The organism is Pseudomonas sp. GW458-11-26-14-LB4, from assembly GCF_059423925.1.
In genome coordinates this window covers 1-57,671 of record NZ_JBWKYU010000003.1, presented here as the reverse complement: position 1 = coordinate 57,671, position 57,671 = coordinate 1, and the positions used below count along the sequence as shown (strand labels likewise).

42 protein-coding genes (1 of these 42 running past the window's edge) are annotated in these 57,671 nt (G+C 61.8%); 26 read left to right on the top strand and 16 right to left on the bottom strand.

Going from position 1 to position 57,671, the window contains the following annotated elements; translation table 11 throughout:
• Nucleotides 1-740: the 3' portion of a GNAT family N-acetyltransferase gene (locus tag AC07XZ_RS05345; RefSeq protein ID WP_102686259.1), read on the top strand. 205 nt of this gene lie to the left of the window's left edge; the window shows 740 of its 945 coding nt (coding positions 206-945); its start codon lies off the left edge, out of view; it ends in the stop codon at nt 738-740.
• Nucleotides 741-780: 40 nt separating this feature from the next.
• Here the strand turns inward: AC07XZ_RS05345 and AC07XZ_RS05340 are convergent, their stop codons facing one another.
• Nucleotides 781-1,314: a hypothetical protein gene (locus AC07XZ_RS05340; protein WP_085745811.1), complete on the bottom strand. Its 534-nt coding sequence runs from the start codon at nt 1,312-1,314 to the stop codon at nt 781-783.
• A 383-nt stretch (nt 1,315-1,697) separates the two neighbouring features.
• On the opposite strand from AC07XZ_RS05340, the gene AC07XZ_RS05335 reads away from it, so the two are divergent.
• The 18 genes from AC07XZ_RS05335 (at nt 1,698) to AC07XZ_RS05250 (ending at nt 24,638) form a co-directional block, all read left to right on the top strand.
• Nucleotides 1,698-3,689, top strand: coding sequence for a methyl-accepting chemotaxis protein (locus tag AC07XZ_RS05335; RefSeq protein WP_102686260.1), 1,992 nt, complete (start codon nt 1,698-1,700; stop codon nt 3,687-3,689).
• A gap of 164 nt (nt 3,690-3,853) precedes the next feature.
• Nucleotides 3,854-4,300 carry a DUF411 domain-containing protein gene (locus AC07XZ_RS05330; protein ID WP_007957572.1) on the top strand — a complete coding sequence of 149 codons (447 nt, stop codon included), beginning with the start codon at nt 3,854-3,856 and terminating at the stop codon, nt 4,298-4,300.
• Nucleotides 4,300-4,734 carry a YqaA family protein gene (locus AC07XZ_RS05325; RefSeq protein ID WP_011333971.1) on the top strand — a complete coding sequence of 145 codons (435 nt, stop codon included), beginning with the start codon at nt 4,300-4,302 and terminating at the stop codon, nt 4,732-4,734. The genes AC07XZ_RS05330 and AC07XZ_RS05325 overlap by 1 nt, the downstream gene beginning before the upstream one ends.
• An 85-nt stretch (nt 4,735-4,819) precedes the next feature.
• Complete coding sequence (locus AC07XZ_RS05320; RefSeq protein WP_102686261.1) at nt 4,820-5,845, top strand: alpha/beta fold hydrolase; 1,026 nt, start codon at nt 4,820-4,822, stop codon at nt 5,843-5,845.
• A gap of 13 nt (nt 5,846-5,858) precedes the next feature.
• Nucleotides 5,859-6,812 (top strand): D-2-hydroxyacid dehydrogenase family protein, encoded by a 954-nt coding sequence (locus tag AC07XZ_RS05315; RefSeq protein WP_085745815.1) that lies wholly within the window; start codon nt 5,859-5,861, stop codon nt 6,810-6,812.
• A 529-nt stretch (nt 6,813-7,341) separates the two neighbouring features.
• Nucleotides 7,342-8,928, top strand: a complete 1,587-nt coding sequence (gene glgA / locus AC07XZ_RS05310; protein WP_102686262.1) for a glycogen synthase GlgA — start codon at nt 7,342-7,344, stop codon at nt 8,926-8,928.
• Between the two features lie 18 nt (nt 8,929-8,946).
• Nucleotides 8,947-10,749 carry a malto-oligosyltrehalose trehalohydrolase gene (gene treZ, locus AC07XZ_RS05305; protein WP_102686263.1) on the top strand — a complete coding sequence of 601 codons (1,803 nt, stop codon included), beginning with the start codon at nt 8,947-8,949 and terminating at the stop codon, nt 10,747-10,749.
• The gene (malQ, locus tag AC07XZ_RS05300) at nt 10,746-12,824 is read left to right on the top strand and encodes a 4-alpha-glucanotransferase (RefSeq protein WP_102686264.1); all 2,079 of its coding nucleotides are present in this window, start codon (nt 10,746-10,748) and stop codon (nt 12,822-12,824) included. The genes treZ and malQ overlap by 4 nt, the downstream gene beginning before the upstream one ends.
• Complete coding sequence (locus AC07XZ_RS05295; RefSeq protein ID WP_102686265.1) at nt 12,821-15,598, top strand: malto-oligosyltrehalose synthase; 2,778 nt, start codon at nt 12,821-12,823, stop codon at nt 15,596-15,598. Before malQ ends, AC07XZ_RS05295 begins: the two co-directional genes overlap by 4 nt.
• Before the next feature lie 29 nt (nt 15,599-15,627).
• A complete protein-coding gene (locus AC07XZ_RS05290) occupies nt 15,628-15,960 on the top strand; it encodes a DUF2934 domain-containing protein (RefSeq protein WP_102686266.1) in 333 nt (110 codons plus the stop codon).
• 222 nt (nt 15,961-16,182) lie between these two features.
• A complete protein-coding gene (glgX, locus tag AC07XZ_RS05285; RefSeq protein ID WP_085745821.1) occupies nt 16,183-18,342 on the top strand; it encodes a glycogen debranching protein GlgX in 2,160 nt (719 codons plus the stop codon).
• A gap of 1 nt (nt 18,343) precedes the next feature.
• Nucleotides 18,344-19,342, top strand: coding sequence for an acyl-CoA dehydrogenase family protein (locus AC07XZ_RS05280; RefSeq protein WP_085745822.1), 999 nt, complete (start codon nt 18,344-18,346; stop codon nt 19,340-19,342).
• On the top strand, nt 19,339-20,097 hold the full coding sequence (locus tag AC07XZ_RS05275) for a PIG-L deacetylase family protein (RefSeq protein ID WP_102686267.1): 759 nt from the start codon (nt 19,339-19,341) through the stop codon (nt 20,095-20,097). The genes AC07XZ_RS05280 and AC07XZ_RS05275 overlap by 4 nt, the downstream gene beginning before the upstream one ends.
• Nucleotides 20,094-20,693 carry an SAM-dependent methyltransferase gene (locus AC07XZ_RS05270; RefSeq protein WP_085745824.1) on the top strand — a complete coding sequence of 200 codons (600 nt, stop codon included), beginning with the start codon at nt 20,094-20,096 and terminating at the stop codon, nt 20,691-20,693. The genes AC07XZ_RS05275 and AC07XZ_RS05270 overlap by 4 nt, the downstream gene beginning before the upstream one ends.
• Nucleotides 20,690-21,349, top strand: a complete 660-nt coding sequence (locus AC07XZ_RS05265; protein ID WP_085745825.1) for a glycosyltransferase family 2 protein — start codon at nt 20,690-20,692, stop codon at nt 21,347-21,349. The genes AC07XZ_RS05270 and AC07XZ_RS05265 overlap by 4 nt, the downstream gene beginning before the upstream one ends.
• A gap of 177 nt (nt 21,350-21,526) precedes the next feature.
• Entirely contained in the window at nt 21,527-22,288 is a 762-nt protein-coding gene (locus AC07XZ_RS05260; RefSeq protein WP_085745826.1) for a PIG-L deacetylase family protein, read from the top strand.
• Between the two features lie 91 nt (nt 22,289-22,379).
• Nucleotides 22,380-23,177 carry an endonuclease/exonuclease/phosphatase family protein gene (locus AC07XZ_RS05255; protein ID WP_085605158.1) on the top strand — a complete coding sequence of 266 codons (798 nt, stop codon included), beginning with the start codon at nt 22,380-22,382 and terminating at the stop codon, nt 23,175-23,177.
• Between the two features lie 390 nt (nt 23,178-23,567).
• Nucleotides 23,568-24,638, top strand: a complete 1,071-nt coding sequence (locus AC07XZ_RS05250; RefSeq protein ID WP_102686268.1) for an autotransporter domain-containing protein — start codon at nt 23,568-23,570, stop codon at nt 24,636-24,638.
• Between the two features lie 54 nt (nt 24,639-24,692).
• Here the strand turns inward: AC07XZ_RS05250 and glgB are convergent, their stop codons facing one another.
• The 3 genes from glgB to AC07XZ_RS05235 form a co-directional block, all read right to left on the bottom strand.
• Nucleotides 24,693-26,924, bottom strand: a complete 2,232-nt coding sequence (gene glgB / locus AC07XZ_RS05245; RefSeq protein WP_102686269.1) for a 1,4-alpha-glucan branching protein GlgB — start codon at nt 26,922-26,924, stop codon at nt 24,693-24,695.
• A 2-nt stretch (nt 26,925-26,926) separates the two neighbouring features.
• Nucleotides 26,927-30,265 carry a maltose alpha-D-glucosyltransferase gene (gene treS / locus AC07XZ_RS05240; RefSeq protein ID WP_102686270.1) on the bottom strand — a complete coding sequence of 1,113 codons (3,339 nt, stop codon included), beginning with the start codon at nt 30,263-30,265 and terminating at the stop codon, nt 26,927-26,929.
• A 178-nt stretch (nt 30,266-30,443) separates the two neighbouring features.
• Entirely contained in the window at nt 30,444-32,441 is a 1,998-nt protein-coding gene (locus AC07XZ_RS05235) for an alpha-1,4-glucan--maltose-1-phosphate maltosyltransferase (RefSeq protein ID WP_102686271.1), read from the bottom strand.
• Nucleotides 32,442-32,659: 218 nt separating this feature from the next.
• Between AC07XZ_RS05235 and AC07XZ_RS05230 the strand changes: the two genes are divergently transcribed.
• A complete protein-coding gene (locus AC07XZ_RS05230; protein WP_165369575.1) occupies nt 32,660-32,818 on the top strand; it encodes a hypothetical protein in 159 nt (52 codons plus the stop codon).
• Here the strand turns inward: AC07XZ_RS05230 and AC07XZ_RS05225 are convergent, their stop codons facing one another.
• Nucleotides 32,819-33,355, bottom strand: a complete 537-nt coding sequence (locus AC07XZ_RS05225) for an MgtC/SapB family protein (RefSeq protein WP_085745831.1) — start codon at nt 33,353-33,355, stop codon at nt 32,819-32,821.
• Between the two features lie 123 nt (nt 33,356-33,478).
• Between AC07XZ_RS05225 and AC07XZ_RS05220 the strand changes: the two genes are divergently transcribed.
• The 3 genes from AC07XZ_RS05220 to mapR all read left to right on the top strand — a co-directional run bounded on the left by AC07XZ_RS05220 (nt 33,479) and on the right by mapR (nt 37,044).
• The gene (locus AC07XZ_RS05220; protein WP_007952135.1) at nt 33,479-33,727 is read left to right on the top strand and encodes a DUF3203 family protein; all 249 of its coding nucleotides are present in this window, start codon (nt 33,479-33,481) and stop codon (nt 33,725-33,727) included.
• 195 nt (nt 33,728-33,922) lie between these two features.
• Nucleotides 33,923-35,353, top strand: coding sequence for a cytochrome c oxidase accessory protein CcoG (gene ccoG / locus AC07XZ_RS05215; RefSeq protein WP_102686272.1), 1,431 nt, complete (start codon nt 33,923-33,925; stop codon nt 35,351-35,353).
• Between the two features lie 281 nt (nt 35,354-35,634).
• Entirely contained in the window at nt 35,635-37,044 is a 1,410-nt protein-coding gene (gene mapR / locus AC07XZ_RS05210; RefSeq protein WP_039772397.1) for a GntR family transcriptional regulator MpaR, read from the top strand.
• Between the two features lie 174 nt (nt 37,045-37,218).
• On the opposite strand, the gene AC07XZ_RS05205 is transcribed toward mapR, so the two are convergent.
• The 7 genes from AC07XZ_RS05205 to tpx form a co-directional block, all read right to left on the bottom strand.
• Nucleotides 37,219-37,965: an SDR family oxidoreductase gene (locus tag AC07XZ_RS05205; RefSeq protein WP_007955033.1), complete on the bottom strand. Its 747-nt coding sequence runs from the start codon at nt 37,963-37,965 to the stop codon at nt 37,219-37,221.
• An 85-nt stretch (nt 37,966-38,050) separates the two neighbouring features.
• Entirely contained in the window at nt 38,051-40,132 is a 2,082-nt protein-coding gene (locus tag AC07XZ_RS05200; RefSeq protein WP_085745833.1) for a putative bifunctional diguanylate cyclase/phosphodiesterase, read from the bottom strand.
• A 189-nt stretch (nt 40,133-40,321) separates the two neighbouring features.
• Nucleotides 40,322-41,791, bottom strand: coding sequence for an efflux transporter outer membrane subunit (locus AC07XZ_RS05195; RefSeq protein ID WP_102686273.1), 1,470 nt, complete (start codon nt 41,789-41,791; stop codon nt 40,322-40,324).
• Nucleotides 41,788-44,895, bottom strand: a complete 3,108-nt coding sequence (locus tag AC07XZ_RS05190) for an efflux RND transporter permease subunit (RefSeq protein WP_102686274.1) — start codon at nt 44,893-44,895, stop codon at nt 41,788-41,790. Before AC07XZ_RS05190 ends, AC07XZ_RS05195 begins: the two co-directional genes overlap by 4 nt.
• A complete protein-coding gene (locus AC07XZ_RS05185; protein ID WP_007955054.1) occupies nt 44,892-47,996 on the bottom strand; it encodes an MdtB/MuxB family multidrug efflux RND transporter permease subunit in 3,105 nt (1,034 codons plus the stop codon). Before AC07XZ_RS05185 ends, AC07XZ_RS05190 begins: the two co-directional genes overlap by 4 nt.
• A complete protein-coding gene (locus tag AC07XZ_RS05180) occupies nt 47,993-49,300 on the bottom strand; it encodes an MdtA/MuxA family multidrug efflux RND transporter periplasmic adaptor subunit (RefSeq protein ID WP_102686275.1) in 1,308 nt (435 codons plus the stop codon). The genes AC07XZ_RS05185 and AC07XZ_RS05180 overlap by 4 nt, the downstream gene beginning before the upstream one ends.
• Before the next feature lie 175 nt (nt 49,301-49,475).
• A complete protein-coding gene (gene tpx / locus AC07XZ_RS05175; RefSeq protein WP_102686276.1) occupies nt 49,476-49,976 on the bottom strand; it encodes a thiol peroxidase in 501 nt (166 codons plus the stop codon).
• 270 nt (nt 49,977-50,246) lie between these two features.
• Here tpx and AC07XZ_RS05170 point away from each other — a divergent pair, with 270 nt between their 5' ends.
• The 3 genes from AC07XZ_RS05170 to AC07XZ_RS05160 all read left to right on the top strand — a co-directional run bounded on the left by AC07XZ_RS05170 (nt 50,247) and on the right by AC07XZ_RS05160 (nt 53,448).
• Nucleotides 50,247-50,672, top strand: coding sequence for a YciI family protein (locus AC07XZ_RS05170; protein WP_085745837.1), 426 nt, complete (start codon nt 50,247-50,249; stop codon nt 50,670-50,672).
• 149 nt (nt 50,673-50,821) lie between these two features.
• Nucleotides 50,822-52,456: a J domain-containing protein gene (locus tag AC07XZ_RS05165; RefSeq protein WP_102686277.1), complete on the top strand. Its 1,635-nt coding sequence runs from the start codon at nt 50,822-50,824 to the stop codon at nt 52,454-52,456.
• A complete protein-coding gene (locus tag AC07XZ_RS05160) occupies nt 52,453-53,448 on the top strand; it encodes a DUF3829 domain-containing protein (protein ID WP_102686278.1) in 996 nt (331 codons plus the stop codon). Before AC07XZ_RS05165 ends, AC07XZ_RS05160 begins: the two co-directional genes overlap by 4 nt.
• 49 nt (nt 53,449-53,497) lie before the next feature.
• Here the strand turns inward: AC07XZ_RS05160 and AC07XZ_RS05155 are convergent, their stop codons facing one another.
• The 4 genes from AC07XZ_RS05155 to AC07XZ_RS05140 form a co-directional block, all read right to left on the bottom strand.
• Complete coding sequence (locus AC07XZ_RS05155) at nt 53,498-54,169, bottom strand: DUF3313 domain-containing protein (RefSeq protein ID WP_102686279.1); 672 nt, start codon at nt 54,167-54,169, stop codon at nt 53,498-53,500.
• A gap of 156 nt (nt 54,170-54,325) precedes the next feature.
• Nucleotides 54,326-55,300, bottom strand: a complete 975-nt coding sequence (locus AC07XZ_RS05150) for a hypothetical protein (protein WP_064381826.1) — start codon at nt 55,298-55,300, stop codon at nt 54,326-54,328.
• A 129-nt stretch (nt 55,301-55,429) separates the two neighbouring features.
• Nucleotides 55,430-55,909: a DUF934 domain-containing protein gene (locus tag AC07XZ_RS05145; protein ID WP_085745841.1), complete on the bottom strand. Its 480-nt coding sequence runs from the start codon at nt 55,907-55,909 to the stop codon at nt 55,430-55,432.
• A complete protein-coding gene (locus AC07XZ_RS05140; RefSeq protein WP_102686280.1) occupies nt 55,906-57,579 on the bottom strand; it encodes a nitrite/sulfite reductase in 1,674 nt (557 codons plus the stop codon). Before AC07XZ_RS05140 ends, AC07XZ_RS05145 begins: the two co-directional genes overlap by 4 nt.
• Nucleotides 57,580-57,671: the final 92 nt, after the last annotated feature.

Below are 57,671 nucleotides of genomic sequence, written 5' to 3'. Positions count from 1 at the left end.
ACAAAGAATCGTCCCTCGCCGAACTGGCACTGAGCGTGGTGGATCCGCAGATCCGTGGGCAAAACGTCGCCACGCAACTGAGTCGACAGTTGCTGATCCATGCGCAGGCGCTGGGATATCAGGGGGTCACGATCAAGCAAATGACCCATCATCCCTACACCCAGAAAATGGCTGCCGGCCTTGGTTTTCACAACACCGGCTTGTTGCCCGACCATGCACCGTCGCCCTTTGGCGGCGCGGTGACGGAATCGCTGGTAATGGGTTACGCCCCGGTCGATGGTTATCAGCGCCCGCTGCCGGCCTTGACCTGGCCGGACGAATGCCGTGAGTTCATGCAGCAGATGTGCGACGTGTTCGGAACGCGGTCGAACGTGTCGCCCTGGGTCGGCGCACCGGCGCAGCTGGAACAGCGATGGGGGCGATATGACGGGATTTTCAGTGAAGTGGACGACAGTTTGATCAAGCAGCTGCAACAACTGCCCGGACATTGGCTGATTTCGATCAGGCTCAGGCTGGCACAAGGGTTTGACAATGCCTGGCGCCGGTTATCGACGATGGGGTTCGTGTTCAGCGGGCTGGCGCCCGATGACAGAAGTGCAGGATGGCTGGCGCTTTTTCATCGCGGTTTCCAGCCAAAATCCTTGACGCTGCATTGCCCGCAGATGCAGCGGTTGCATGACGGGATGCAGCGGCAGGTCGCCTTGCTCCCAAAACTCCACGCTTGCGGCAATCGCCCATAAACGAAAGGGCCCACCCCGTTACCGGGGCGGGCCCTGTCTATCATGCCTTGGCTTTGACACCTTGATCGGTAGGAGGCTTGCGCTCCCCGCCCTGACCGTAAGTCTGCAGGTTCTGCAGTACGTAAATGGCTTTCTTGTACTCGGGGATCAACGTATTCGCGTACTTGTTGCCCTTGAGATTGTTGTTCTGGATGGTATCCAGTTGTGTCGCGAAATATTCCAGCGCATTGAACTTGGCATCCGGATCCTTCTGGATGCCGAAGCGATCGAACTTGTCGCCGGCATTGAGCAAGGTCATGGACGTGATCTCGGAAATCAGGCCCCGGCTACGCAACATTGCACTGAGGCTGCCCAATTGCTTGGCTGAAACATTGGTGGGATCGAAACCCTTGATGTTCTTGTGCAGACCCTGCTTGTCCATCTCTGCGGTACTGATCGCGGTGGGGTCGTTGCCGACCAGGGCCAGCATCTGCTTGACCTTCACACTTTGAGAAACCGGTTTGCTCGAGCTTCCTGTATCTCGAACCAGCAAACCCGCCTTGGGTTGCCAGGCACCGGTATATCCGATAGTCATGAGCAAGCTCCTTGCGAGGAAAACATGAAAAATTCCTTGTTGAACGACTTTTGAGTTGCCCGGAGTATCGGCCGGCAAACTAATGGCACCAACTCCTTTCTGCACTTTTTTACAATTTTTGTACATTCACGATACAAACCGTCAACAGCCCATAAACATGGGACTAGAGCGTTCATGACAATGTGATGAAAGTGGGTTTATTGCTCTAATGTTCGGGACGGTTAGTTATCGTGTATCAGACCCGATACGTTCCTTTGGTCGGGATCGCCTCTTTTAGGACGAAAGTACCTAAAGCTTCCCGAAGACCCGACGATACGTTAGGAAACCCGCGCTGTTTGTTTCCCCTGCCCACAATAAGAATCCCTGCTCAAGGACCGGTTTCCATGCCCGCATTCCGCACCATTCAGGCTCGTTACACGCTGTTTCTGGTTCTGTTCATTCTGTTGTTGTCGGTGCTCACCGTGGTTGGCATCAGCCAATTGGTCGCGCCCAAGTTGCGCCACACCGAAGAGCAAGTGGTGCTCAACCGCATTGCTGAAGTGGCCGAGCAAATCCAGGGCGAACTGAACAAGGTCCAGGCGCAACAGCGCAGCATCACCCAGACCATCCCGCTGCTCGACAGCGCGGCCATCGACACCGTGTTGCCGGGGCTGGTGGATCAATACGGCGAACTGAAAGTCTTCGGCGGCGGCATCTGGCCGCTGCCCGGTCAGCGTGAGGCCGGACGCAACAAGTTCAGTACGTTCTGGCACCGCGATGCCTCCGGCAAACTGGCGGTGAACACCTTCTGGAACAGCGACGCGGCCCCCAACTATTACGACCAGAGCTGGTACAAGGGCGGCATGCAGACCCCGCGCGGCCAATGCGCCTGGGCCGCTGCCTATAAAGATGACGCCAGCGCCGAACCGCGCACCAACTGCGCCATGGCCATCCAGAAAAACGGCAGCGCCTGGGGCGTCTCGACCATCGACGTGACATTGGGCTTCTTCAACGATCTGGTGGCGCGCAAGGAAAAAGACCTCAACGCCGAAATGCTGATCGTCGAAGCCGACGGCAAGATCATCAGCAACAGCTCGCGCATCAGCGGGCCGATCGTGCTGAAGAACATCAGCGAACTGGCCGGCGGCTCGACCTTCGCCAGCCAGGTCAAGGCCGGGCTGCAAAACCGCGAGCAGGCGCAGCGCGTCGAATTCGACAACAACGGTGAAGCCAGCACGTTCTTCATGCGTCCGATCGAAGGCACCCCGTGGTTCCTCGCCACCGCACTGCCGACCAAAATGCTCACCGCCCAGCGTGACGACGTGCTCAGCAGCCTGAGCCTGCTGCAGATTCCGCTGGTGATCCTGCTGGTGCTGTTGCAGGTCTACGCGATTCGCCAACTGGTTTCGCGCATGAAAGCGCTGAAAGCCAACATCGATTCGCTGTCCAGCGGTGATGCCGACCTGACCCGGCGCATCACCATCCGCGCTGAAGATGAGCTCGGCGCCATCGGGCATTCGGTCAACACCTTTATCGCCTATCTGCAGAACATGATCGGCGAAGTCACCCAGGCCACTGGTGCAATGGCTTCGAGCCTCGACAACCTGCAGCGTACCTCGGCGCACACCAGTCAGATTCTGCTGCGCCACGCTTCGGAAACCGACCAGACCGTCACCGCCATCAACGAGATGAGTTCGACCGCTGAAAGCGTCGCCCAGAATGCCGCTGAAACCGCAGCCTTCACCCAGCGCGCCAACGAAAACGCCGACCGCTCGCGCGTGGTGGTTGGCGAAGCGTCAAGCAGCGTGGTGGCGTTGATCGACGAAGTGGCCAGCGCCACCCACAAGGTAGAAAGCATGCAGCAGGACGCCCAGCGCATCACCGAAATCCTCGGCGTGATCGGCGCCATCGCCGGCCAGACCAACCTGCTGGCGCTCAACGCGGCAATTGAAGCAGCGCGTGCCGGAGAACAGGGCCGTGGTTTTGCGGTGGTGGCAGACGAAGTGCGTGCCCTCGCCGCCCGTACCCAGGCCAGCACCTCGGAAATCAACGAAATGTTGAGCCGCCTGACCCAGGGCGTCAGCTCGTCGGTCAGCGCCATGGAAAACACCCAGGCCAGTTGTCAGTCAGCCGCGGACGCCACTGCGCGAGTCAACAGTGGCCTCGACGAGATGGCCGGTTCGGTCAGCCACATCAACAGCCTCAGCACCCAGATCGCCACCGCCGCCGAGCAGCAAAGCGCGGTCACCGAAGAGATCAACCGCAGCATGGTGCAGATCCGCCACATGGTTGACGAGCTGGTGGAAAGCGGCCAGGCCAGCGAACTCAACACCCGTCAGCTGCTGGAAGCCAACAGCCGGGTGAGCGCGATCATGGGGCGCTTCAAGGTTCGCTGACGGTTTTGTCATCTTGCGCTCAGTGGCCTGTCAGCTTTGATCTACGATCATGTTGGCAGGCCTGCCCCGTATCACTTGGAAACACTCCGTTGATGCCCGGCAGGAAAAACAGGTCAAAATGCCTTCCTTTTTTGACCGTTCCTCCTTTGATCCGAGAGCCCTCCATGCGAAACCACCTGCGTCTGGCCGCCCTGAGCGCCCTGTTCATCTCCTCCCTGGCGCAAGCCGCCGACCTTATCCCGATCGAAGTCCACCGCGACGCCAACTGCGGCTGCTGCAAAAAATGGATCAGCCATCTGGAAGCCAATGGCTTCAAGGTCGAAGACCACGTCGAATCCGACATGAGCAGCTTCAAGCAGCAACACGGCGTTCCGCCACGTCTGGCGTCCTGCCACACCGCAATCATCAACGGCAAATTCGTCGAAGGCCATGTTCCGGCGGAACAGGTGCTGGCCCTGAGCAAACGTGACGACCTGCTGGGCGTTGCCGCACCGGGCATGCCGATGGGCTCGCCGGGCATGGAAATGGACGGCATGAGCGATGCGTATCAGGTGATCGGCCTGAAGAAAGACGGTGCCGATGTGGTGGTGGCGGATTACCCGGCCCATTGATGACGGCGGGTTATCTCGGGCTGTTCCTGGCCGCATTCGGTGCGGCGACGTTATTGCCACTGCAATCGGAGGCCGTGCTGGTCGGGCTGCTGGTCAGCGACCGTTATTGGTTGTGGGGGCTGCTGGCCGTAGCCACGCTGGGCAACGTCCTGGGTTCGCTGGTGAACTGGTGGCTGGGGCGCGGGCTGGAACGGTTTCAGGACCGGCGCTGGTTTCCGGTCAGCCCGAAGCATATGGCGCGCGCCCGCGTTCACTATCAGCGCTATGGTCACTGGTCCCTGCTGCTCAGTTGGCTGCCGGTGATCGGCGATCCGCTGACGTTGATCGCCGGGGTCATGCGCGAACCTCTTGGGCGATTCCTGCTGATCGTCACTCTCGCCAAAGGCGCCCGCTACGGGGTGCTGGCGATGCTCACCCTTGGCTGGCTCGGTTGAACGATCCGGCCCGGGGATTGCCTCTGTTTAACGTCGCCCTAATCCGGCCGTTCCAGCATCGGCCGATTTCTTGTGGAGTTGTCCTATGTCTGTGTCGCTGACCCGCTGGCTGCCCGGCCTGGTGTTGACCGCCGCCCTGCCCCTGCTTGCTCACGCCGAAGGCCCGCAATACGGGCCGGAGCTGCAAGGTTTCGATTATCCCTACACCCTCAAGCACTTTGCCTTTCAGTCCCAGGGCAAGTCGCTGCAGATGGGTTACATGGACGTCGCCGCTGATGGCAAGGCCAACGGACGCACCGTGGTGCTGATGCACGGCAAGAATTTTTGCGGCGCGACCTGGGACAGTTCGATCAAGGCCCTGAGCGAGGCCGGCTACCGGGTGGTCGCCCCGGACCAGATCGGCTTCTGCACCTCCAGCAAACCCGATCACTACCAGTACACCTTCCAGCAACTGGCGGCCAACACCCAGAAACTGCTCAAGGCGCTGGGCATCCAGAAAGCCACCCTGCTCGGCCACTCCACCGGCGGCATGCTCGCCACCCGTTACGCGCTGCAATACCCGGATCAGGTCGAGCAACTGGCGCTGGTCAATCCGATCGGCCTGGAAGACTGGAAAGCCCTCGGCGTGCCGTATCGCAGCGTCGATCAGTGGTATCAGCGCGAATTGAAAGTCACCGCCCAGGGCATTCGCGACTATGAACGCACGACCTATTACGACGGCCGCTGGAAACCCGAATTCGACCGTTGGGTCGACATGCTCGCGGGCCTGAGCAACGGCCCGGGCAAGACTCAGGTCGCATGGAACTCGGCGCTGATCTACGACATGATCTTCACCCAGCCGGTGTACTACGAGTTCAAGGACCTGAAGATGCCGACCCTGCTGCTGATCGGCACTTCCGACACCACCGCCATCGGCAAGGACATTGCGCCGCCCGAAGTGAAAGCCAAAATCGGCCACTACGAGGTGCTGGGCAAGCAGGTGGCAAAACTGATTCCTCAGTCCACGCTGGTGGAGTTCCCCGGCATGGGCCACGCGCCGCAGATGGAAGAGCCGGCGAAATTCCACGAGGCACTGCTCGGCTGGCTGGACAAAACCAATCCCGTTCGTTGAAGAGGTAACGCTGATGGCGGTGCAGATTGCGGTGATCGATGACTGGCAGGACGTCGCGCGGGGCGTAGTTGACTGGTCGGTGCTCGACAGTCTCGGCGAAGTCACCTTCGTCCATGAGTACCCGGCGGACAACGCCACGCTGGCCGAACGTCTGGGCCAGTTCGAAGTGATCTGCGTGATGCGCGAACGCACACGCTTCGATGAAGACCTGCTCAAACGCCTGCCGAACCTGAAGCTGCTGGTCACCGGTGGCATGCGCAACGCGGCGCTGGACATGCCGGCCGCTGCTCGCCTCGGGATCAAGGTCTGCGGCACCGACAGCTATAAACACGCGGCGCCGGAACTGACCTGGGCGCTGATCATGGCCGCCACCCGCAATCTGCTGAACGAAGCCAATGCCTTGCGCGCCGGCCAGTGGCAGCAAGGCCTCGGTGGCGACCTGCACGGCAAGACCCTCGGCATTCTCGGGCTCGGCAGCATCGGTCAACGGGTGGCGCAGTTCGGTCAGGTGTTCGGCATGCGCGTGATCGCCTGGAGCGAAAACCTCACCGCCGAGCGCGCCGAGCAGGCCGGCGTCACTTATGTCAGCAAGCAGCAATTGTTCGAACAGTCTGACGTGCTGTCGGTGCACCTGGTGCTCAGTGATCGCAGCCGGGGGCTGGTCGATGCCCAGGCGCTGGACTGGATGAAGCCGACCGCGCTGCTGGTCAACACCGCGCGCGGACCGATTGTCGACGAGGCGGCGCTGATCAAGGCCTTGCAGAAACAGCGCCTCGGCGGTGCGGCCCTCGACGTGTTCGATCAGGAGCCGTTGCCGACCCTGCACCCGTTTCGCACCCTCGATAACGTGCTGGCCACGCCCCATGTCGGCTACGTCAGCCGCCAGAACTATGAGCTGTTCTTTTCGCAGATGATCGACAACATTCAAGCCTGGTCAGCTGGAGAACCGATCCGCCTGCTCAACTGAGCCTCCTCGCCTTCGCGGGCAATTCCTGCCCGTGAAGCAGCATCCGCTGTCCGCCCGCCAACACAATTGTGCGCACCGCAACAGTGCGCTCGCACGTTACCCGCGCCCAAAATCGTGACCGGCCGGTCACCATTTTGCATCATCAACCCTGCCAAACATGCACTTCGTCGGGGCGCCCGCCTTCCCAAAGCCACGGATTTCGTGAGCCCGCAACAGATTGTCGAACAATTCATCCGATTGCCCTGGCCCGCTCTAGGATCTGGCCTAGACTGGTTTTCGCGGGGTAAAACCGGCCGGTCATAAAGTCAAAAATTCGTCGAAACTTTTGCAGATCGCAGCGGGTCATCTGATAGGCAGGGCCAAAGCGACTGGTTCAAGTCTTGCAATGGCCCCCTCACCCATTCTGCTTGCACGTGTTGGGTAGCGTTTGCTCACCGATGCGTGGCGCGTTTGCGCCCGGCCACAGGACCTGGCCATGGACATCGCTTGTTCAAGACAAGAATCAGATCAAAAAAGACGGGAGATTCATATGATCAGTGCGGCATTGGATATTCAGGGAGAACGGGCTCATCAGCCGATGGGTGACTCGAGCACCGTAAGCGTTCCCGGCAGCCGATCGATCAGCGTCCCGGGCACCAAGACGCTGACGCCAGTGGCCAGTCAGAACCCGAACAAGAAGAAAGTGTTGTTCGTGACCTCGGAAATCGCCGATCTGGTGAAGACCGGCGGTCTGGGAGACGTCTCTGCCGCCCTGCCCCGCGCCTTGGCGCACCTGCATGACGTCCGGGTGTTGATCCCCGGTTACCCGCAAGTGATGAACAGCGAGAATCCGATCCACATCATCGGCGAACTGGGTGGGCACGCCGCGCTGCCGCCCTGCAAGATCGGGCGCATGGACATGCCCGACGGTCTGGTGATTTATGTGTTGATCTGCCCTGAACTCTACGCCCGTGACGGCGGCCCGTATGGCGCCAACAACGGTCGCGACTGGCCGGACAACCACATCCGCTTCGCCCGTCTGGGTCTGGCCGCTGCCGATATCGCCGCCAACCTCGCACAAATCCACTGGTGCCCGGATCTGGTGCACGCCCACGACTGGCCGGCCGGGCTGGCACCTGCGTACATGCACTGGCGCGGGCAGCGCACGCCGACCCTGTTCACCATTCACAACCTCGCGTATCAAGGCGTGACCAGCCTCGGCTCTTGCCCGGAACTCGGGATTCCCGCCCATGCCCTGCAACAGGAAGGCATGGAGTTCTACGGCAAGATGTCGTTCCTCAAGGCCGGCATGGCTTATTCGAGCCACATCACCACGGTCAGCGCCACTTACGCGCAGGAAATCACTACCCCGGATTTCGGCTGCGGTCTGGACGGTTTTCTCGCCGCCAAGACCCAGCAAGGTTTGCTCAGCGGCATTCCCAACGGCATCGATGAAAGCTGGGATGCCGCCACCGATCCACATCTGTTTGCACCGTTTGCAATCGGCGACTGGGAAGGCAAAGCGGTGAACGCCGCCCATGTGCGCGAACTGTTCGGTCTGCAAGATTCCGAAGGCCCGCTATTTGCCGTGGTCTCGCGTCTGGTCTATCAAAAAGGCCTGGACCTGACCGAAGCGGTATCGGAATACATCGTCCAGAACGGTGGCCAGATCGCGATCATCGGCCGTGGCGAACCGGAAGAAGAACAGGCCATGCGTGAACTGGCGCTGCGCTTCCCCGGCCAGATCGGCGTGCGCATCGGCTTCAATGAAACCGACGCCCGCCGCATGTTCGCCGGCAGCGATTTCCTGCTGATGCCATCGCGCTATGAACCGTGCGGCCTGAGCCAGATGTACGCCCAGCGCTTCGGCTCGCTGCCGGTAGCACGCAACACCGGCGGGCTGGCCGACACCATTGAAAACGGTGTTACCGGTTTCCTGTTCAACGAATCGACCGCGGACAGCTACCGCGAAGCCCTGAGCCGCGCGTTCAAGGTGTTTGCTTTCCCCGACCTGCTGCACGCCATGCGTTGCCGGGCGATGGCTGCGCCGTTCAACTGGTGCAAGGCTGTCGAACCCTACGCCGAACTCTACGAACAACTGGTGGCCAAGGCGCTGGGTAAAACGCACCACAAATAACCAGGGAGGTTTTCAACGATGCCGTCACGGACACCTGAAAGCTGGCCCCACGGCGCGATCATGCTGGATGCCGAGCACACCCAATTCGCGCTGTGGGCGCCGGATGCATTTTACGTCAGCGTCGAGCTGGACAACGGCCAGTCCCTGCCAATGCTGCCCCAGGGCGAGGGCTGGTTTGTCATCAAGACCCGCTGCCCTGCCGGCAGCCGCTATCGTTTCAATATCGATGGCGAACTGGAGGTGCCCGACCCGGCCTCCAGGGCGCAGGACGGTGATCTCGACCGCCACAGCGTGGTGGTCGATCCGCACCGTTATTCCTGGCGCAACACCACGTGGCAAGGGCGCCCCTGGAATGAAGCGGTCATTTATGAACTGCATGTCGGCGCGCTCGGCGGATTTGCCGAAGTCGAGCAGCATCTCTCACGCCTCGCGGAGCTCGGCATCACCGCCATCGAGTTGATGCCGATCGCGCAGTTTCCCGGCGATCGCAACTGGGGCTACGACGGCGTGCTGCACTACGCGCCGCAGGCCAGTTACGGCACGCCGGAACAACTCAAACATTTGATCGACAGTGCCCACGGTTATGGCCTGGCAGTGATTCTGGACGTGGTCTACAACCACTTCGGCCCCGATGGCAATTACCTGCATCGTTACGCCAAGGGCTTTTTCCGCGAAGACAAACACACACCGTGGGGCGCGGCCATCGACTTTCGTCGTCGCGAAGTGCGGGACTTCTTCGTCGAAAACGCCTTGATGTGGCTGCTGGAATACCGCTTCGACGGCCTGCGACTGGACGCGGTGCACGCCATACAAAGCCCCGATTTTCTGCCTGAACTGGCACATCGTATCCGTCAGCAGATCGACCCTGCCCGCTACGTTTGGCTGACCATCGAGAACGAACTCAACCAGTCGAGCCTGTTGGAGGAGAACTACGACGCGCAGTGGAACGACGACGGCCATAACGCCCTGCACGTGTTGCTGACCGGTGAAACCGACGCCTATTACGCGGACTATGCACTGCAACCCACCGAACAATTGGCCCGCTGCCTGAGCCAGGGTTTCGTGTTTCAGGGTCACATCACCCGCCACGGTGAACCGCGCGGCGAGCCAAGCGAGCATCTGCCCTCCACCGCATTCGTGCTGTTCCTGCAGAATCACGACCAGATCGGCAACCGTGCCTTCGGCGAGCGCCTGCATCAATTGGCCGACCCGCGCGCGGTGGAGGCTGCGACAGCGCTGCTGTTGTTGTCACCGATGATTCCGCTGATGTTCATGGGCGACGAATACGCCGCCGAACAGCCGTTCCTGTTTTTCACCAGCCACCATGGCGAACTGGCGAAACTGGTACGTGAAGGTCGGCGTAACGAGTTTGCGGCGTTCAGTGCTTTCTCCGATCCGCACAAGCGCGAGCAGATTCCCGATCCGAACGCCGAGCAAACCTTTCACGCCTCACAACCGCGGCTGGTCGGCAGCGGCACAGCTCGGCAACGGGAGACGTTGGCGCTGTACCGCCAACTGCTGCAATTGCGCCATCAATACATCATTCCCAACCTGTCCGGAACGCAGGCACTCGGCGCCCAGGTGCTGGGGCCCGGGGCGGTCAGCGCGCGCTGGCGGCTGGGCGATGGCAGCGAGCTGCGAATCGACCTGAACCTCAGCGATACGCCAGTGGTCAACCTTCCACAGACTGATTCGGTGTGGCTGTTTCGCCAGCCACCTGACACAGGCCTGTCGGATGAGGGGCAACTGCCCCCGTATTGCGCGCTCGTCAGCCTCACGGCCGCAACCCCTTTGCCACCCTTGGATGGAGAGCGCCTATGAGCGATGCGCAACTGGAAATTCTCGCCAGCCGAGCCGGCCTTGCCGTCGACTGGATCGACGCCAACGGGCGAGCGCAAAAAGTCGCCCCGGCGGTGCTGCGCAATGTGCTGACCGGCCTCGGCCACCCGGCCGGAACGGCCCAGGAAATCGACGCCAGCCTGCTTGAACTGCAACAGGTACAGGAAAATCGCCATCTGCCGCCACTGCTCACTGCCGATGTTGGCGTGGGCGTGGACCTGGCCCGTTATTTCGAACCCGAAACCCCTTGCGAGATTCACCTTGAAGACGGCTCGCGCCTGAGCCTCAAACTGGATGCCGAGGCCGTGCTGCCCGGCGAAATTCCGGTCGGCTACCAGCAAGTGCATATCGCCGATCAACAATTCACCCTGGCCGTGGCACCGGAACGCTGCTTCAGCGTGGGTGACGCGGTGGACAGCCCGATCCCGCGCGCGTGGGGCCTGAGCGTGCAGCTTTATGGCTTGCGCCGTCCCGGCGATGGCGGTTTCGGCGACACTCAGGCCCTGGAAGAACTGGCCCGGGTGGCCGGCGAGCGCGGCGCCGATGCTTTGGCGATCAGCCCGCTGCACGCGATGTTCAGCGCCGATACCGGGCGCTACAGCCCTTACTCGCCGTCCAGTCGGCTGTTTCTCAATCCGCTGTACGCCGCACCGGGCGCGATCCTCGGCGAGCGCGCGCTGCGCGATGCGATTGACGCAACTGGCCTGAACGATCAGTTCGAACAACTGGAAAACCTGAAACTGATCGACTGGCCGAAAGCCGCCGAGGCCAAACTGAAACTGCTACAAGCCTTGTACGACGGCTTCATCAGCGGCGAACACCCGTTGCACGCCGACTTCTCCAGCTTTCGTGATGCCGGCGGCGAAGCGCTGGAGAACCACTGCCGCTTCGAAGCCATTCAGGAGATGCGCGCCGCCCGTGGCGAAAGCCTCGACTGGCGCCAATGGCCGGAGCACTGGCACGACCCGCGCGGCGCCGCCCTCGGCGCGTTTGCCGAGGAGTACGCCGAGCGCATCAGTTACTTCGCGTTCTGCCAATGGTTGATTCACCGCTGCCTGGAACGCGCCCAGACCGCCGCTCGCAGCGCCGGCATGGGCATCGGCCTGATCGCTGACCTGGCGGTGGGTGCCGACGGCGCCGGCAGTCAGGCCTGGAGCTTTCAGGACGAACTGCTGGCCTCGCTGACCGTCGGCGCGCCGCCAGACATCCTCAATCGCTCGGGCCAGGGCTGGGGCATTTCCGCGTTTTCCCCGGAAGGTCTGGTGCGTAACGGTTTTCGCGCGTTCATCGACATGCTGCGCGCCAACTTCGCCCACGCCGGCGGGCTGCGCATCGACCATGTCATGGGTCTGCAACGGTTGTGGGTGATCCCCAACGGCGCGCTCCCGGCAGACGGCGCCTACCTGTATTACCCGGTGGACGACCTCCTGCGTCTGCTGACGCTGGAATCCCATCGCCATCAAGCGATCGTGCTCGGCGAAGACCTCGGCACCGTACCCGATGGCCTGCGGGAAAAACTCATCGCCCGGGCCATGCTCGGCATGCGCGTGCTGCTGTTCGAACAGGACAACACCCATTTCAAACCGATCCTCGACTGGCCGGACAACGCACTGGCCACTACCAGCACCCACGATCTGCCGACGCTCAACGGCTGGTGGCATGGCCGCGACATCGACTGGAACGCGCGGCTCGGGCTGGTCGATGCCAACGGCGAAATCGATTGGCGCCGTTATCGCGAACGCGAGCGTGAAGGCCTGCGCAGTGCCTTGAGCCAGGACCCGCAGAACTTTCGCGAGGAATCCCACGAGGCCGATCAGGTGGTCGACGCCGCTGTCCGCTTCCTCGGCCACACCCGCGCGCCGCTGGTGCTGTTGCCACTGGAAGATGCGCTGGGGCTCGACGAACAGGCCAACCTGCCCGGCACCATCGACACCCACCCGAACTGGTCGCGCCGCTTGCCGGCCACCAGCGAAGCGCTGCTCGACGGTGCCGACGCCGCAAGACGCCTGGAACTATTGGCGTGTGCCCGCCTTCAGGCAGCCGAGCGTGACCAATGAGTGCATTGCCTGTCCCGACACTGCGCGCCACGGTCCGCCTGCAATTTCATCGCGGTTTCACCCTCGATCAGGCGGTGCCGCTGGTGCCGTACTTCGCCCGACTCGGCATCAGCCACATTTATGCCTCACCGCTGCTGGCCGCGCGCGCCGGCTCCATGCATGGCTACGACGTGGTCGACCCGACCCGGGTGAATCCGGAACTTGGCGGCGAGCCGGCCCTGCGCCGTCTGGTCGCCAGCCTGCGCGAACACGGCATGGGGCTGATCCTCGACATCGTCTCCAATCACATGGCGGTCGGTGGCGGCGACAACCCGTGGTGGCTTGACCTGCTGGAATGGGGCCGACTGAGCCCCTACGGTGAGTTCTTCGACATTCAGTGGCACTCCCCTGACCCGTTGATGGAAGGCCAGTTGCTGCTGCCGTTTCTCGGCAGCGATTACGGCGTCGCGCTCCAGGACGCGACCCTGCCGCTGGTTTTCAACGCCGAGAGCGGCACGTTCCACGTCGAGCATTACGAGCATCACTTCCCGATCTGCCCCGGCGATTACGGCGAACTGCTCATATCCGATGACGCCCCGAACAAAGCGCTCAAGGCCCTCGCCGACCGCTTCAGCGCGCTCAGTTATCAGACCGATGCCCGTTCGCTGGCCATCCCGCTCAAGGAAGAACTTCAGCAACTGGCCAGGGACCCGCAGATCCTCCAGGCCATTCAGCGCAACCTGACGCATTACGACTCGAAGACCGAAGAAGGTTTTCAGCAACTGCACCAATTGCTGGAGCGGCAAAGCTATCGCCTCGCGAGTTGGCGCACGGCGGCGGATGACATCAACTGGCGGCGCTTCTTCGACATCAACGAACTCGGCGGTTTGCGCGTCGAGCGTCCGGCAGTGTTCGAAGCGACCCACCAAAAGATTTTCCAGTTGATCGGCGAGGGATTGATCGACGGGCTGCGCATCGACCACATCGACGGTCTAGCCGACCCGCGCGGCTACTGCCGCAAACTGCGCCGTCGGCTCGACCATCTGGCGCCGGGCCGGCACTTGCCGATCTATGTCGAGAAGATCCTCGGCGACGGCGAAACCCTGCCCACCGACTGGGCCGTGGACGGCAGCACCGGCTACGAATTCATGAATCAGCTGTCGCTGCTGCAACACGATCCGGACGGCGAACATGTGCTGGGCGATTTGTGGAAGCGCCGCACCGAGCGTCCCGCCGCGTTTATCGAAGAAGCGCAACTGGCGCGCCAGCAGATCCTCAACGGCTCGCTGGCCAGCGATTGCGAAAGCGTCGCCCAGGCCCTGCTGCAAGTGGCGCGCGATGACCTGATGACCCGCGACCTCACGCTCGGCTCGATTCGTCGGGTGTTGCAGGCGTTGATCGTGCACTTCCCGGTCTATCGCACCTACATCACCCCGATGGGCCGCTCGGCGCGGGACGAGGTGTTTTTCCAGCAGGCCATGGACGGTGCGCGGCAGACATTGAGCGAAGCCGATTGGCCGGTGCTGGACTCTGTAGCCGGTTGGCTTGGCGGCCAGCCGTGGCGACGCAAACCCCGTGGCCGTTCGCGCAAGATTCTGAAGCATGCCTGCGTGCGTTTTCAGCAGCTCACTTCGCCGGCCGCGGCCAAAGCCGTGGAAGACACCGCGCTGTATCGCTCGGCAGTGCTGCTGTCGCGCAATGACGTCGGTTACAACACCGAGCAGTTCAGCGCGCCGGTCAGCGACTTTCACGCGGTGAACCAGCAACGTCTGGCGAGCTTCCCCGATAACCTGCTGGCCACCGCCACCCACGACCACAAACGCGGCGAAGACACTCGCGCGCGGCTGGCCGTGCTCAGCGAACGCAGCCATTGGTATGCCGAGCAGATAGAGCTGTGGCGCGCGCTCGCTCGGCCGCTGCGCGATGACGATGAACTGCCGTCGTCGGCGGACGAGTTGATCCTCTATCAGGCGCTGCTCGGCAGCTGGCCGCTGGACCTGCGCGACGACGATCAGGCCGGTTTCGCCGACTACGCCAAACGCGTCTGGCAGTGGCAGCAGAAAGCCCTGCGCGAAGCCAAGCTGCAAAGCAGCTGGAGTGCGCCGAACGAGGCTTACGAAAACGCGGCTCAGGCGTTCACCGAACAACTGCTGCTGGCCCCCGAGGGCGAACTGCTGCGCGGTGCGCTCGCCAAGACCGTCAACAGCATCGCTGCCGCCGGCGCTCTCAACGGTCTGGCGCAAACCTTGCTGCGCATGACCGTGCCGGGGGTGCCGGATCTGTATCAGGGCAACGAGTTCTGGGACTTCAGCATGGTCGACCCGGACAACCGCCGGCCAGTGGACTACGCCGCCCGGCAGCAGGCGCTCGAGCCCCCCGGTCCGGTTAAAGAACTGTTGGTCAACTGGCGCGACGGGCGAATCAAGCAGGCATTGATCGCCCAGGTACTGCGTCTGCGCGCCGACGACATCGAGTTGTTTCGCCAGGGTTCGTACCAGGCCCTCGAGGTATTGGGCAGCCAGGCGCACAACGTGCTCGCGTTTGCCCGTGAGCATGGGGAGCGACGGATCATCGTGATCGTGCCGATCCGTTGCGCAACATTGCTGGAAAACAGTGCTGTGCCGATGGTTGACGCGCTGCGCTGGGGCGATACACGGGTCGTTCTACCGTTCGACGCCTCTGACGAAAATCTGAAGGGACTTTTTTCGAGCACCGCAGTCACAAAAAACAGGGAGCTGCAGGTCAGCACCGCGCTGGGGGATTTCCCGGTCAATCTGCTTATCCAACACGTCTAGCAGCATGAGTTCAGTTCAGGAGCATTGCGATGAGTACCGACGATAAACGCATCCGCGAATTCGCCTATCAGATCTGGGAATCCGAAGGTAAACCCGAAGGCCAGGAATCGCGCCACTGGGAGATGGCGCGCAAACTCGCCGAAGCCGAGGCGCTGGCACCGAAAAAATCGCCAAAGGCTGCCGGCAGTAAAACCGCCGGCAAAACCGCCACCAGCAAAGCCGTTGATGGCAAGGCACCTGCTGCCAAACCCAAGGCCACGACGGCCAAGGCCAAGCCTGCCGGCGCCGCGAAAGTGATTCCCCCGGGCGAAAAAGCCACCGAGAAAAAGCCCCGCGCGCCGCGCAAGCCGCCTGCGGTCTGACGCGCCCCGAACCATTGATTTGAATAACCGTGTGGCGGGTTCGCTCGCCACCGAGGGCTCACTCGTCCTCGAAAACTCGCCATTCCCTTGTGGGAGCGAGCCTGCTCGCGATTGCGGCTGGACATCCACCGCGGGTGTCAACAGGTACAAAGCCATCGCGAGCAGGCTCGCTCCCACAGAAGATTGATGTTCACCCCGACTTACTGACTTGCAGGAGCACCTATGACCCGTCCAAAGAAAGCCGAGCCCACCGCGCACGCCGAACCCTCGCGCATCCGTGAAGGCCTGCCCTTCCCGCTCGGCGCGACCTGGGATGGTCTGGGGGTGAACTTCGCGCTGTTCTCCGCCAACGCCACCCGGGTCGAGCTGTGCATTTTCGACGATGCCGGCGAAGTCGAACTCGAGCGCATCGAGCTGCCGGAATACACCGATGAGATCTACCATGGCTATCTGCCCGATGCACATCCGGGCCTGATTTACGGCTACCGGGTCTACGGCCCGTACGACCCGGCCAACGGCCACCGCTTCAACCACAACAAATTGCTGATCGACCCGTACGCCAAGCAACTGGTGGGCGAGTTGAAATGGTCCGAGGCGCTGTTCGGTTACACCATCGGCCACCCGGACGCCGATCTCAGCTTCGACGAGCGCGACAGCGCGCCTTTCGTTCCCAAGTGCAAGGTCATCGACCCGGCGCACACCTGGGGCCACGACCACCGCGTCAGCGTGCCGTGGGACAAGACCATCATTTACGAGACCCACGTGCGCGGCATCAGCATGCGCCACCCTTCGGTGCCGGAGAACGTGCGTGGCACGTTTGCCGGACTGATGGTCGACGACGTGCTGGAACACATCCGCAAACTCGGCGTGTCGACTGTTGAATTGCTGCCGATCCATGCCTTTGTCAACGACCAGCACCTGCTGCACAAAGGCATGACCAATTACTGGGGCTATAACAGCATCGCGTTCTTCGCCCCGGACCCGCGTTATCTGGCCAGCGGCAAGATTGCCGAATTCAAGGAGATGGTCGCGCATCTGCACGACGCCAACCTCGAAGTGATTCTCGACGTGGTCTACAACCACACCGCCGAAGGCAACGAGCAAGGCCCGACCCTGTCGATGCGCGGGATCGATAACGCCTCGTACTATCGCCTGATGCCGGACGACAAGCGCTTTTACATCAACGATTCCGGCACCGGTAACACCCTCGATCTGAGCCATCCGTGCGTGCTGCAAATGGTCACCGACTCGCTGCGCTACTGGGCCAGCGAAATGCACGTCGACGGCTTCCGTTTCGATCTGGCGACCATCCTCGGTCGCTATCACGACGGTTTCGATGAACGTCACAGCTTCCTTGTGGCCTGCCGCCAGGATCCGGTGCTGCGTCAGGTGAAAATGATCGCCGAGCCTTGGGACTGCGGCCCCGGCGGCTATCAGGTCGGCAACTTCCCGCCGGGCTGGGTCGAGTGGAACGACAAGTTCCGCGACACCGTGCGCGCGTTCTGGAAAGGCGACGACGGCCAGCTCGCCGACTTCGCCAGCCGCATGACGGCCTCCGGGGAAATGTTCAACCAGCGTGGCCGCCGGCCTTATTCGTCGGTCAACTTCGTCACTGCTCACGACGGTTTCACCCTCAACGATCTGGTGTCCTACAACGACAAGCACAACGAGGCCAATGACGAAAACAATCAGGACGGCAGCAACAACAACCTGTCCTGGAACCACGGCGTCGAAGGCCCTACCGACGATCCGGAAATCAACGCGCTGCGCCACCGGCAGATGCGCAACTTCTTCGCCACCCTGCTCTTGTCCCAAGGCACGCCAATGCTGGTGGCCGGTGACGAATTTGCTCGTACCCAGGACGGCAACAACAACGCCTATTGCCAGGACAGCGAGATCGGCTGGGTCAACTGGGACCTGAGCGAGGACGGCAAGGCGCTGCTCAAATTCGTCAAACGCCTGATCAAGTTGCGCCTGGCCTACCCGATCCTGCGACGCGGGCGTTTCCTGGTCGGCGAATACAACGAGGACATCGGCGTCAAGGACGTGACCTGGCTTGCACCGGACGCCACGGAAATGACCACCGAACACTGGCATGACGCGCAAAACCGCTGCATGGGCATGCTGCTTGACGGTCGCGCCCAGGAAACCGGGATCCGCCGCAAGGGTGCCGACGCCACGTTGCTGCTGGTAGTAAACGCCCATCACGACATCGTCAACTTCACCTTGCCGGAAGTGCCTGAAGGCAGTTTCTGGACGTGCATGATCGATACCAACCAGCCATCGATCCGTGGCCAGGAGCGTTTTGAATTCGGTCATGAGTACTCGGTCACCGGACGCTCGCTGTTGCTGTTTGAACTGCAGCGCGAAGAAGAGGACTGACATGGACTTGCCCGTCTATCTCTCACGGCACGCGCCGGACTACCGCGACACTGCCGCCCTCGGCCTGTGTCTGCGGCAACTGGTCGAGGCCGGCCTCGATCGCCTGCCGTTGCCCGGCAGCGGTCGTACGCTGGAGCGCTGGCAACGGCTGTCCGAGGTCGGCGGGCATGATCTGGGGCTGTGCAAACTCTACGAAGGCCATACCGATGCGTTGGCAATCATCGAACAACTCGGTGGCTCGCCGACGCCCGGCAGCACGTGGGGCATGTGGGCGGCCGAACCACCGCAGGCGCGGGTGCGGGTCGGCCGCTCGGGGCAACTGGTGCGGCTGAACGGACGCAAGGCCTGGTGCTCCGGGGCGGCGGTGCTCAGTCATGCCCTGCTGACGGCGTGGGATGAGGACGATCGCCAGCAACTGGTGGCCGTGGCCCTCGACCAACCGGGCGTGACCGTCACCGATCAAGGCTGGCAAGCGGTCGGCATGGCGGCCACCGGCAGCGTCGAGGTGCTGTTCGACGAAGTCGAGGCGCAGGCGATCGGCGATCCTGGCGACTACCTGCAACGTCCGGGGTTCTGGCACGGCGGTATCGGGATTGCCGCGTGCTGGTACGGCGCCGCGAGGGAAATCGGTGAACAGCTGCGCCAGCAATGTGCCCGACGTGAAGAACCCCATTCGCTGGCCAGTCTCGGCGCCGTCGACAGCGCCTTGCACGCCGCAGCTCAAGCGCTGCGCGTCAGTGCGCTGGACATCGACAGCAATCCCCACGCCAACGCCGAGTTGCTGGCCCGCCGTGTACGCGCCGTGGTCGAAGATGCCGCCGAACAGGTCATTCGCGAGACAGGTCGGGCGCTCGGTGCCGGGCCGTTCTGCAAGGATCCGCACTTTGCCCGCCTGGCGGCCGACTTGCCGGTTTACCTGCGCCAGAGCCACGCTGAACGCGATCTGGCAGCACTGGGCCGATTGATTGCGCAGCACCCACGGGAGGGTTGGGCCCTATGAAGCGCAATCCGATTGTCGGTGAAGGCACCTCCCTGCAGGAATGGCAGAGCTCACGTCATCTGGCAGCGGTAGACAGTATCGACACTCTTGATCTGGTACCGCCGGGATCGCGAGCGGTGGTGATTGCGCCGCACCCCGACGATGAGGTGCTCGGTTGCGGCGGGCTGTTGCAACAGCTCGCCGCCGCGGGTCGCACGCTGCAACTGATTTCGGTCACCGACGGCAGCGCCAGCCATCCTGGCTCGGAGCGCTGGCCGGTGGAGCGCTTGAGCGTGGTGCGCCCGCAGGAATCCGCCGAAGCCCTGCGTCGTCTTGGCCTGCCCATGCATCAGGTGCAATGGCTGCGTGGCGGCTTCCCCGACACCCAGGTCGCCGCGCGCGAATCGATGCTGTGTGAATACCTGACCCGCTACCTGCAACCCGACGACGTGATCTTCACCACCTGGCGCGAAGACGGCCACAGCGACCACGAAGCCGTCGGCCGTGCCAGCGTCGAGGCTGCGCGCCGGGTGGGTGCAATTTGCCACGAGCTGCCGGTCTGGACCTGGCACTGGGCAACGCCCGAAGACGCCATCGTGCCTTGGGAACGGGCGCGCAAAATCCTGCTCAGCCCCGAACAGGTCGCACGCAAACGCCATGCGGTGCACGCCTTCGCCAGCCAGCTGGAGGGTGATCCCGACGCAGGCCTGGCCCCGGTGCTCAAACCCTATGTCATCGATCGACTGCTGCAACCGTTCGAGGTGGTCTTTCTATGAGTGTCGAGGATCGCTACTTCGAAGGCCTGTTCGCCGGCAATAACGACCCCTGGGGATTTCGCCAGCGCTGGTACGAGCAGCGCAAACGCCTCGTGACCCTGGCGGCCCTGCCCCGCCCGCATTACCGGACGATTTTCGAACCCGGTTGCGCCAACGGCGAACTGAGCGCCGCGCTGGCCGAACGCTGTGATCGGCTGTTGTGCTGCGACACAAGCGCCGCCGCGGTCAATCTGGCGCGCACCCGGCTTAGCCTGTTCGACCACGCCGAAGTCCGTCAATGTCGGTTGCCTGGCGACTGGCCGGCGGAAAAATTCGACCTGATCGTATTCAGCGAAATCGGCTACTACCTCGACCGGCAGGATCTGACGGAGGTCATCCATCGCATCAGTGATTCATTGACGGCAGACGGGCAATTACTGGCCTGTCACTGGCGCCCGGTTATCGAAGGCTGCCCGCTTAATGCCCGACAGGTTCACGACCTGATTCACGAACAGTTGCACCTGCCGCGAGTGGTCCTGCATCAGGAAGCGGATTTTCTGCTGGAAGTCTGGAGTCGCGAACCGCGTTCGGTGGCCGCACTGGAGGGGTTGCGATGATTGGCATCCTGATCCCGGCACACAACGAAGAAGAATGGCTCGATGACTGCCTGCACGCCGCCTTGCGCGCCGCCGGGCATCCGATGCTGGCCGGTGAGCCGGTGGAGGTCCTGGTGGTACTCGACAGTTGTACCGACCGTTCGGCGCACATCGTCAGCCAGTATCCGGTGCAGGCGCTAAGCATTGATGCCCGCAATGTCGGCCAGGCCCGGGCCATCGGCGCGCAACAACTGCTTGATCGGGGTGCTCGCTGGATTTCCTGCTCCGACGCCGACAGCCGCGTCGCCGAAGACTGGCTGGTGGAACAACTGGGATTGGGCACCGATGCGGTATGCGGCACGGTGACGGTCGAGCGCTGGCATGAAACGTTCGATGAAGCCGCGCAGATTCGCTATCACGGTCATTACCAGGCCTGTGAAGGTCACCGGCACATCCATGGCGCCAATCTGGGTGTCAGCGCGCAAGCCTACGTGCGCGCCGGCGGCTTCGAACCGTTGTCCTGTGACGAAGATGTGCAGCTGGTGCGCCAGTTGGAGCTTTGCGGGGCCAGCATCGCCTGGAGCCATCGCCCGCAAGTCATCACCAGCGCCCGTCTGGACAGTCGCGCACGCGGCGGTTTTGGCGACTATCTGCGACAGCTGGCACAGACTGAATAAAAAAAAGCGGATCAGGTTGATCTGTGACGCGACGAACTGTCCTTCTTGAGCAATACTCTGCAGCGCAGCAATCCAGGGTTCGGAGCGCTGCAGGGCTATCCACCAGCCTTCACGGGTCGTACACGCCTCTCATGGCGCGCACGACTGAGGGCGAGACACAACAAGGATGTATCACTCATGAAACCGTTATCCCTCAGCGAGAGCGGCCTGCCGGCGCAGATCTGGAACAGTGCCGCGCAGCTCGACAACATTCCCGTCATCAACACCCACACTTTGGTCCCACCCGGTGCCCGCGCCGTGGTCATCGCCCCGCACCCCGGAGATGAAGTGGTGACCTGCGGCGGCCTGCTGCAACTGCTTTCCAGCCTCGGCCATCCCTTGCAACTGCTGTCGATCACCGATGGCAGCGCCAGTCATCCGGGCTCTCGCCAGTGGTCGGAAAAACGCCTGAGCGTGTTCCGTCCACAGGAAAGCGTCGAAGCGCTACGCCGCCTGGGTTTGCCGATGCACAGCCTGAAGTGGGTGCGCGGCGGTTTCACCGACAACGCCCTGCACGATCAGGAATCTCAACTGACCGAATTCATCGCCCGCTACCTGCGTCCTGGTGATGTGGTTTTCAGCACCTGGTGCAACGACGGCACCGCCGATCATGAAGTGGTCGGCCGGGCCAGCGCCAAAGCCGCACAACAGGTCGGCGCCACCTACCACGATGTGCCGGTCTGGGCCTGGCACTGGCCGGAACGGGATCAGGCGCAGATTCCTTGGCACCGCGCACGCAAGCTGCGCCTCGATACCTGGACCGTCGCGCGCAAGAGCCACGCCACCCATGCCTACGCCAGCCAGCTCAATGGCGAACCGGCGATCGGGATCGCGCCGCTGCTGCCCAAGTCGATTCTGGAACGCATGCGCCTGCCCTACGAGATCGTCTTCGTCGATTGACGGTCCGTCGGGCGCGGGCAGCCACTCAAAGTGAACTGCCCGCGCCCGGATCAGTCGCATGAACAGGCAGTCATGATTCAGAGGAGTGAACGTGTCCAGCGATCCCAAGCGTCATGCCGTCGACGCACAGACCTCGACCCCGTCCGCCATCCATCGCCTGCGGGTGCTGACGGTCAATACGCACAAGGGTTTCACCGCGCTCAATCGACGCTTCATCCTTCCGGAACTGCGTGAAGCGGTGCGCAGCACCTCGGCCGATCTGGTGTTTCTGCAGGAAGTGGTGGGCGAACACGAGCGGCATTCCAGCCGCTACAACGAATGGCCGCAAACTTCGCAGTACGAATTCCTCGCCGACAGTATGTGGAGCGATTTTGCCTACGGCCGCAATGCGGTCTATCCCGATGGCCATCACGGCAACGCCCTGTTGTCGAAATACCCGATCCGCGAATACCGCAACCTCGACGTCTCCATTACCGGCCCTGAACGGCGCGGGTTGTTGCACTGCGTCCTGGATGTGCCGGGGCATGCCGAAGTGCATGCCATCTGCGTGCACCTGAGCCTGCTCGAAAGCCATCGGCAATTGCAGTTGCAGCTGCTCTGCCAGTTGCTCGAATCGCTGCCCGACGATGCGCCGGTGATCATCGCCGGTGACTTCAATGACTGGCAGTTGCAAGGCAACGTCGCCCTCGCCCGCCGCGACTACCTGCACGAAGCCTTCGAACGCCATCACGGCCGCCCGGCGAAGACCTACCCCGCGCGTTTCCCGTTGCTGCGACTGGACCGGGTCTACCTGCGCAATGCCAGCAGCCACGACCCGCGGATCCTCGGCAACAAGCCGTGGACGCATCTCTCGGATCATTTGCCGCTGGCCGTTGAAGTGCATTTGTAGCGCGATACTGACAGCTGTCTTCACCCAAAAAGCCACGCGAAACCGGTTGCCGCATTCGGTTTCGCAGACCGGCTGTCGGCTATAAAACGTCTCTGCCTCGCGGCTTTCACAGCCATTGGCTCTACAAACAAGCACTTAGATAAATGCGCAAAAACATAAGCTTGCATCACCCGTTTTGACCCGACCACTCATCGTCCAATTTCTTGACGCAAGGGCTCCGGTCTTCTTAGCTCTACCTTACTACCCCCGGAAATACTACTCGGGGCGAACCTCAGGCCACTCGTCAAAACGGGCGGCCTCGGGCTCGCCACGCTCCATTCGGTCGCCCCTCGTTCGGGGTAGGAGAGACGCCAAGGCGAGATACCACATGCGCTAGCAAGGTAGAACTCCATGAAAACCTCACTCACCTCACAAGAGATCAAAGTCACGTTCTGCACCGTTTCAAGTTCTATCTTGCTGTGCTCGTCCATGGAGGCGCAGGCGGGTCCTGTGGCGGACGAGGCGACGCCCTGGTATCGCCAGGACATTCCCGTCATGACCCTCCCCGCCACGGTCGTGACCCCGGGGCCGCAACGGCTGAGCTCACAGCCGGATCTGCGCGGCACAAACCTGATCACCGAAGACCTCGCGCCCTCGGCCTGGGATCAACTCTACGGACAGACGTCCCGCCAGGCGCAAACCGACGTCCTCAGCCCGGGCTTCGCCACGCCCGGCGCTGGCGACTTCAAGGGCCCCGCCGTGCTGACCCTGAAAAGCAGCAGCGGCCACACCCAGCAGGTCGGCCTGATCGGCGGGGTCAATCAGATCAAGGCCAATGGCAGCGGACTGATCACCAGCCGCGCCCTCGCCGATCCGAACACCGACACCCTCAACCTGCAAGGTCAGAGCCTGGGCGCCTACTACAGCTTGAGTGGCCCACAGGGCTGGCACGTTGACTTGTCGGCCAGTGGCGGTCGGGTCAGCGGTTTCAGTCGTAACGAGCAAGGTGCACGCCTGGCCACCGAAGGCAGCGCGATGACGCTGTCGGTAGAAGGCGGATTCCCGATCGGTCTGGGTGAAAACTGGGTGGTTGAACCGCAAGCGCAATTGATCAACCAGCGCATCACTCTGGATACGCCGTACGCAGGCTCGGGCAACGCCTCTTCCAGTGATATTACATCGTGGAGCGGCCGGGTCGGTGCGCGCTTGAAAGGCAGCTACGATCTGAACGGGTTGCCCGTTGAACCCTACGTGCGCACGAACCTGTGGCACACGGTGTACACCGGCGACACGGTGACGCTGGATCAGGTGGACAAGATCAGCAGCAGCCGCAAGTCCTCGACGGTGGAAGTCGGACTGGGGTTGGTGGCGAGAATGACGCCGACGGTGAGTCTGTATGTCAGCGCCGATTACAGCAGCGACGTGGATGACAACGATCTGAACGGGTTGATTGGCAGCCTGGGGGTCCGGATGCGTTGGTAAAGACGATATGCACGATCGTCCCCACGCTCTGCGTGGGAACGATCTCGCGTGAGGTCAGCCCTCAGGCTTGAGGATCAACACCGCCAGCGGCGGCAGGTTCAGCTCCAGCGACAACGCCTGCCCATGACTAGCCACCTCTTCGGTGAACGCCCCGCCGCCATTGCCATAATTGGAACCGGCATAAGTGTCGGCATCACTGTTGAGCAACTCCTTCCAGCGCCCGGCAAACGGCACACCGACGCGATACGACTGACGCGGCACCGGGGTGAAGTTGGCCACCACCAGCACCGGCGTGCCGTCCTTGCTCCAGCGCAGCCATGCGTAAACGCTGTTGATCGCATCGTCACCGATCAACCACTGGAAGCCTTGCGGCGCATCATCCTGCTCGTGCAGCGCCGGTTCTTCGCGGTAGAGCCGGTTGAGATCAGCGACCAGTTTCTGCACGCCTTTGTGTTCCGAGTACTGCAGCAGATACCAGTCGAGCTGCTGGTCGTGATTCCACTCGCGCCACTGGCCGAACTCGCAGCCCATGAACAGCAGCTTCTTGCCCGGATGGGTCCACATGAAGCTCAGATAGGCGCGCAGGTTGGCGAATTTCTGCCAACGGTCGCCGGGCATCTTGTCGATCAGCGAATGCTTGCCGTGCACCACTTCGTCGTGGGAAATCGGCAGGATGAAACGCTCGGACCAGGCGTACACCAGGCCGAAACTCAACTCGTTGTGGTGGTGGGCGCGGTACACCGGATCCTGCTGGATGTAGTGCAGCGAATCGTGCATCCAGCCCATGTTCCATTTGTAGGCAAAACCGAGGCCGCCTTGTTGGGTGCTCTGGCTGACGCCAGGCCACGCCGTGGATTCCTCGGCGATCACCAGCGCACCCGGTGCCTCCAGCGCTACCACATCGTTCAAATGCCGCAGGAAGTCGATGGCTTCAAGGTTCTCGCGACCGCCATGACGGTTCGGCACCCACTCGCCGGCCTTGCGCGAATAGTCGCGATAGAGCATCGACGCCACCGCATCGACCCGCAGACCGTCAATGTGGAAATGCTTCAACCAGTGCAGCGCCGACGCCAGCATGTAGCCATGCACTTCAGTGCGGCCCAGGTTGTAGATCAGCGTGTCCCAGTCCTGGTGGAAGCCTTCCAGTGGATTACCGTATTCGTAGAGCGCGGTGCCGTCGAATTGCGCAAGGCCATGGGCATCGGTCGGGAAATGCGCCGGCACCCAGTCGAGAATCACACCGATGCCGGCCTGGTGACAGGCATTGACGAAATCGCCGAATTGCTCGGGCGTGCCGTAGCGCGCGCTCGGGGCGAATTGCGACAGCAACTGATAACCCCAGGAACCGCCGAACGGGTGCTCCATGATCGGCATCAGTTCGATATGAGTGAAACCCAGCTCCTTCACATACGGGATCAAACGTTCGGCCAGCTCCGGCCAAGTGTACTGGCGCGCCACTTCACCCAGATCGTCGAGTTCGCATTGCCAGGAACCGGCGTGCAACTCGTAGATCGACAGCGGCGCATTGTGCTGCTGGCGCTCGCGACGGCTGCTCATCCAGTCCTGATCCTGCCAGTCGATCTGCAACGGCGAGGCGACTTTCGAGGCGGTGTCCGGCGGCAGGCTGGTGGCCAGCGCCATCGGGTCGGCCTTCAGCGGCAGAATACCGTGGGCGCCGAGGATTTCGTACTTGTACAGTTCCCCTGCTTGCAGGCGCGGAATGAACAATTCCCACACGCCAGACGGATGCCGCAGGCGCATCGGATGCCGCCGACCATCCCACACGTTGAAATCACCGACCACCGACACCCGTCGGGCATTCGGTGCCCACACCGCGAAACGCACGCCATCAACGCCATCGACGGTTTTCAGCTGCGCACCGAGGCAACTGCTGAGGTCGCGGTGATTACCTTCGGCGAACAGGTACAGGTCCATTTCACCGAGCAACTGGCCAAAGCTGTAAGGATCTTCCGCGACCTGTTCACCACCGGCCCAGCGAGTGCGCAACAGGTACGGCCGTGCGCCCTCGAAATGGCCGACAAACAGCCCCGGTGTTTCGGTGGCCTCCAGCGGACCGAGCTCTTCGCCACTGTTTTTATCGACGACAGAAACACTCAACGCGCCGGGCAGATACGCCCGGATAAATTGCCCGCCGGCACCATCGCCGTGGGGGCCAAGAATGGAAAACGGGTCGTGATGTTCTGCGCGCACCAAAGCATCAATGTCTTTTGCAGTGGGCAGCAATCTTTCTTTAGCGTGACCCTGTTCCCTGTTCGAGAAACTCATGACTACTCTCCACCAAGATCGGAAAAGGGTTTGAGCCCCGTCAATAACCCGTACAGACCGTGCAGCGGCACGGGCAGCCAGGTGGGGCGATTTTCGGCTTCATAGGCCACTTCGTAGGCCGCTTTCTCCAGACCGAACAACGCCAGTGCGGCGTCGGCACCTTCAGGATCTTGCCAGGCATGATCAAGACTAGCTGCCGCTTGGCGATATGCCTGGAGAAATGCTTCCCGGGCTTCACGCAGGTAACGCTCCGTGACCCGCCGACGCGCGGCTTCGGCCTCGGGGCTGTTGTCGACGTTGTGCACATTCAGGGCCATGGCCGCGGCGTAATCGAAGGAACGCAGCACACCACTGACGTCCTTGTACGGGCTGTGCTTGCCCCGGCGTTCGGCCAGTGGCCGCGCCGGTTCGCCCTCGAAGTCGATCAGGTAGGCGTCGCCCTTGATCACCAGCACCTGCCCCAAATGCAGGTCGCCGTGCACGCGGATCCGCAAGCCGCCAGCGGACTGTTTGGCCAACTCCTGCACGTGGGCAAGGATGGTTTTCTTGTTGTCGAGCAACCGACCGACCAGCTTCTGATCCGCCGCATCGAGTTCGCCCTGATGCTGCTTGAGCAGTTTCAGCGCATGCTCGACCTGCGCCGCGACATCCTTGCCGGCCGCCTGCGCATCCTTGGCCGAACTGACTTGCGGCGCGAAGTCCTGGTTGTCGCTTGGCGCTGCCAGCACCTGATGCATTTCCCCCAGACGCTGGCCGAGCATGCCGGCGAAATCCTTCAGTTCACCCAAGGCGTTGTAGTGCTGTGCCTGTTCGGACACGGCGTCCGCCAATTCATCGCGCAGCGCCCGTTCAAGGTTGTTCTGCGTCCATTCCCAGGCATCGCCCTGATTGCTCAGGTAGCCTTGGGCGATCATCAGCAGGTTGTCTTCGCCCTTCCCGTCCCGGCGAATCACCGAGCCGAGCAGCGGAGAGATATTGGCAAATCCGGCCGCCGTCAGGTAAGCGCTCATCTCCAGTTCCGGATGTACGCCAGAAGCGACTTTACGGATCAGCTTGAGCACCAGACTGTTGCCGATCACCACCGAACTGTTGGATTGCTCGGCGGACAGATAGCGCACTTCGGATTCCGCACCGAGGCCAAGTTTTTCCAGTTGCGTTGCCTCGAAACGGATCTCGCCCTCACTGGATTCCAGCACCGTTCCGCTCTGCATGCCTTCGAGCACCGCGCGAATAAACGCTTCGAGACTGAACGCATCGGTGATCAACCCGACCTGACGCACCCGACGCACTCGGGCCAGGGCCAGTTGTTGCGGCAACGCCGGCCCGACCTGATCTTCGGCAATGAAGCCGAACGGCAATTGGTAACGACTGGTCTGCCCGCCGCTCTGCACTTCGATTTCACTGAACAGCACCGGATGCTGCGCGTCGCCGAAGCGCACGCCGTAGGCCAGTTTGACCTGATCGATGGCGGCGTCCTTGCCGGCGAACCAGCGGCGGTTTTGCAGCCAGCTCGGCAGGATCGCCTGTTCGAGGGTGGCGCGGGACGGCGCTTCGAGCAGTTCTTCCATGCGCTTTTTCAGCACCAGCGTGGTGAAGTCCGGCAGGCTCTGCGCCGGCTCGACGTGCCAGCTCGGCATTTGGTTTTCCGCCGCCAGGCCGAACCAGTAGAAACCGTAGGGCGGCAGAGTCAGAAGGAAACTCAACTGGCCGATGGGCGGGAACGCGTTACCGCCGAGCATCTCCACCGGCACCATGCCGACGTAGGCCGACAGGTCGAGCTCAACGGCTTGCGCACTGCGGGATACGTTGGCCACGCACAGAATGATTTCGTGCTTGCCGTCCGGCCCGGTGTATTCACGGGTGTAGGCCAGCACCCGGCGGTTGGCCGGCGAAAGCATTTTCAGCGTGCCGCGCCCGAATGCCTTGGATTGCTTGCGCACCGCCAGCAGGCGGCGAGTCCAGTTCAGCAGCGAATGCGGGTCACCGGCCTGGGTTTCGACGTTGACCGATTGATAACCGTATTGCGGGTCCATGATCGGCGGCAGTACCAGACTGGCCGGATCGGCGCGGGAGAAACCGCCGTTGCGGTCGATCGACCACTGCATCGGTGTACGCACGCCGTCGCGGTCGCCCAGATAGATGTTGTCGCCCATGCCGATTTCATCGCCGTAATACAGGGTCGGCGTGCCGGGCATCGACAGCAGCAGACTGTTGAGCAGTTCGATGCGGCGGCGATCACGCTCCATCAGCGGCGCCAAACGCCGGCGAATCCCGAGATTGATCCGAGCGCGACGGTCGGCGGCGTAGTAGTTCCAGAGGTAGTCGCGTTCTTTGTCGGTGACCATCTCCAGCGTCAGCTCATCGTGGTTGCGCAGGAAGATCGCCCATTGGCAATTGGCCGGGATCTCCGGGGTCTGACGCAGGATGTCGGTGATCGGGAAGCGGTCTTCCTGGGCCAGCGCCATGTACATCCGGGGCATCAGCGGGAAGTGGAACGCCATGTGGCATTCATCGCCATTCACACCCTCGGCGTCTGTGTCGCCGAAATACAGCTGAGTATCTTCCGGCCATTGATTGGCTTCGGCGAGCAGCATGCGATCCGGGTAGTTGGCGTCGATCTCGGCGCGGATCTGCTTGAGGACGTCGTGGGTTTCCGGAAGGTTTTCGTTGTTGGTGCCGTCGCGTTCGATCAGGTACGGGATCGCATCCAGGCGCAGGCCGTCGATGCCCATATCCAGCCAGTAGCGCATCACCGACAGCACGGCTTTCATGACTTGCGGGTTGTCGAAATTGAGGTCCGGCTGGTGCGAATAGAAGCGGTGCCAGAAGTACTGGCCGGCTACCGGATCCCAAGTCCAGTTGGACTTTTCGGTGTCGAGGAAAATGATCCGGGTGCCGTCGTATTTCTGGTCGTCATCCGACCACACATAGAAATCCCGCGCCGCCGAACCGGGCTTGGCCTTGCGCGCCCGCTGGAACCACGGGTGCTGATCGGAGGTGTGGTTGATGACCAGCTCGGTGATCACCCGCAACCCACGCTTGTGCGCTTCGGCAATGAACCGCTTGGCATCGGCCATTGTCCCGTAATCGCTGTGCACGCCACGGTATTCAGCGATGTCGTAACCGTCGTCGCGGCGTGGCGAGGGGTAGAACGGCAACAGCCAGATGGTGTTGACGCCGAGTTCGGCGATGTAATCGAGTTTGGCGATCAGGCCGGGAAAGTCGCCGATCCCGTCGTTGTTGGAATCGAAAAAGGATTTGACGTGAACTTGATAGATGACCGCGTCCTTGTACCAGAGCGGGTCTTTGATGAAGGTGGCAGCCTTGGGTTTCTTCGCCATGTGAAACTCCTGTTGAATTCAATAAGGGCGCCCTGCGCAGATCGCTGATCGCTGATCGTTCCCACGCTCTGCGTGGGGAATGCATACCGGGACGCTCCGCGTCCCAAAGCGGACGCAGAGCGTCCATGGCGGCATTCCCACGCGGAGCGTGGGAACGATCAGGAACCGATCAAGTCGATCAGGAAGAAGTGATCCGCCAGATTCCGAACGGCTGGTAAGCCGGGTCGATCCGCATGAACTGGTACTTGCCGTGCCAGTCCCAGCGATGGCCATTCATCAGGTCTTCGCCGTGGGTGGTGGCATCGTCCGGCAGGCCCATTTCCCACAGCGGGAGCTCGAAATTCGCTTCCTGAACGTTATGCGGATCGAGGCTGACGGCCACCAGAATGAAATTGCTGCCGTCCGCGCTGCGTTTGCCGAAATACAGAATGTTGTCATTCCAGGCGTTGTAGATCTTCAGGCCCAGATGGCTGTGCAGCGCCGGGTTCTGGCGGCGGATGCGGTTGAGCTGGGCGATCTCGGCAATGATGTTGCCGGGCTGGTTGAAGTCGCGGACGCGGATCTCGTACTTCTCGGAATCGAGGTACTCCTCCTTGCCCGGCACCGGCGCCGATTCGCACAGTTCGAACCCGGAATACATACCCCACAAGCCCGAGCCCATGGTCGCCAGCGCCGCGCGGATGAGAAATCCGGGACGTCCCGATTCATGCAGGAACGCCGGGTTGATGTCCGGGGTGTTGACGAAGAAATTCGGCCGGTAGCACTCGCGCCACGGCGATTCATTGAGTTCGCTGAAATAGGTCGCCAGTTCGGCCTTGGTGTTGCGCCAGGTGAAATAGGTGTAGCTCTGGGTGTAACCGACCTTGCCCAGCCGCGCCATCATCGCCGGCGTAGTGAAGGCTTCAGCGAGGAAGATCACTTCCGGGTACAACGTACGGACATCGGCGATCAACCATTGCCAGAACGGCAGCGGCTTGGTGTGCGGGTTGTCGACGCGAAAGATCTTCACGCCCTCCTGCACCCAGCCAACCACGATGTCGCGCAATTCGACCCACAGGCTCGGAATCGCTTCCGGTGCGTAGAAGTCGACGTTGACGATGTCCTGGTATTTCTTCGGCGGGTTCTCTGCGTATTTGATCGTGCCGTCCGGCCGCCAGTTGAACCAGCCCGGATGCTGCTTGAGCCACGGGTGATCCTGGGAACACTGGATCGCGAAGTCGAGGGCGATTTCCAGACCATGGTCAGCAGCGGCGGCCACCAGCCGACGGAAGTCCTCGCGGGTGCCGAGTTGCGAGTGAATCGCTTCGTGGCCGCCCTCCTCGCTGCCGATCGCATACGGGCTGCCGGGATCGTCCGGGCCGGCGGTCAGGGAATTGTTGCGGCCCTTGCGATGGCTGCGCCCAATCGGGTGGATCGGCGTGAAGTACAACACGTCGAAACCCATGTCCTGAATCATCGGCAGACGCGAATGCACGTCATTGAAGGTTCCGTGGCGGGCGGGATCGTCGGTGATCGAGCGGGGAAACAGTTCATACCAGCTGGCGAATTCCGCCAGTTCGCGTTCAACGTCCACCGGGAATTCCGGGCTGAGGCTCAGGTAGGCGCGGTGATCGGCCTCGGCCATCAGTTGCGCACTGCGCGAGTGCAGAAACAACGCGACCTGCTCGGTTTCGAGCAGGCCGGACAATTCGTGGTGCAGGCCGGCCAGTTGTTCGCTGAGCTGACCTTCACTGCGCTCGGCGGCCTGTTGCACCATGGTGCGCCCCTCTTGCAGCTCGAGGCTGACCGGGACGGCGGCGGTGTGCTTTTTCTCCAGTTCGTACTGAAAACTGGCGAACTGGTCGATCCAGGCTTCGATCAGAAACAGATAACGGCCCACGCGCTGTGGCTGGAAAACGCCTTTCCAGCCGTTATTGCCCTGATCGGACATGACCTCGGTCTGCCACGACTCATCGCCCTCTTCGCGCCAGCGGATGCGCACCGCCAGTTTGTCGTGACCGTCGGCGAACACCTTGCTGGTGACCACGATCTCGCGGCCCGCGATCGCCTTGACAGCAAACTGTCCGCCGTCGAGGGTCGGCGCGGTGTTTTCTATGACGATGCGCGGCAGCAGCAAGGCCTGCGACAGCGGTATATGCGGGTTGTAGCTCTGTTCCGAGGGTTTTTCAGCAGTCATTGAGCATCTCTCCTTAACGCCCCAAGGACGCTCGTTTGCCTGTTTGGCGGTCACGGCCGGGCCTTCGCCCGATGATGAACTCTCTCAGGTTCCGAGCGGCCGTCGCCGGGAAAAGTTCACAGGGATTTGCCGCGCTACAAAATCGGATCGATTTCGCAGTGAAGTGGTCAATCCACTTAAGCACGTCCCACGCCAAGTGCCACACGGAGGTTCACCCGATGACTATTCCGATTCCCGCTGAAACACCCGATCCGAACATCGATAAACCGACCCTGCCCGAGACCGAGCCGCAGCCGATTCCCGAACAGGAACCGCCTGGCACCACGCCACCACCGAAGGAAGAACCACCCACGACCATGCCGCCGGTAATCGTCTGATCAGCGTAGGTCGCTGTGGTCTTTCTCGATGCGGTCCTTCTCGATGTGATCCTTTTCGAAGACCCTGACGATCCGCGGCATGACACTGAATATTCCCAACGCGAGCAACGTACTGAGCACCGCCGTCGCCTCGCGGCCCAGACCGGCCGCGACGCCAATGGCGGCAGTCATCCACAAACCGGCGGCGGTGGTCAGGCCCTTGACGTGGCCTTCGTCGCCTTCATGATTTTTCAGGATGGTGCCGGCCCCGAGAAAGCCGATCCCGGCAATCACGCCCTGCACCACCCGGCTCATCGCGTCGGCCTGGGAACCGGACAATTGCGGTACCAGCACGAACAACGCCGCGCCAAGGGCTACCAGCATGTGCGTTCGCACCCCGGCAGCCTTGCCCTTGTGCTCGCGCTCAAACCCGAGAATCCCGCCCAATATGGCCGCCATCAACAGGCGCACGGTGATCCGGGTCAGCTGCGAGGCGTCGCCGATGTCGGCGAATTCCGCTTGCAGGGTTTCCCACACTTCATGCCACCAGGCGTTCATCGGCCAGTCCTTGTTATGAGTTGATAAAGGATGGACAGCGCCGACCATTAATCGGTTGCGTAGAACGATCTGCAGAACCGCGCACCCTAACGATTCAGACTCCCGTGAAAAAAGGACAACCCCATGCCCCTTCGTATCGATGAAAGCAATCCGGAATCGAAAGTCTGTTTTTTCACCGTTGAAAACGGTGAGGAAATCCGGATCTGCGACACGCTGGAAGTCAGGACAGATAGCGAAAAAGCCATGTCGTTCGTCGAAGTGGAAGGACGGCGCATCTACGTCACCGAGGCCGAAGCTGATGCATTGACCGTCGCCGGCGCCCGGGATGGACGCAAACACCTGAAGGCCGACGACAGTGATTCGGTGATTTGACTGACCTCGATCAACAAGCGGCGCAGGCGTCTGGGATAGGCGTCTGCGCCTCGGCCCACGGGCTGCTTCAAGTTGTCGCAGGCGTTTGTGCGAAACCCATCTGATACGCTTTTTATTGAAATACCTGAGTCTGTTATGCAAACAGATCGGCGCTCATAGTTCCCTGGCCTGATGGAGGCTGATGAGCGAACGACCATGAGCGAACGAATCCCCGTCCGAACCGTAGAAGCATCTCCCCAGATCAAAAAAGTACCGGCGCGCCCAATGAAGGCGGAACACGCCACCAGCGACAACCAGATCTTCACCCGCAGCTTCACCGGCCTGTTCCGCACCCTGCGCATGAGCGGCGCGGGGTTTCTGTTCCTGTTGTTTTTCGGCACGGTGTGGCTGAACTGGGGCGGTCGTCAGGCGGTGCTCTGGGACCTTTCCGAAAGCAAATTCCACATCTTTGGCGCGACCTTCTGGCCGCAGGATTTCATTCTGCTCTCGGCGCTGCTGATCATCGCCGCGTTCGGCCTGTTCGCGATTACCGTGTTCGCCGGCCGGGTGTGGTGTGGCTACACCTGCCCGCAGAGTTCGTGGACGTGGATCTTCATGTGGTGCGAGAAGATCACCGAAGGCGAGCGCAATCAGCGGATCAAGCTGCAAGCGGCGCCCTGGAGCCTGAACAAACTGGCGCGGCGTGCGGCCAAGCACACGCTGTGGCTGGCGATCAGCGTACTGACCGGCCTGACTTTCGTCGGCTACTTCACCCCGATCCGGCCATTGGCCGAAGAGTTGCTGACCTTGCAGATCGGCGGTGTCAGCCTGTTCTGGGTGCTGTTTTTCACCGCCGCCACTTACATCAATGCCGGCTGGCTGCGTGAGGCGGTGTGCATGCACATGTGCCCCTATGCACGGTTCCAGAGCGTGATGTTCGACAAGGACACCCTGGCGATTTCCTACGACGTGGCCCGTGGCGAAAACCGAGGCCCGCGCAAACGCGACATGAAACCGGCCGAAGCCGGCCTTGGCGATTGCATCGACTGCCAGTTGTGCGTGCAGGTCTGCCCGACCGGCATCGACATCCGCGACGGCCTGCAAATGGAATGCATCGGCTGCGCGGCGTGCATTGATGCTTGCGACTCGATCATGGACAAGATGAATTACGCTCGCGGCCTGATTCGCTACACCTCCGAGCGCGAGTTGCAGGGTGGCAAGACGCACTTGTTGCGCCCGAGATTGATCGGCTACGTCGCGGTGCTGGTGGTGATGATCGGCGCCCTCGCCCTGGCGTTGGTGGAAAGGCCGATGGTGTCGTTGGACGTGACCAAGGATCGTGGTCTGTTCCGTGAGAACGGTCTGGGCCAGATTGAGAACATCTACACCCTCAAGGTCATCAACAAAACCCAGCAGCGTCAGGACTACAACCTGAGCCTGGTGGATGGCGACGGCTTCCAGCTGCAAGGCAAGACTGAGCTGAGCCTGGCGCCGGGCGAAATTGTCGATGTGCCGGTGTCGGTGGCGATGACCACGGAACGCGCGGCCAGCAGCTCGCAGACCTTGAGTTTCAAGATTGCCGACAGTGATGAGCCTGAGGTTTATAGCGTGGCGAAGAGCCGGTTTGTTGCGCCGATGAATCGGTGAGGCTTTAAGATGGCGGCGGTTTCGGGGGGTGTGGTGTGTCAGTACAACTGCCCCTCACCCTAGCCCTCTCCCAGAGGGAGAGGGAACCGACCGCAATGTCTGGCGTTATACATCGACCTGAAAAACCGAGTCGATTATGGATTCACAGCAGAACGATCAGGTCGATGTAACTCTGAAGCATCCCCCGATCAGTCCCCTCTCCCTCCGGGAGAGGGCTAGGGTGAGGGCTGATGCCACTGACCCACCACAAAAACACCAAACACCACGTACCAAGGCCCCCGATGAAACGCTACGAAAAATTCGCCGACGACATCGCTGAACTGATCCGCTCCGGCGTCCTCGGCCCCGGTCAGCGGGTGCCGTCGGTGCGCTACGCAAGCCAGACTTACGGCGTCAGCCCGTCCACGGTGTTCCAGGCCTATTACCTGCTGGAACGACGAGGCCTGATCCGTGCCCGGCCGCGCTCCGGCTACTTCGTCAACACCCACGCCCCGAGCCCGTTCTCGGAGCCGGTGATCAGCAGCCAGGTCAACGAGTCCACCAAGGTCGACGTCAGCGAACTGGTGTTCTCGGTACTCGAATCAATCAAGGATCCGAGCACCGTGCCATTCGGCTCGGCATTCCCCAGCCCGACCCTGTTCCCCCTGCAGCGTCTGTCCCGCTCGCTGGCCAGTGCCGCCCGGGAGATGGACCCGCGCATGGTGGTCACCGACATGTCGCCGGGCAACCCGCAACTGCGTCGGCAGATCGCCCTGCGCTACATGGTCGGCGGGCTGATGCTGCCGATGGAAGAACTGCTGATCACCAACGGCGCCCTCGAAGCGCTGAACCTGTGCCTGCAAGCGGTGACCGAACCCGGCGATCTGGTGGCCATCGAAGCCCCGGCGTTTTACGCCAGCCTGCAAGTGCTCGAACGCCTGAAGCTCAAAGCCGTGGAAATCCCCGTGCACCCGCGCGACGGCATCGACCTCGGCGTGCTCGCCCAGACACTCGAGCGGCACCCGATCAAGGCCTGCTGGTGCATGACCAGTTTCCAGAACCCGATGGGCGCGACCATGCCCGAGGCCAAGAAACAGGAGCTGGTGGAACTGCTGAAACAGCATCAAGTGCCGCTGATCGAAGACGACGTCTACGCCGAACTTTATTACGGGCAGCAGGCACCGAAACCGGCCAAGGCCTTCGACACCGAAGGCTTGGTGATGCATTGCGGTTCGTTCGCCAAAAGCCTGGCCCCCGGCTACCGCATCGGCTGGGTCGCCGCCGGCCGCTACGCGCAAAAGATCGAACGACTGAAACTGATGACCTCGCTGTGCGCCTCGATGCCCGCGCAAGCCGCCATCGCCGACTACCTGCAACACGGCGGCTACGACCGTCACCTGCGCAAACTGCGCTACGCCCTGGAAGAGCAGCAAAGCGCGATGCTCGCAGCCATCGCCCGTTATTTCCCGGCGCAGACACGCGTCAGCCAACCGGCCGGCGGTTACTTCCTGTGGCTGGAACTGCCACCGCAGATGGATTCGTTGAAGTTGTTTCAGATGGCGTTGGCGCAGGGGATCAGCATTGCGCCGGGGCCGATCTTTTCGCCGACCCAGCGATTCAGGAACTGCATTCGATTGAACTACGGCAGCCCGTGGACCGAGGATGCGGAGAAGGCGATGGAAACGTTGGGGCGGATTGTGCGGTCGTTCTGAAAGAACGCTGATCGTTCCCACGCAACCAGTTCAACGCCTAGACGATGATCGTTCCCACGTCGAGGCGTCGAACCGTCCGCGTGGGAATGCCTCAAGGGACGATCCTCGTTCCAGCTCTGGAAGGGACGCGGAGCGTCCCGGGCTGCATTCCCACGCGGAGCGTGGGAACGATCATTAACGGCCGCCGCCGAGATCGACAAAAGTCCCGGTGGCATACGAAGCCTTGTCCGACAGCAACCACACAATCGCCTCCGCCACCTCATCCGGCCGGCCGCCCCGGGCCATCGGAATTGCCGACTCCAGCTTGCTGACCCGATCCGGGTCGCCGCTCAACGCGTGGAAATCGGTATAGATGTAGCCCGGACGCACCGCATTCACGCGAATCCCCTCGCCCGCCACTTCCTTGGACAGGCCGATGGTGAACGTATCCAGCGCGCCTTTGGACGCTGCGTAATCGACGTATTCGTTGGGCGATCCCAGCCGCGCGGCGACCGAGGAAACGTTGACGATGCTCCCGCCCTGCCCGCCATGTTTGGGCGACATGCGCAGGATCGCGTGCTTGGCGCAGAGAATCGGCGCCAAGACGTTGGTTTTCATGATTTTGAGGATGCGGAATTCGGACATTTCGTCGACCCGGGATTTTTGCCCCACGGTGCCGGCGTTGTTCACCAGGGCGGTGACGCGGCCCAGTTCGCTGTCGACCCGGTTGAACAGCGCGATCACTTCGTCTTCGATACTGACATCGGCGCGCACAGCGATGGCCGTGGCGCCGCGCTCACGCACCTGATCGAGCACGTGGTGAGCGGCCTGTTCGTCCGTCTGGTAATTGATGCAGATCCGGTAGCCTTGCTCGGCAGCCAACAATGCAGTGGCGGCGCCGATTCCTCGACCGCCGCCGGTGATCACAATGACTTTATCCATGCTGGCCTTTCCCCCGATGCACACGTGACAGTCGGGGCAAGAATAACCGTCATTGCAGGGTTTTGCATGACCTGCGATTAGCGGCTCAGCTCACCGCCAATGGTTTGCCGCGCGCGATGTCCTGCAGAAAGCGATCCGCCGGCATCGGGTGACCGAGCAGATAACCTTGCAGTGAATCGCAGCCCAGTTGCGTCAGGAAATCCTGCTGCGAGTCGGTCTCCACACCTTCAGCCACGATGCGCAGCCCCAGTGCCTGACCGAGGGCGACGATCGCCGAGACGATAGCCGCGTCATCGCTGTCGTGTTCCAGATCGCGGACAAAACCGCGGTCGATTTTCAGCTCGTTGGCCGGCAGACGCTTGAGATACATCAGGCTCGAATAGCCGGTGCCGAAATCATCGATGGACAGGTCGACGCCCATGTCGGCCAGCTCCTGCAACACCGTCATGCTCGCATCGGCGTCGCTCATGGCGGTGGTTTCGGTGATTTCCAGGGTCAGGCTGTTGGCCGGCAAATGGTGGGTGGCCAGGGCCTTGGCCACGCTGCGCACCAGTCCTGAGTGGCAGAACTGCAATGCCGACAGGTTCACCGCAATCCGCCAGTCGGTGTAACCCAGCACGTACCATTCGCGCATCTGCCTGCAGGCTTCGTTGAGCACCCATTCGCCAATCGGAATGATCAGTCCGGTCTTCTCCGCCAGATCGATGAACTTGTCCGGCATCAGCATGCCTTGGGTCGGATGTTCCCAGCGCACCAGCGCCTCGGCACCGACCGGACGACCATCGGCCGCATGGAATTTGGGTTGGTAATGCAGGCTGAACTCGCCGTGCTCAAGCGCCGCCCGCAAGTCCTGCAGCAATTGCAGCTGCTTGCGGGCGTTGCTGTTCATCGAGGCGTCGAAGAAGCTGTAGCCGTTCTTGCCGCCGCCCTTGGCGTGATACATCGCGGCGTCGGCGTTCATCAGCAGTTCCTGGGCGTTCTGGCCATTCCCCGGATACAGGGCGATACCGACGCTGGCGGAAATCTGCAGTTCATGTTCGGCGACCCGGAACGACTGCGCGATCAGGCCGACCTGACGCGCCGCCAGGCCCAGTGCATCGTTGGGCTCGGTCAGGCGCACCAGCAAGACAAATTCATCGCCGCCGATCCGCGCCAGCGTGTCGAGGCTGCGCAAGTCTTCACGCAGACGCACCGCCACTTCGCGCAGCAACTGGTCGCCCATGTGGTGACCGAAAGCGTCGTTGACCGGTTTGAAGCCGTCCAGATCGATGAACATCAGCGCAAAACAGCCGCCCTGTTCGTTGACCTTTTTCATCGCCTGATTGATCCGGTCGTCCAGCAGCATGCGGTTCGGCAGGCCGGTCAGGGTGTCGTGCAAGGCCAGTTGGGTGAGTTCGCGGTTGGCGACGGTCAACGAATGGGCCAGATCAGCCGTGCGGGCTTCCAGACGCGCGTCGAGAATCGAGGTCAGCAGCGCGATGGCCAGCACCGCCAGCGTGGTGATCAGCACCAGATTGTCGAGGCCGTTGCCGTTCAGACCGCCGAGTGCCGCGCCGCAGAAACTCCCGTCGGGAAACCGCGCCGCCGCCATGCCGGTGTAGTGCATGCCGACAATCGCCACACCCATGACAATCGCCGCCCCGGCCCGAAACACCCGCACGTAAGGCGAGTGTTGACGCAGTCGGAAAGCGATCCACAGCGCTGCCGCGGACGCGCCGACGGCGATCAATAAGGAGGCGCCGAACAGTGTCGGATCGTAGTCGATGCCCGGTTGCATACGCATCGCGGCCATGCCGGTGTAGTGCATGGCGCTGATGCCGGCGCCCATGATCAATGCGCCAAAAGCCAGTTGCCAGGCTGGCAGTTTCGGCTGGCTGACCAGCCACAGGGCAAAACCGCAGGACAGCACGGCGATCAGCAATGAAAGCGCGGTGATTGAAATGTCGTAACCGAGGCTGATCGGCAGCTTGAATGCCAGCATGCCAATGAAGTGCATCGACCAGACGCCGATGCCCATGGCAAACGCCCCGCCGGCCGTCCACAAATGCACGGCGCGGCCCTTGGCAGTGGCAATGCGCCCGGTGAGATCGAGCGCGGTGTAGGAAGCGAGGATCGCCACACACAGCGAAATGAAAACCAGCGTGAAGGAATAGCTACCGATGAGCATGAGAATTCTCGTGACCACCCCGCCGTACTGCGTCCGTTCTCGGCGGGGCCAAATGCGCCGATTGTACTGATTGCGTAAAAGAATTCACTGACAAAGTAATCAAATGGCCATCAACCCGATGAAACGCTTGTTTGATCGTCTGACAGGGCTCTAATTCAGGGTCTTGAGAAGATCGTTACCAGCTCGGTTTCAGCGGTTATCAGTGGTTTCCAGCTGCCCGTCCCAACCACCGCCCAGCGCTGCGATCAACTGCACGCTGGCAATCAAACGGTTCTGCAGGATATTCAGGACAGTGCGTTCATTACTCAACGCCGTCGCCTGCACCGTCACCACGTCGAGATAAGCAATCACCCCGGCCTTGTACTGGTTTTCAGTCAGACGCAACGAGTCCCGCGCCGCATCGAGGGCTTCCTGGCGGACGGCCGCTTCGTCTTCGTACACCTTCAATTGCACCAGATAGTTTTCCACTTCGCGGAAACCGTCGAGCACGGTCTGGCGGTATTTGGCCACGGTCTGGTCGTACACGGCTTCGGTGCGGTCGACTTCGGCCGAGCGGATGCCGCCGTCGAACAGCGGCAGGGTCATTTTCGGCCCCACCGACCAGAAGCGGTTCGGCAGGCTGATCAGGTTCTGCGAGGTACTGCTGCTGTAGCCGCCGCTCAGGCTCAGGCTGAAGTCCGGGTAGTACGCGGCCTTGGCCACGCCGATGTTGGCGTTGGCCGCAATCACCGAGCGCTCGGCCGAGGCGATGTCCGGACGGCGCTCGAGCAACTGCGACGGCAGACTCAGCGGAATCTGCGGCAGCTTGGGAATGTCCTGGGTTTCGGCAATGTTGAATTCGGCGGGCGGCTGGCCGGTCAGTACCGCGATGGCGTTTTCGAACTGCGCCCGTTGCCAGATCAGGTCGACCAGATCGCCCTGAGTGGTTTTCAGCTGGGTCTGTGCCTGCGCCACCGCGTCACGCCCGGAAACCCCGGCGTTGTACTGGTTCATGGTCATTTTAAGCGAGCGCTCATAGGCGGCCACTGTCGATTCGAGCAAGCGTTTCTGCTGATCGATCACCCGCAGTTGCAGGTAGTTCTGCACCAGTTCCGACTGCTGGCTCAAGCGCATCGCCGCCAGATCGGCGTAGCTCGCCTGGGCGCTGGCTTCATTGGCTTCAAGGCCACGACGCAACTTGCCCCAGACATCCGCTTCCCAACTCACGCCCAGTTGCGCGTTGTAAGTGTCACGGATACCGCTGGAGGAACTGCTCAGGCTCGAACTGCTGCTGCCGGTGCCCTGGCTGGAACGGGTCTTGCCGGCGCTCAGATCGACACTCGGGTAAAACGCCCCGCGCGCGCTGCGCACCAAGGCCTGGGCCTGACGGTACTGGGCTTCGGACTGGGCGACGGTCTGGTTCGAGCTGTTGAGTTTCTCGATCAGCTCGTTGAGCTGACGGTCGCCATACAGCTCCCACCAGGCACCGCGTGCCAGGGAATCGCTCGGGTTGGCCTGACGCCAGCCTTCGGCTTCCTTGTACTGGGCGATTTCGGCGGTCTGCGGGCGCTGGTAGTCCGGGCCGACGGCGCACGCACTGAGCATCGCCACGCACAGCGACAGGCTCAGCAGACGCGAGCCGCGAACGGTAGCCAGATTGATAAGCGAACGGTCAGTCATAGCGGAGTTTCCAGAGCGGCATCGGTGCGCACGCCACGCCATTTGTTGAAACGATGGCGCAGCTTGTCGAGATAGAGGTAAACCACAGGCGTGGTGTAAAGGGTCAGCACCTGGCTGAAAACCAGCCCGCCGATGATGGTCAGGCCCAGCGGCTGGCGCATTTCCGCGCCTTCGGCCCGGCTCAGCAGCAACGGCAAGGCGCCGAGGATCGCTGCCAGCGTGGTCATCAGGATCGGCCGCAAGCGTTGCAGACAGGCGCTGCGGATCGACTCCAGCGGCGCCATGCCTTGATGACGCTCCAGTTGCAGCGCCAGGTCGATCATCAGGATCGCGTTCTTCTTCACCACACCGATCAGCAGGAACAGCCCGAGCAGCGAGATCAGGCTGAATTCGCCGCCCAGTACATAGATCGACAGCAACGCACCGACCCCGGCCGACGGCAATGTCGACAGAATCGTCAACGGATGAATGTAGCTTTCATACAGCACACCCAGCACCAGATACACCGCCAGCAGCGCACCGAGGATCATGAACGGCTGGCTCTTCTGAGTGGCGGCGAAAGCGTCGGCTGTACCGGCCATTTTTGCGATCACGTCTTCGGGCAGGCCAACCTTGGCAATCGCCCGCTCGATGGCCGCACTGCCCTGCTCCACTGTCAAGCCTTCGGCCATGTCGAAGGAAATGCTCTCGGAGGCGAACTGGCCTTCGTGGCTGACCCGGTCGTCTTCCAGGCTGTTTTCATAATGGGCGAAGGTCGACAGCGGAATCCGCGCACCGTCGGCGGTGATTACCTGAACCTGCTTGAGTGTCACCGGATCCTGAGCGTATTTCGGATTGACCTCCATCACCACCTGATACTGGTTGAGGCTGTCGTAGATCGTGGAAATCTGCCGCTGACTGTAGGCGTTGTTGAGCACGGCCGTGACCATGTTCATATCCACGCCCAGGCGCTTGGCCTGATCGCGGTCGACGATCAGCGTCACCTGCTGCGCACCGCGTCCTTCACGGGCGTCGATGGCAGTCAGTTCCGGCAAGGCGCGCAATGCGGTGACCACTTTCGGGTACCACTCGCGCAAGGCGCCCAGATCACCACTTTGCAGGATGTAGCTGTACTGCGAAGTGGTCTGCTCGCGACCGCCGCCGAATTGCAGGTCCTGGTCAGCCATCAGCATCAACTGCGCACCGGCCACCTTGGGCATTTCCTTGCGCAGGCGCTCGATGACCTTCTGCGCAGAGATATTGCGCTCCTTGATCGGTTTCAGGCGCACCAGCATGAACGCGTTGTTGGTGCCGTTGGTGCCACCAATGAACCCGGCCACACTCTCGACCGCTGCGTCCTTGAGCACGGCGCGGCGGAACACTTCCATTTTCGGCTGCATCACGCTGAACGACAGACCGTCGTCACCGCGCACAAAACCGATCAACTGGCCGGTGTCCTGCTGCGGCATGAAGGTTTTCGGCACCACCACATAGAGAGCGACGTTGACCCCGACGGTGATGATCAGGCTCAGCAACGTCAGGCGACGGTGGCGCAACACCCAGTCGAGGCTGGTGGCGTATTTGCCGACCATCCAGTCGTTGGTCCGGCGGCTCCAGCGTTGCAGACGGTTTTCCTCGCCCGGCGTATGGGGTTTGAGCCAGCGGGCGCAGAGCATCGGGGTCAGCGTCAGGGAAACCACCAGCGACACCACAATGGCCGCGGCCAGGGTGATGGAGAATTCGCGGAACAGGCTTTCGATGATCCCGCCCATGAACAGGATCGACAGGAACACCGCCACCAGCGAGACGTTCATCGACAGCAAAGTAAAACCGACTTCCTTGGCCCCGAGGTACGCGGCCTTCATCGGTTTGACGCCTTCGTCGATGTGCCGGGAAATGTTTTCCAGCACCACGATGGCGTCGTCCACCACCAGCCCGGTGGCGAGAATCAGCGCCATCAGCGACAGGTTGTTCAGCGAGAATCCGTAGAGGTACATCACCGCAAAGGTGCCGACCAGCGACACCGGCACCGCCAACGTCGGAATCAGGGACGCGCGGAAGTTACCGAGAAACAGGAACACCACCAGAATCACCAGTGCCACGGCGATCAGCAGGGTCATTTCCGCTTCGTGCAGGGTGGCCTTGATCACCGGCGAACGATCCATCGCCAGGTTCAGTTTGACGCTGGCCGGCAGCACCGCCTGCAACGCCGGCAACTGCGCCTTGATCTCGTTCACCGTCTCGATGATGTTGGCACCGGCCTGGCGGTTGATCACCAACAGCACCGCCGCGTCATCGTTGAAGAAACCGCTGTTGTAGCGGTCTTCCACGCCGTCGCTGACCTTGGCCACGTCTTTCAGACGCAGGGCCGCGCCGCCGTTGTAGTGGATGATCAGCGATTCGTAATCCTTGGCTTTCTCCAACTGGTCGTTGGCCTGGATCTGCCACAGACGCTGGTCGTCCTCGACCGAACCCTTGGGCCGGCGCACGTTGGCTTCGGCGATGGTCTTGCGCACATCGTCGAGCGCCACGCCGTACTGGTTCAGTGCCTGGGGCTCGAGTTCGATGCGTACTGCCGGCAACGAGCTACCGCCGATCTGTACTTCACCGACGCCCTGCACCTGGGACAGGCTCTGGGACAGGATGGTCGAGGCCAGGTCATACAGCTGGCCTTTTTCCAGTACGTCCGACGTCAGCGACAACACCATGATCGGTGCCTGCGACGGGTTGACCTTCTTGTAGGTCGGCATGCTGCGCATCCCGCTCGGCAGCAGGTTGCGCGAAGCGTTGATCGCCGCCTGCACTTCCCGCGCCGCGCCGTTGATGTCGCGGTCGAGATCAAATTGCAGGATGACCCGGGTCGAGCCCTGGCTGGAACGACTGCTCATGGTGTTGACGCCGGCGATGGCGCCGAACGAACGCTCCAGCGGCGTGGCCACGGTGGACGCCATGACTTCCGGGCTGGCGCCGGGCAGGCTGGCCTGCACCACGATCACCGGGAAGTCCATTTGCGGCAGCGGCGACACCGGCAACAGGCCGAAGCTCACGCCGCCCAGCAGCATGATCGCCAGGCTCAGGAGCATGGTCGCCACCGGGCGTTTGATGAAAGGACCGGACAGGTTCATGGCTGTTCCACCGGCTCCACGGCCGAAGGAGCACGGCCCCAGCGCCGGCCGAGACGATCGAAGTACAGGTAGATCACCGGCGTGGTGAACAGCGTCAGCACCTGACTCACCAGCAACCCGCCGACCATCACCAGACCCAGCGGCTGACGCAACTCAGCGCCGGAACCGGTGGCGAGCATCAACGGCACCGCGCCAAACAGCGCCGCCAGCGTGGTCATCAGAATCGGCCGGAAACGCAACAGCGCCGCCTGATAGATCGCCTGCTCCGGCGCCATGCCCTGGGTGCGTTCGGCGTCGAGGGCGAAGTCGATCATCATGATCGCGTTTTTCTTCACAATGCCGATCAGCAGAATGATGCCGATGATCGCGATCATGCCCAGATCATTACCGCTGAGCAGCAACGCCAGCAACGCCCCGACCGCCGCCGACGGCAAGGTCGAGAGAATGGTGATCGGGTGAATGTAGCTCTCGTAAAGCACGCCCAGCACGATGTACATCGTCACCACCGCCGCCAGAATCAGCAGCAAGGTGCTCGACAGCGACGCCTGGAACGCTTCGGCCGCGCCCTGGAACTGGGTCTGCACGCCGATCGGCATGCCGATGTCCTTCTGCACCTGCTCGATGATGTCCACCGCATGCCCCAGCGCCACGCCGGGCGCGAGGTTGAACGACATCATCACCGCCGGGAACTGGCCGATGTGGGTGATCGCCAGTTGTGCCTGCCGTTCCTCGACGTGGGCCAGACTCGACAACCGCACCTGACCGCCATCGGTGGTCTTGACGTGAATCTGATCCAGCGCCTGCGGGCCGATCTTCTCCCCGGCCTGTGCTTGCAGCACCACGCGGTACTGGCTGGCCTGGGTGTAAATGGTCGAAATCTGCCGCTGGCCGAACGCGTCGTACAGCGCATCGGTGATGTTCGACACCGACACACCCAGCCGTGAAGCAGCGTCGCGGTCGATCACCAGGAACACCTGCAAACCCTTGTCCTGCAAGTCACTGGCGACGTCGGTCAGTTCCGGGCGCTGGGCCAGGGCCTCGACCAGACGGCCGCTCCACAGGCTGAGCAATTCAGAATCCGGCGACGACATGCTGAACTGGTATTGGGTACGGCTGACGCGGTCTTCGATGGTCAGGTCCTGCACCGGCTGCATGAACAGACGGATGCCGACAAGCTTGTCCAGCTGCGGTTGCAGGCGGGCAATCACTTCGGTCGCCGTCAGATCACGCTGGCCATGGGGCTTGAGGTTGATCAGCAGCCGACCGCTGTTGAGCGTGGCGTTGTCACCGTCGACACCGATGTAGGACGACAGGCTTTCCACCGCCGGATCTTCGAGAATCACCTTGGCCAGCGCCTGCTGACGCTCGCCCATCGCCGCGAAGGAAATCGACTGCGGCGCTTCGGAAATGCCCTGGATCACCCCGGTGTCCTGCACCGGGAAGAAGCCCTTGGGCACCACCATATAAAGGAACACGGTCAGGGCCAGCGTGCCGATGGCTACCAGCAGGGTCAGCGGCTGGTGCTTGAGCACCCACTGCAACTTGCGCCCGTAAGCGGCGATCATCCAGTCGATGAACGCACCACTGGCGCGGTAGAAACGGCCCTGTTCATGTGCTTCCGGCTCGCGCTTGAGCAGACGCGCGCACATCATCGGCGTCAGGGTCAGCGAAACCACCAGAGAAATCAGGATCGCCACCGCCAGGGTGATGGCGAACTCACGGAACAACCGCCCCACCACGTCGGCCATGAACAGCAGCGGAATCAGAACCGCAATCAGCGACAGGGTCAGGGAAATCAGGGTGAAACCGATCTGCTTCGCGCCCTTGAGCGCCGCCTGCATCGGGCTGTCGCCCTCCTCGATGAAACGCGCGATGTTTTCCAGCATCACGATCGCATCGTCGACCACGAAACCGGTGGCGATGGTCAATGCCATCAGCGTCAGGTTGTTAACCGAGAATCCGGCGAGGTACATCACGCCGAACGTGCCGATCAACGACAGCGGCACGGCCACCGACGGAATGATCGTGGCACTGGCACGCCGCAGGAACAGGAACGTCACCATCACCACCAGCGCGATGGCAATCAGCAATTCGTGCTGCACGTCAGTGACGGAGGCACGGATGGTCTGGGTGCGGTCGGTCAGCACGACCACGTCGAGACCGGCCGGCAGGTTGTCGGTGATGCTCGGCAGCAGCGCCTTGATCCGGTCTACCACTTCGATCACGTTGGCGCCCGGCTGACGCTGGATGTTCAGCAGAACAGCCTGATTCTGGTTGGCCCACGCTGCCAGACGCTCGTTTTCGGCGCCGTCGACGATCTGCGCGACATCCTTGAGCCGCAGCGGCGCGCCGTTGGCGTAGGCCAGGATCAGGTTGGCGTAATCCTTGGGCGACGTCAGCTGGTCGTTGGCGTCGAGCATCGACACCCGGGTCGGGCCGTCGAAGTTGCCCTTGGGCTGGTTGACGTTGGACGCACTGATCAGCGTGCGCACGTCCGACAGGTTCAGGCCGTTGGCCGCGAGGGCCTCAGGGTTGACCTTGATCCGCACCGCCTGACGCTGACCGCCGGCAATGCTGACCATGCCGACGCCGCTGATCTGGGCGATCTTCTGCGCCATGCGCGTATCGACCAGATCATTGAGCTTGGGCAACAGCATGGTTTTCGAGGTGATGGCCAGGGTCAGCACCGGGGTGTCCGCCGGGTTGACCTTGTTGTACACCGGCGGCGCCGGCAAGTCGGTCGGCAACAGGTTGGTCGCGGCGTTGATCGCGGCCTGCACCTGCTGTTCGGCGACGTCCATGTTGATGTCGAGGCTGAAACGCAGGGTCAGCACTGACGCGCCGCCAGAACTGGTCGACGCCATCTGCGTCAGGCCCGGCATTTGCCCGAACTGACGCTCCAGCGGCGCGGTGACGGCGCTGGTCATCACGTCCGGACTGGCGCCCGGATACAGAGTCATGACCCGGATGGTCGGGTAATCGACCTGCGGCAGAGCCGAAACCGGTAGCAGGCGATAGGCGATCAGACCGGCCAGCACGATGGCCAGCATGCTCAGCGTGGTGGCGACCGGGCGGAGGATGAACAGACGCGAAATGTTCATGCGCCCTTCTTGGCCTTGTCAGTGACGGTGGCGTCAGGCGCGGTGGCGGCGGACTTGCCTTGCAGGTGTTCGGTCGGAGTGGTCGGCACATCCTTGCTGTCATTGACCACTTCCACTTCGCTGCCTTCCTTCAGGCGGTCGGTGCCTTCCAGCACCACGCGGTCGCCGGCGGCCAGGCCTTCGGTGATCACGGTGTTTTCACCATCGCTGGCGCCAATCTTCAATTGGCGGATGGTGACTTTCTTGTCGCCGTCCAGCGCGTAGACGAAGGTGCCGTTGGTGCCGAACTGGATGGCAGCCGACGGCGCCAGCACCACACCTTTCAAGGTGTCAGCCAGCAGGTGAACGTTGACGAACTGGTTGGGGAACAGCGACTGATCGCGGTTCTCGTAGCGCGCCTTGAATTTCAGGGTGCCGGTGGTCACGTCGATCTGGTTGTCGAGACTTTGCAGTACACCGGTGGCTTGCAGTTTGGTGTCGCCACGATCCCAGGCCTCGGCCGGCAGTTTGGCGCCGCTGCGGTAGCGGGCGAGTACGGTTTCCAGGCTGTTTTCCGGCAGGGTGAAGGCCACGCTGATCGGTTGGGTCTGGGTGATGACCGCCAGGAACGTGGTGTCGTTGGCCGCCACGAGGTTGCCGACGTCGAGTTGACGCAGGCCGACGCGACCGGCAATCGGTGCGCGGATCTTGGTGAATTCGAGATTGAGCTTGGCGTCGTTGACCGCCGCCTGATTGGTTTTCACGGTGCCGAGGTATTGGCCGACCAGCGCTTCAGCGGTGTCCAGTGTCTGCTTGGCGATGCTGTCTTCCTTGTAAAGACCGCGATAACGCTCGACATCGACCTGGGCGTTCTTCAACTGCGCCTGGTTCTGCAGCAAGGTGCCTTCGGCCTGAAGCAAGGCGTTCTGGTAGGGGCGCGGGTCGATCTCTGCCAGCAGGTCGCCGGCCTTGACCATCTGCCCTTCCTCGAAATAAATCTTCACCAGTTCGCCACCGACCCGGCTGCGCACATTGATGGTGTTGAGCGCCGTCACCGTGCCCAGGGCCTTGTAGTACAGCGGGAAGTCCCCGGTGACCGCCGGCGCCACGCGCACTGGAATCGGCCCTGCCGCACCGCCGAAGCCCGGACGCATCATCCCCGAACGGCCGGTGTGACCGGCCTGCGCCTTCTCGCCGCCCTCCTTGTGGGTCGAACCGGCGGGCCAGAATTTCCAGCACAGACCGGCAATGACCAGCAGGACAAGCAGGCTCAACAGCCAGCGACGGGAGTTTCGGGAAGACGATTGCATGGAGTGATTAACCATTGGGCGCGTGGGCTTCTTTTACGGGAGGCTGAACGATAAGCACTGGTGGGGATTTAGCAAAGCAGCTTTACCGGCAATTTACCTTCCACTTACGTTTCAAGGTGTGAGGCAAAACACTGATACACAAATGAAAACGGCCTGGACAGAGCCAGGCCGTTAACAATTGTAAAAGCGCTTATTTCAGAACGGACAGTGCCGCTTCGTAGTTAGGCTCTTCGGCAATTTCCTTGACCAGTTCGCTGTGCAGGACGTTGTCGTTTTCGTCCAGTACAACCACCGCACGGGCGGTCAGGCCTTTCAGCGGGCCGTCAGAGATGGCCACACCGTAGTTCTCGAGGAACTCGGTGCCGCGCAGGGTCGACAGGTTTTGTACGTTTTCCAGACCTTCGGCGCCGCAGAAGCGAGCCTGGGCGAACGGCAGGTCAGCCGAGATGCACAGCACAACAGTGTTGCTGATGTCGTTGGCCTGGGCGTTGAACTTGCGCACGGAGGTGGCGCAGGTCGGGGTGTCGACGCTTGGGAAGATGTTCAGCACTTTGCGCTTGCCGGCGAAGTCTTTCAGGGTGACGTCGGACAGATTGCCGGCTACCAGGGAAAAGGCTGGCGCCTTGGAACCGGCTTGTGGCAGTTGGCCGTTGACTTGAACCGGGTTGCCTTTGAGCGTGACTTGAGCCATGAACGGAGTCCTTCTTAACGTTGTTGGGAAAGCATGCAAGAGGCAGAAGTTAACCACGAAATTGTCCGACGACCTATGCCTGGACTGAAATTGTCATGTGCTGGCACGCAAAACTGGATACACATTCTCCAGTAGCCCCACATCCCCGCCCTCAAAGAGGGTGATGCTTGTTAAAACGCAAGTCTGCGTCTTTTCTTTAACGACCTGTCGATTCAGACCCCGGCCGTTCGACTAAGCCATGAATCCCTCACCTATCTGCGGAGAAACACCATGCGCTTCATGATCATTGTCAAAGCCAGCCACGACTCCGAAGCCGGCGTGATGCCCAGCGAGCAATTGCTGACCGACATGGGCAACTACAACGAGGAACTGGCCAAGGCCGGCATCCTGGTTTCTGCCGACGGCCTGCACCCCAGCAGCAAAGGCGCCCGCGTACGTTTCAGTGGTGAAACCCGCAGCGTGATCGACGGCCCGTTTGCCGAGACCAAAGAGCTGATCGCCGGTTACTGGATCTGGGACGTGAAATCCAAAGAGGAAGCCATCGAATGGGTCAAGCGTTGCCCGAATCCCATGCCGGGCACTGAGTCGGAGATCGAGATTCGCCAGGTCTTCAGCCCGGAAGATTTCGGCGCCGAGTTCACCCCGGAACTGCGCGAGCAGGAAGAACGCATCCGCGAACAAGCCAAAAAACACTAAGGCCCCGAATCGGGAGCGTGAGCATTTTCTGCATGGCCGATGACGACTGAGCGAGACACGAGGACTTTTCGACGCGAAACAGGTAGGGTGCGCAACATCACAATGCCACCACTGGATCGCGTCGCGGTTGTTATGGAGTTGTCATCGCAATGAGTTGCTGGACCGTCCTTGGCCTGTCGGCCGACGCCGATGTGCGCACTATCAAACGCCAATATGCCGTCCTGCTCAAACAGACCCGCCCCGACGACGACCCCGAGGGCTTCCAGCGGCTGCGCGATGCCTATGAGCAGGCGCTGGCGTACAAGGAATGGCAGCAGAATCAGGACGTAGAGCAGGAACAGGGTATTGAAGAGTCCTGGGACCTGACCGGCCTCACCGTGGTCGAGGTCGATGCCCTGCAACTGGCGACCCGCTCGCTGGACGGGCTCAGCGTTGAAGAGCTGAATCATCGCCATGCCGTCACCCTCGAACAGGGTTGCGCACATTTCTTCGAAGACACGGTGCTGCATCATTGCATTGAACACCCTGAGACTTCGCAGACGTTGGTGGACTGGGCCATCCCGACCTTCTTCTGGTTCAGCGCCTGGCAACGCCTGGAGCTGGACGAAATATCGATTGACCTGTTGCTGGATCAACAACGCGCGCGCATTGCGCAACCGATGCGTGATGCGCTCGAACGGGAAGACGTCGACGGATTTCTCCAGGCCTATGCCCGCTGCGCGGATTTCAACTGGTTGGCGATTCAGCAACATCAGGAATGGTTCAACCGTGCCCTGAGCCATTTGCTGCTGGATGCCCCGGTCTGGTTTCCCGAGATTTTCGAACGGGTGCGAACCGGTCAGGGCTGGCACGGCTGCACCGGAAATCCCTGCCCTGACGGCGAATGGCAACGCCTGCTGGCTCGCCAGAATGCGCCGCTTTTCCTGGCTCACCAGCAACAACTGGCCACGGAGCCCGCCGTCACCCCCGAACACCGCGCCGCCCGCCTGCTGCTGGGCACCGGCTCGTTCAGCGCCCGCCGCGCACTGGCCCGACGCCTGAGCGAAGACGACTGGGCGCAGTGTCGCAAGTTGAGTTCCGAGCTGTACGCCAATCACCCCAAGGTCTGCGCACAGATGCCCGGCGGCACGGCGTTTTTCTGGCGTGACTGGGAACTGAGCTTCAATGACTGGCCGACCTACGTGGGCGTGGTATTGGCCTGCCTGATCGGCGCGTTCACCCATTACATTCCGCTGGGCGTGCGGCTCAGCGGGTTGATCAACATCGTCATGATTTCGACTGTGGTGTTCGGCGTGATCGTGGCCGGGCTCAATTGGCTGGTGCACAACCTCGCCCATCGCGTATGGCGGCTGGATGACCGGCTCAGCGCTGCTCTTTGCCCCGGAGTTTTCAAAGACTCGCCGCCGTTCGGCGTGCTGCGTGACCTGGTGCCCGGCGCGTTGATGGTGGCCGGGCTCGGCTGGTTTTTCGGCCCGATTGCCGGCGGGGTGTACGCCGCGACCCTGACGACCTTCGGACTGGTTCGCCGCTGGCAGTCCAGGCCACGGGTATCCTGGGAAGAGAGCCGAACAGCCGTGAAAGTCGGCGTGACGATCCTCGGGATTGTGGTGCTGTCCCTCGTGCTCGGCGTATTCAAAGTGGTCGCCAGCCAAGGCACGGTCAATCGCAATCAGGGTCTGCAACCCTGGACCGAACGTTTGTGCAGCCGCTTGCCGGCCACCACCGCCGAATGCAGCGCACCGGCCACCGTTGAACAGTGGTACGGCAAGGAGGCGCACCCATGACCACGAGAGTGATGTTTTGCGTCGGTATTTTCTTCGCGCTGGTGGTGATGGCGCTGACGAGTGCGACCCGCCCTTTCCTGCAACTCGATCTCTGGCTGGATGGGCGCGATGCACCGATCACCGCCCAGGCCAATGCCCTGAGCCCGGTGATCGCCTGCGTCAACCGGATCGACGTGCAATGGCGAGTGGCCTACGACCGCTACAAGAAACCTCAACCGCCCTTGCCCCGCGACCAGCGCTGGTTGAAGAGCCTCAAGGATTTCGACGACAGTGACGCGTTCAATGTGCGCGACATTCAGCGCGATGTCTGCGGTCAGGGCCTCACGGAAAAACTCGATCTTCTGGCGTGGCAGCCTGAACTGGCGCGACAGGCGAACGAGTACGTCCGGGCGCTGAGTCACGTCACGACCACCATTGCCCCCACGCGTTTTTACCGAGAGGCGAGTTTCACCTCCGGGTCGCAACAGCCTTCCCCTGGAGAACTGGATGCGATCGAGCGCGTTTCACAGGAATACATCGGCGCCTCGGCGGCTCTGCGGCAAAGCCTGCTGCCGCTCGACGCCGCGCAACGTCCTGAACAGCTCAAGCTGATCGAGGCGCGTCTGGGCAGGGACATTCATTGGGACTTGCTGGCGTACATGATTCAGGCGCGGGAGACTGTCGACGTGCTCGACGAAGCGATGAAAAACCGCACTCTGACCCCAAAATTGCTGGCCGACACCACCGCGAAGTTGCAACAGGCGTGGAACCGTCGCGAACCCTGGCTCGCACCGCGCACGGGTGGATTCCAGAACAAGACCGATGCCGCACGGGATCTGTGGCTGCGCATCGGCGAGCCGGGGCAAAGCTATCTCGAGGCGTTGAACACCCTGCAAGCAGACTGGCACAACCACGCTAAGCCCGAACGTTTGAGCGAGGACTACTACGCCGTGACCCGCCGTTACGACGGTTTGCTCAGCCATTACAACCGACTGGCGCGCGCCAGTTTCTGACGCCGTGCGCACGCCGGATCGCCCTCAGGGACGACCCGGCGTGCCGGTCTTACTTGGCCTTGAGCTTGAGGTAGGACTGATGCAGGTCCGACGCCCAGCCATCGATCACGCTTTTCACGTCATCGGCCTTCATCACCTGCGAATCGTTTTCCAGCGGTTTGCCAGTGCCCTTGCGCACCACCTGCGCCGCCACCTTGTTGGTGCCGCCATCGAGGAACACCGCTTCGGTCGCCAGCGTGGTTTCCTGATCGCGAATACCGCTGGCGGTGCTGACCGCTGCCGCCACCAACGCCACCGGAATCACTTCATAGGCATGCAGGCCTTCGGTCTTGCTGCTGACGGCGGTAATGGCCGCGCGCACCACAATCACGCCCGGCCCGGGGCCCGAGGCCAGCGGCAGGGATTTGCCCAGTTCACGCTTGAGCGCCTGATCGTAGTAGCTGGTGATGCCGTTGAGGGTCTGCTGCGGAATCTTCACGGTGGGTTGCGGTTTGGGATAGAGCTGGGTCGGTTCGACGTAGACGCTGGTGAATTTGCCGATGTCGACTTTCGGGTCGATCCAGCGCATCACTTCGGCCCCCGACGGGGATTTGGCCTCCCTCAGCTGGCTGTAGTCCTTGAGGAAGCCTGAGTACTCGTCGGGTGCGACGGTTTTGCTGGAGCAGCCCACCACGCCCAGCGTGGCAATGCACAGGGTGCTCATCATTACGGCTAGCTTCATGCTGTAACTCCTGTCGGAAGGCCGAATTTATTGCGTCGGGGGAGTTACAGGTATAGCTAAATTCGCGCCGTTTGCGATCAGAAACCCCAACATTGCACAACGTCGGGTCCGGACCTTTGAAAGGTCCGGACCATCACAGGTGCTCAAGGCTTTCTTCTACCAGCTCGAAGTCTCACCACTTCTCAACGCCATCTCCCGCCGACTGTTCGCCCGCATCGCCTTGATCAGCGACACCGTGCCCACCAGCAAAATCGCCGCGCCAAACAGAAAATCAATGTTGTACAGCTGGAAATCCTGCACCGGCCCCACCAGCACCGTGCGCACCACGCCAATCCCCACCAGCGTGGCAAGGAAGTCGATTCCCGGCTCATCGCGGTAGAACACCAGCAGCAACGGCAGGCACAGCACCAGCAGCATCAACAGCACCACAACCTTGAACGAGCCTTTGCGCTCGACGCTGAACGCGCATTCGTGGGGGCCGTAGGCCTTGTAGTCCTCGTCGCGGATCATCGAGTTTTTCTCGTTGATGTAGTCGGCGCGGTTGTATTTCTGGATCGGCGTGAAGGTGTTGGACATCTCCATCAGCGTGGTGATGTTCTTGAAGCGCAGGTCGATGCGCTCGCTGCCCTTGAGGTAATACAGCACCGGTTTGTAGCCGTAGCGATAGGTGTCGAAGGGAAATTCGGTGACCCGGCCCTGAACGCTGATCGGGCGCGATTCGAGTTCGGCGAAGGCGCTCTTGTCGGTCGAGGCGAGGTTGCGGCTCAGGGGCAGGACTTTCACCTGTTCGAGGAAGATCGGCGTGACGCCAAACGACCACTGCAACGGTTCCAGGCGCAGACGCAGCTCGTTGCGGCCCAGGTCATAGCGGTTGAAGGTACGTTCGGAGACCACCACCGCGCCGCTGAGCATGAACTCGCCGCGCAGGTTGTTGGTGATGCGCAGGGTCAGTTGATCCTTGCCCAGCAGCGCCGCTTCGGTGTTCGGCGGCGTGCCGCACCAGGCGGTGCTTTCGCCGACGCCGCCGAGCTGACCGCCACGGTTTTCGTTGAACACATAGATGTAACCGGCCCACAGCGTCACCATCAGCAGCAACGCGGTGATGCCCAGAATTTTTTTGCCCGGACTCACTGATCAGACTCCCTTCTTCGTTCCGTCGTCCAGCCGAAAACCCGCTGGCGACGGGGACTCTACCAAAAGGCCACCATCGACCCAAGGAAAAATCCCCGATTCATCAGGGTTCTAAGGGTTTCCCCTGCATCACCTGCGCCGGAACAACGGTCGCGGCTCGATCACCGAGCGCCCGTACAACACGCTCATCCCGGCCAGGCCCTTGAGCGCATCCTCGGCGGATTTGTCCTCGCGCACCGCGAAGCTGTCGAAACCGCACTGGCGCATGTGGCTCAGTTGATCGCGCAGCACATCGCCGATGGCGCGCAACTCGCCTTTCCAGCCGAAACGTCTGCGCAGCAGATAGGCCTGGCTGTAGGCGCGGCCGTCGCGAAAGCTCGGGAAGTCGAGGGCGATCAGCGGCAGCGAGGTCAACCATGGCAACAGGCTTTCGACGCCGTCGTCGGGGCCGAGCCAGACCGCATGGGTCGAGGGCGATTCGAGCCAGTGGGCCAGCGGCAGAATCAGCATTTCAGTGCTGTCAGACGTTTCAGGCGAGCGGATCAGCGTCCACGGATCATCCAGCACGATGCGCGCCCCGCTCTCCTCCATGCGCAACAAATTGTTCATGCCGACACCTCCTGCGCTTTCGGATAAACCCGCTCCTTGAACGGCTCCAGTCCGATGCGCGCCACGGTATCGACGAACAGTTCTTCAGCCTCGCGATAACGGACGAAGGTGCCGATGATCCGCTCGATCACCTGCGGCACTTCGGCGGCGCTGAACGAGGGGCCGATGACCTTGCCCAGTGCGCTGTTCTTGCCTTGGGCGCCGCCAAGGGTGATCTGATACCACTCGCTGCCGTTTTTATCGACGCCGAGAATCCCGATGTTGCCGATGTGGTGATGGCCGCAGGCGTTCATGCAGCCGGAGATGTTGAGGCTGATGTCGCCCAGATCATGCAGGTAATCGAGGTTGTCGAAACGCGCCTGAATCGCTTGGGCAATCGGGATCGATTTGGCATTGGCCAGCGCACAGAAATCGCCCCCGGGGCAGGCAATGATATCGGTCAGCAGGCCGACGTTGGCGGCGCCCAGCCCCTGCTCTTTCGCCTGCTCCCACAGCGCATACAGCTGCGACTTGGGCACATCCGGCAGGACGATGTTCTGCTCGTGGGCGATGCGGATTTCGCCGAAACCGAAACGCTCGGACCAGTCAGCCACGGCCAACATCTGCGCATCGGTGACGTCCCCCGGCGGCGAGGCCAGGCCCGGTTTGGTCGACAGCACCACGCTGGTATAGCCCGGCACTTTGTGCGGTTGCACGTTGCGCGCGACCCAACGGGCGAACGCCGGGTTGTCGGCCAGGTGCGTGCCGAAATCCAGATCGGTGCCCGCCAGCGTGCGGTAGCTCGGCGGCACGAAGGCACTGGCGACGCGCTGGTATTCATCCTCGGTCAATTGCGCCGGTCCGTCCTTAAGGTGTTGCCATTCCTCCTCGACTTCCTTGGCGAACGCCTCCATGCCCAGCGCCTTGACCAGAATCTTGATCCGCGCCTTGTACTTGTTGTCGCGCCGACCGTGGCGGTTGTAGACCCGCAGCACCGCCTCGACGTAGGACAGCAAGTGCTGCCACGGTAGATCGTCGCGAATCTGCAGACCGAGAATTGGCGTGCGTCCCAGACCGCCGCCGACGATCACTCGCAGCAGCATCTGGCCGTTACGACCGGGGTAAAGATAGAGGCCGATGTCATGCATCATGATCGCCGCGCGATCCTGCTTCGCCGAGCAGATGGCGATCTTGAACTTGCGCGGAAGGAACAGGAATTCCGGGTTGATCGTCGACCATTGCCGCAGGATCTCGGCCAGCGGGCGCGGGTCGATCAGCTCGTCCGCCGCGACCCCGGCGAAGGCTTCGGTGGTGATGTTGCGCACGCAATTGCCCGAGGTCTGGATCGCATGCATGTTGACCTGCGCCAGACGTTCGAGAATGTCCGGCACCTCGTGCAGCTCGATCCAGTTGAACTGCATGTTCTGCCGGGTGGTGAAGTGGCCGTAGCCACGGTCGTAATCCCTGGCGATGCTCGCCAGGGTGCGCATCTGTTCGGCACTCAGCGTGCCGTAAGGAATGGCCACCCGCAGCATGTAGGCGTGCTTTTGCATGTACAGGCCGTTTTGCAGGCGCAGCGGCAGAAACTCTTCTTCGCTCAACTCCCCGGCCATGAAGCGCTCGACCTGATCGCGAAACTGCGCAACGCGCTCGAACACCAGCGCCCGGTCGTAATCATCGTACTGATACATCGGCCTACTACCTCGTCAGGAACTTGCACGGATTCCTGTGGGAACGGGCGAACCCGAGATAGCGCCAGTTCGCGTCTGGCGCTATCTCGGGT

Bases quoted from the DNA above. Each gene is read 5' to 3' on its own strand.
- AC07XZ_RS05335 (WP_102686260.1), top strand. From the start codon at position 1,698: ATGCCCGCATTCCGCACCATTCAGGCTCGTTACACGCTGTTTCTGGTT.
- treZ (WP_102686263.1), top strand. From the start codon at position 8,947: ATGCCGTCACGGACACCTGAAAGCTGGCCCCACGGCGCGATCATGCTG.
- AC07XZ_RS05315 (WP_085745815.1), top strand. From the start codon at position 5,859: ATGGCGGTGCAGATTGCGGTGATCGATGACTGGCAGGACGTCGCGCGG.
- glgB (WP_102686269.1), bottom strand. From the start codon at position 26,924: ATGAGTTTCTCGAACAGGGAACAGGGTCACGCTAAAGAAAGATTGCTG.
- AC07XZ_RS05290 (WP_102686266.1), top strand. From the start codon at position 15,628: ATGAGTACCGACGATAAACGCATCCGCGAATTCGCCTATCAGATCTGG.
- glgA (WP_102686262.1), top strand. From the start codon at position 7,342: ATGATCAGTGCGGCATTGGATATTCAGGGAGAACGGGCTCATCAGCCG.
- AC07XZ_RS05165 (WP_102686277.1), top strand. From the start codon at position 50,822: ATGAGTTGCTGGACCGTCCTTGGCCTGTCGGCCGACGCCGATGTGCGC.
- AC07XZ_RS05330 (WP_007957572.1), top strand. From the start codon at position 3,854: ATGCGAAACCACCTGCGTCTGGCCGCCCTGAGCGCCCTGTTCATCTCC.
- AC07XZ_RS05265 (WP_085745825.1), top strand. From the start codon at position 20,690: ATGATTGGCATCCTGATCCCGGCACACAACGAAGAAGAATGGCTCGAT.
- AC07XZ_RS05200 (WP_085745833.1), bottom strand. From the start codon at position 40,132: ATGCTCATCGGTAGCTATTCCTTCACGCTGGTTTTCATTTCGCTGTGT.
- AC07XZ_RS05160 (WP_102686278.1), top strand. From the start codon at position 52,453: ATGACCACGAGAGTGATGTTTTGCGTCGGTATTTTCTTCGCGCTGGTG.
- mapR (WP_039772397.1), top strand. From the start codon at position 35,635: ATGAAACGCTACGAAAAATTCGCCGACGACATCGCTGAACTGATCCGC.
- AC07XZ_RS05270 (WP_085745824.1), top strand. From the start codon at position 20,094: ATGAGTGTCGAGGATCGCTACTTCGAAGGCCTGTTCGCCGGCAATAAC.
- AC07XZ_RS05230 (WP_165369575.1), top strand. From the start codon at position 32,660: ATGACTATTCCGATTCCCGCTGAAACACCCGATCCGAACATCGATAAA.
- AC07XZ_RS05180 (WP_102686275.1), bottom strand. From the start codon at position 49,300: ATGGTTAATCACTCCATGCAATCGTCTTCCCGAAACTCCCGTCGCTGG.
- AC07XZ_RS05225 (WP_085745831.1), bottom strand. From the start codon at position 33,355: ATGAACGCCTGGTGGCATGAAGTGTGGGAAACCCTGCAAGCGGAATTC.
- malQ (WP_102686264.1), top strand. From the start codon at position 10,746: ATGAGCGATGCGCAACTGGAAATTCTCGCCAGCCGAGCCGGCCTTGCC.
- tpx (WP_102686276.1), bottom strand. From the start codon at position 49,976: ATGGCTCAAGTCACGCTCAAAGGCAACCCGGTTCAAGTCAACGGCCAA.
- AC07XZ_RS05325 (WP_011333971.1), top strand. From the start codon at position 4,300: ATGACGGCGGGTTATCTCGGGCTGTTCCTGGCCGCATTCGGTGCGGCG.
- ccoG (WP_102686272.1), top strand. From the start codon at position 33,923: ATGAGCGAACGAATCCCCGTCCGAACCGTAGAAGCATCTCCCCAGATC.
- AC07XZ_RS05170 (WP_085745837.1), top strand. From the start codon at position 50,247: ATGCGCTTCATGATCATTGTCAAAGCCAGCCACGACTCCGAAGCCGGC.
- AC07XZ_RS05185 (WP_007955054.1), bottom strand. From the start codon at position 47,996: ATGAACATTTCGCGTCTGTTCATCCTCCGCCCGGTCGCCACCACGCTG.
- AC07XZ_RS05195 (WP_102686273.1), bottom strand. From the start codon at position 41,791: ATGACTGACCGTTCGCTTATCAATCTGGCTACCGTTCGCGGCTCGCGT.
- AC07XZ_RS05280 (WP_085745822.1), top strand. From the start codon at position 18,344: ATGGACTTGCCCGTCTATCTCTCACGGCACGCGCCGGACTACCGCGAC.
- AC07XZ_RS05155 (WP_102686279.1), bottom strand. From the start codon at position 54,169: ATGAAGCTAGCCGTAATGATGAGCACCCTGTGCATTGCCACGCTGGGC.
- AC07XZ_RS05250 (WP_102686268.1), top strand. From the start codon at position 23,568: ATGAAAACCTCACTCACCTCACAAGAGATCAAAGTCACGTTCTGCACC.
- AC07XZ_RS05320 (WP_102686261.1), top strand. From the start codon at position 4,820: ATGTCTGTGTCGCTGACCCGCTGGCTGCCCGGCCTGGTGTTGACCGCC.
- AC07XZ_RS05220 (WP_007952135.1), top strand. From the start codon at position 33,479: ATGCCCCTTCGTATCGATGAAAGCAATCCGGAATCGAAAGTCTGTTTT.
- AC07XZ_RS05340 (WP_085745811.1), bottom strand. From the start codon at position 1,314: ATGACTATCGGATATACCGGTGCCTGGCAACCCAAGGCGGGTTTGCTG.
- AC07XZ_RS05205 (WP_007955033.1), bottom strand. From the start codon at position 37,965: ATGGATAAAGTCATTGTGATCACCGGCGGCGGTCGAGGAATCGGCGCC.
- AC07XZ_RS05145 (WP_085745841.1), bottom strand. From the start codon at position 55,909: ATGAACAATTTGTTGCGCATGGAGGAGAGCGGGGCGCGCATCGTGCTG.
- AC07XZ_RS05190 (WP_102686274.1), bottom strand. From the start codon at position 44,895: ATGAACCTGTCCGGTCCTTTCATCAAACGCCCGGTGGCGACCATGCTC.
- AC07XZ_RS05275 (WP_102686267.1), top strand. From the start codon at position 19,339: ATGAAGCGCAATCCGATTGTCGGTGAAGGCACCTCCCTGCAGGAATGG.
- AC07XZ_RS05295 (WP_102686265.1), top strand. From the start codon at position 12,821: ATGAGTGCATTGCCTGTCCCGACACTGCGCGCCACGGTCCGCCTGCAA.
- AC07XZ_RS05140 (WP_102686280.1), bottom strand. From the start codon at position 57,579: ATGTATCAGTACGATGATTACGACCGGGCGCTGGTGTTCGAGCGCGTT.
- AC07XZ_RS05235 (WP_102686271.1), bottom strand. From the start codon at position 32,441: ATGACTGCTGAAAAACCCTCGGAACAGAGCTACAACCCGCATATACCG.
- AC07XZ_RS05260 (WP_085745826.1), top strand. From the start codon at position 21,527: ATGAAACCGTTATCCCTCAGCGAGAGCGGCCTGCCGGCGCAGATCTGG.
- treS (WP_102686270.1), bottom strand. From the start codon at position 30,265: ATGGCGAAGAAACCCAAGGCTGCCACCTTCATCAAAGACCCGCTCTGG.
- glgX (WP_085745821.1), top strand. From the start codon at position 16,183: ATGACCCGTCCAAAGAAAGCCGAGCCCACCGCGCACGCCGAACCCTCG.